This window comes from Micromonospora sp. ATLC20 (genome assembly GCF_057196585.1).
The window spans coordinates 1-55,771 of the sequence record NZ_JBXUOV010000010.1 but is presented as its reverse complement, the minus strand read 5'-3'; the positions used below and the strand labels follow the sequence as shown (position 1 = coordinate 55,771).

Sequence of the window (55,771 nt, the reverse complement as noted above, 5' to 3'; positions counted from 1 at the left end):
TACCCGGCCGAGCACGTCAAGGGCACCCGGCTGCCGGTGCTGCTGGACGTCTACGGCGGGCCCGGCCACCAGGAGGTGGTGGCGGCCCGCAGTGTCTGGCTGGAACGGCAGTGGTGGGCCGAGCAGGGCTTCGCGGTGGTCACCATCGACAACCGGGGTACGCCGGGCATCGCGCCGTCGTTCGAGAAGGCGATCCACAGGCGGGTCGCCGACGTGATCCTCACCGACCAGGTGGACGCGCTCACCGCGCTCGCCGACAAGCACCCGGATCTGGACCTGGAACGGGTGGCGGTGCGCGGCTGGTCGTTCGGCGGCTGGCTGGCCGGGCTCGCGGTGCTGCGGCACCCGGAGTTGTTCAAGTGCGCGATCGTGGGCGCGCCGGTCACCGACTGGGCGTTGTACGACACCGCGTACAGCGAGCGCTACCTGGGCATGCCGGAAGACGGGATGGACGTGTACGCCCACCACTCGCTGGTCGAGCTGGCCGCCGAGCCGCTGGGCGACCCGGCGCAGGCCCGGCCGATGCTGCTGGTGCACGGCCTGGCCGACGACAACGTGCTGGCCGCGCACACGCTGCGGCTGTCGGCGGCGCTGCTGGCGACGGGCCGCCCGCACGCGGTGCTGCCGCTGACCGGCGCGAGCCACCTGGCCGCCGGCGGGGTGTCCGAGCGCCTGCTCCGGCTGGAGCTGGACTTCCTCCGCCGCTACCTGTAAGGAAGGGCCCCCTTTTAACGCCTGCGGTAGAGGAAGGGCCCCTTGTTAACGCGAGGCGTCAACAAGGGGCCCTTCCTTCAGCTACGGGCTACTGCTTGACGTACGCGTTGACGAAGTTCGGGTAGCCGAACACGGAGGAGATGAACACCCCGCCCGCCTTGGACCCGTGCACGTTGTATGCCACGTCCACGTAGAGCGGCACCACAGGCGCGTGCTCCTTCATGATCCGCTCGTCGAGCTTGCCCCACTCCGGGCCCTGCTCGGACGGCGGCAGCGCCAGGATGCGGTCCATCTCGGCGTTGATCGCGTCGTCGTTGAAGTAGGACGAGTTGCTGTTGCCCTCGGCCTTGATGGTCCGGCCGTCGTAGAGCACCGGCAGGATCGACGCGCCGCTGGGCCAGTCCGCCGCCCAGTTGCCGATGTACAGGTCCCAGGGGTTGTTCTTCTTCTTGACCTCGTCCAGCTTCGCGTCGTCCGGGATGTTCCGGATCGTGATCTTGAAGCCGGCGCGCTCCAGGTTGCCCTTGAGCTGAACCGCGATCTGCTGTTCGTCGGTGTTGTCGGCGGCGCCGAAGACCAGCTCGGGCGTCTGGCCGCCGAGCAGTTCCTTGGCCTTCTCCATGTTGCCGGTGGCGCCGGCCGGGTACGCGTCGTACGCCTTGTAGCCGATTGTCGACGGCGGCATCAGCGTGGTGATCGGCTGGGCGACGGTCTGGCCACCGAGTGCCTTGATCAGGCCCTCGCGGTCGATCGCGTAGTTGAGCGCCTGGCGGATCTTCAGGTCCTTGACGCGCTGGGTGTTGATCACGAGCTGGTTGGCGCTCGGGGTCGGCGACAGCAGGGTCCGGGACTTCAGCGCCGGGTCACCGGCCACCTTCGCGACGAGGGCGGGCGGAACGGAGTTGAAGGCGAGCGCGCTCTGGTCGGCGCCGTTGTCCGCGATCACCCGGTTGTTTGCGGCGTCCTGGGTCGGGCCGAAGGTCCAGACGAACTGGTCCGGGTACTGGTGCCGCACCGGGTCGGTCTTGGCGTCCCAGTTCGGGTTGCGGTCGAGCGTGAGCTGGACGCCGACCTGGTTCTTGGCGATCTTGTACGGGCCGGACGAGAACGGCTTCTGATCGAGGTTGACCCCGGTGTCCTTCTCCGGCTTGAGCGGCGCCGTGGTGGGCAGCGAGACCGCGAACGGCAGGTCGCAGCGCGGCTTGGCGAACTCGAAGCGCAGCGTCTTGTCGTCCGGCGTGGTCAGGCCCGGCGGCAGCGACGTCTTGTTCTTCTTGAAGTCCCACTTGGTGTCGTACTGCGCGGTGTCGGCAAGCCACTCCTGGATGTAGGTGGGGCCGCCGGTGAGGTCCGGGTCGAAGGAGCGGGCGATGCCGTACGCGATCTCCTTCGAGGTGATCGGGCTGCCGTCCTCGAACTTCACCCCGTCCTTGATGGTGAATTCCCAGACCTTGCAGTCGTTGTTGACGTTCTTGCCCGGGGTCTCGGCCAGGTCACCCACGAGGACCAGGCCACCCTTGCCGTCGTCCTTCCAGGTGGTCAGGTAGCGGGCGAAGAGCGGGTTGGCCATCAGGCCGGCGAACGAGTACGTCCGCTGCGGGTCCAGGTGGGAGATGGGGGTCTCCCGGATGATGGTGAACGTCCCGCCCTTGGCCGCGCCGTCGATCTCGGCGGCCGGGCCCTGCGAGTCCTTGGGGTCGGTCGCGATGACCCCGGTCTGCTGCCGGTTGCCGTCCACCTTGGTGCCTTCGCCCGTGTTCTCCGAGCAGGCACCGAGTGCCACAACCAGTGCGATGGCGCCGCCAGCGGCGGCCGCTGCGCGTGGTCGCATGTCCTACCTCCTCCACCCGTGCGCCGAGCGCATCCGCCGACGTCCCGAGGATCGTAAAGAAGAAAAGCTACGAGTTGGATAACAGTTGTCGATAAATTTCGTCGCGGTTCAGCCGAGCCGTACCCGCGGGTCGATCACCGCGTAGAGCAGGTCCACCACCACGTTCGCCAGCACCACGAAGACCGCCGCGATCAGCACTGTCGCCATGATCGTCGGCAGGTCGCCCGAGCGGACCGCGTCCACAGCGGTACGCCCCATCCCGTTCAGACCGAATGTCGTCTCGGTGATCACCGTGCCGCCCAGCGCCCCGCCCACGTCCAGACCGGCGATCGTCACCACCGGTGTGATCGCGGCGCGCAGCGCGTGCCGGCCGTACACCTTGCGTTTGGCCAGGCCCTTCGCCCGCGCGGTCCGGACGAAGTCCTCCGAGAGCGTCTCCAGCATCTGCGCCCGGGACAGTCGCGCGTAGATCGCGGAGAAGAGGAACGCCAGCGCCACCCAGGCCAGCACCAGCCCGCTCGTCCACTTCAACGGATTGTCGAACAACGAGGTGTAGCTCGGCACCGGCAGCAGGCGCAGGTTGTAGACGAAGACGATGAGCAGCACCGCGCCGACGAAGTAGAGCTGCAACGAGGCGCCGGTGAGCGAGAAGCCGATGGCCGCCCGGTCCAGCCAGCTGCCCCGGCGCAGCGCCGAGAGCATGCCCAGGCCGACGCCGAGCAGCAGCCACAGGATCGCCGCCGGGATGACGATGCTCAGCGTCACCGGCAGCACCCGGGCGATGGTGTCCGAGACCGCCTCGTTCGACACGTACGACCAGCCGAGGCAGGGGGCGTCGCACCGGCCGCCCTGGGCGCTGCCCAGGTCCCGGCCGGTGAAGATGCCCTTCATGTAGCCGGCGTACTGGCTGATCAGCGGATCACGCAGGCCCAGTTCCTGGCGGACCCGCTCCAGTCGCTCCGGGTTGCAGTTCTTCGGGCACATGCCGGTGACCGGGTCCCGGGGCAGCGCGAAGAACATCAGGAAGCTGAGCACGCTCACCGCGAACAACGTGAGCGCGGCGGACAGCAGCCGGCGGATGAGGAATCGCGTCATGGACCGGCCTCCTACCGGGACGACTTCGGGTCGAGCGCGTCGCGCAGCGCGTCACCGAAGAGGTTGAAGGCGAACACGAGCGCGAAGATGGTGATGCCCGGGAAGAAGACGTACGCCGGGTCGGTCTGCAGGTAGTCGAGGCTGCGGTAGATCATGCGGCCGAAGCTCGGCGTCTCGTCGGTGAGGCCGACGCCGATGAACGACAGCGCGGCCTCGCTGGTGATGTACTGCGGCACCGCCAGCGAGAAGGCGACCAGGATCGGCGCCCAGGCGTTCGGCAGCAATTGGCGGAACAGCATGTGCCCGAGACCCGCGCCGCTGGCCCGCGCCGCCTCCACGAACTCGCGTTCCCGCAGCGCGATGATCTGCCCGCGGACCAGCCGGGCCGTACCGGTCCAGCCGAAGAGGGCGAAGATCGCGATGAGCACACCGATCTGGAAGTACGCCGGCACGGCCTCGCGCTGTCCGTAGAAGCGCAGCGCGACGGTCGGCATCAGGGCCAGCGCGATGATCAGGAACGGCATGGCCAGGGTCAGGTCGGTGATCCAGTTGATCACCGTGTCCAGCCAGCCGCCCAGGTAGCCGGCGAGCGTTCCCAGCGTCACGCCGATCACCGCGGTCAGCACGGCCGCGGCGAACGCGATGAACAGCGACGTCCGCAGCCCGTGCACCATCCGGATGAAGATGTCCCGGCCGAGACCGGGTTCCAGCCCGAACCAGTGCTCACCGGTCACGCCCCCGGCGTAGCCCAACGGCATGCCGTAGCCGTCGAGGCGACTCTGGAACTGCTCCTTCGGGCCCACCCCGTACAGCGCCTCGATGAGCGGCACGGCGAGCGCGACGAGCACGAAGAACGCCAGCAGGCCGCCGCTGATCAGCGCGGTGCGGTCCCGCTTGAGCCGCGCGAGGGCGAGCTGGCCGGGTGACCGGCCGACGAACTCCTTCTTGCCGCTCTCGCCGCCCTCGCCGGGCGACTCGATCTCGGCGAGCGCGACGCCCTCGACCGGCGACAGGCTCATTGGGACACCTCCACGGGTTCGCCGGTCGGCACGCCGACCGGTCCGCTCTCCGGGTAGTGGCAGGCGGCGAGCTGCCGGCCGTCGTCCCGCGTGGTCAGCGCCGGCTCTTCGGTGGCGCACCGGTCGGTGGCCTTCCAGCAGCGGGTGCGGAAGCGGCAGCCCGACGGCGGGTTGAGTGGCGTCGGCACGTCGCCGGTGAGGCGGATCCGTCCGGCGGGCCCGAGGGTGGTGACGTCGGGGATCGCGGACAGCAGTGCCCGGGTGTAGGGGTGCTGGGGGCGGGTGTAGATGGTGTCGCGGTCGCCGATCTCGACGATCTTGCCGAGGTACATGACGGCGACGCGGTGGCAGAAGTGCCGCACCACGGCCAGGTCGTGGGCGATGAACACGAACGCCAGGTCGAGGTCGTGTTGCAGGCTGCGCAGCAGGTTGATGACCTGCGCCTGGATGGACACGTCCAGCGCCGAGACGGGTTCGTCGGCCACGATCAGTTTCGGCTTCAACGCCAGGGCGCGGGCGATGCCGATGCGCTGGCGCTGCCCGCCGGAGAACTCGTGCGGATACCTGTTGTAGTGCTCCGGATTCAACCCGACCAGTTCCAGCAGCTCCTGCACCCGGTGTTTGACGCCGCCGGATGGGGTGATCCGGTTGACCTGCAACGGCATCGCCACGATCCGCCCGACCGTGTGGCGGGGATTCAGCGACGCGTACGGGTCCTGGAAGATGATCTGCAGGTCCTGCCGCAGCCCCCGCAGCTCACCCCGTTTCGCGTGGGTGATGTCCCGCCCCGCGAACGCGATGCTGCCGGCGGTGGGTTCGAGTAGCCGGACCAGCATCCGCCCGGTCGTGGTCTTCCCACACCCCGACTCCCCCACCAACCCGAGCGTCTCGCCGGGACGCACGTCGAAGTCCAGCCCGTCCACCGCCCGCACCGCACCAGTGGTGCGCAGCCCTTGCCGCACGGGGAAGTGCTTCGTCAGGCCGCGCACCGACAGCAGCGGCTCGGTCTCGGTACTCATCGGGCCACCCCCACCTGGGCCACCTCGTCGCGGTAGATCCGCTCCCGATCCCCCGCCGACAGATGGCAGGCGACCAGGTGACCCGGCGCTCCGGCCTCCCGCAGCTCGGGCACCTCGGTACGGGACCGGCCGCCGTTCACGTCGGCCCACCGGCACCGCGGATGAAACGCACACCCCGACGGCAGATTGATCAACGACGGCGGGTTACCCGGGATCGGCAACAGGTCCGCATCGGCGTCACCGTGCAACGACGGCACACTCGACAACAACCCCCACGTGTACGGATGCTGCGGCGCCCGCAACACCCGCTCCACACTCCCGTGCTCCACCGCCCGACCCGCATACATCACCAACACGTCATCAGCCACCTGGCTGACCACACCCAGATCGTGGGTGATCAACACGATCGCCGACCGGAACTCCTCCTGCAGATCCGCAAGGAGGTCCAGGATCTGCGCCTGCACCGTCACATCCAACGCCGTCGTCGGCTCGTCAGCGATCAGCAGATCCGGATCGTTGACCAACGCCATCGCGATCATCGCCCGCTGCCGCATCCCACCCGAGAACTCGTGCGGGTACTGATCGAACCGCTTCGCGGGCTGCGGGATACCGACCCGGCCCAACATGTCCACCGCCCGCGTCCGCGCCTCGCGTCTGCCGGCCCTCGGATGATGCACCCGATACGCCTCAGCGATCTGCCTGCCCACCGAGTAGTACGGATGCAACGCCGACAACGGATCCTGAAAGACCATCGCCATGTCCCGGCCCCGCAGCCGCCGCACCTCCTCCTCACCCAACCCCACCAGCTGACGCCCACCCACCGAGATCTCCCCCGAAATGGCCGTCCGCTTCGCGTTGTGCAGACCGAGGATCGCCAGCGAGGTGACGCTCTTACCGGAACCGGACTCCCCCACGATCCCCAACGTGCGACCCCGCTCCACCGCGAACGACACACCGTCCACGGCCCGCACCACACCGTCCTCGGTGTCGAACCGCACCCGCAGATCCCTGACCTGGAGATAGGGCCCGTCGCCGGAGCGCTGCTCCGGCACCTCCGGGCGGTCCGGCTCCCCGGACGGCACCGCCTCCGACCTGCCCATTGACCGCCTCCCCTTCGGTGATGAAGAGAACCTACAGGAAATCCCCAGAGGCGAAAATAAGCTACATCGAGCGGTCTGTCAGCGGTCCGAGCGTAACGACTCGGTCTCCCGTCCGCACGCCCCTCACCTGGGACATCCACAGCCGCGATTGGGCGTCGCCGCCTCGTCGTCGCACCCGTCGTGCGACGATGGTCGTGGCGATCAGGGAAGGATTCTCACCAGCACGAGGTGGAGGTGACCATGACCGCGGCGGTGTTCGGCCACGACGGCCCGTGGACCGAAGAGGAGTACCTCGCCCTCGGCGAGACGCAGGAACGCGTCGAATTCTTCGACGGGAGCCTCTACGTGACTCCAGGTCCCACCCCGCTGCACCAGAACATCTCCGGTGAGCTGCGGGCCGCACTCCGGGCACCAGTGCGCCAAGCCGGGCTTCGCGTACTGGAAGCGGTGAACGTCCGACTCAGGCCGGGCCGGATACCGATCCCCGACCTCGCCATTGTCGACGACGTTGATCTCCGGGTTCCCGTTATCGAGGCGAGCAGCGTCCGGCTGGTCTGCGAGATCATCTCCCCGAGCAACGCCGCCACGGACAAAGTGCTCAAGATGCACTACTACGCTGCCGCCGGCATCGAGTGGTATCTCCTTGTCGACCAGGAAACCCTGACGATGCACCTTTACCAGCGGCAAGGAGCGCACTACGTCGAGCGGTCCGTCACGAAGGCCGGCGAGGTACTGGAGCTGACGGATCCGGTCCACGCGACGATCCGGCCTGAGGATCTGCTCGCCTGACGGATGTCGGTGCGCTCGCCTAGGGTCGGCGCATGAGCGAGCGTCAGCAGGGCAACGGAGTGCCGGCATGAGCGAGTTCGACGCGGCGACCGCAGCCGTCCAGGCCGCTCTCGACGCGGGTGCCCGGTACGCCGACGCCCGGGTCATGCACCGCCGCTACGAGTCGATGTCGGCCCGCAACGGCGACATCGAGGAGCTGAGCCAGGACGAGAGCATCGGGCTGGGCGTACGCGCACTCGTCGGATCGGGGTGGGGCTTCCACGCCGTACCCGATCTGTCCGACGCCGCGGCCCGCGACGCCGGCCGGCGCGCCGCGGCGATCGCCACCGCGAGCGCGCGGGTGCCCGGCCCGCCGATCGACCTGGTGCCGGTCGAGGCGACGGTGGCGAGCTGGGCCTCGGACTGCGGCGTCGACCCGCTCGGGGTGCCGCTGTCGGACAAGGGCGACCTGCTGGTCCGCGCCACGGCGACGATGCGCGAGCACGGCGCCGACCTGGCCGAAGGGCTCTACCAGATCTGGGACACCTCGAAGTGGTTCGTCTCCAGCGAGGGCCACCGGATCGACCAGCGCATCCGGGAGTGCGGTGGCGGCATCTCGGCCACCTCGATCGGTGCCGGCGAGACCCAGCGGCGGTCCTACCCGAGCTACCGCGGGCAGTACGGCACCACCGGCTGGGAGCTGGTCACCTCGCTCGACCTGGCCGCGCACGCCGCCCGGATCGCCGAGGAGTCCCGCGAGCTGCTCACCGCGCCGCTCTGCCCGTCCGGCGAGACCGATCTGATCCTCGGCGGCGAGCAGCTCGCGTTGCAGATCCACGAGTCCGTCGGGCATGCCATCGAGCTGGACCGCATCCTCGGCTGGGAGGCGGCGTTCGCCGGCACGTCCTGGCTCGACCTGGCCCGCCTCGGCTCGCTGCGGTACGGCTCCGAGCTGATGAACGTGACGATCGACCCGACCATCCCGGGCGCGCTGGGCAGCTTCGGCTTCGACGACGAGGGCTCCCCGGCGGTCGCCCGGGACGCGGTCCGCGAGGGGCGGTGGGTCGGGGTGCTCGCCGGCCGTGACTCGGCCGCCGTCGCCGGCCTCGACTACGGCGGCAGCGTACGGGCAGACGGCTGGGCCCGGTTGCCGATGGTGCGGATGACGAACGTGGGCCTGGAACCCGGCCCGCACACGCTCGACGAGATCATCGCGGCCACCGACGACGGGGTGCTGATGGACATCAACCGGTCCTGGTCGATCGACGACAAGCGGCTCAACTTCCAGTTCGGCTGCGAGGTCGGCTGGGAGGTGAAGAAGGGCCGCCGGGGGCGGATGCTGCGCAACCCGACCTACACCGGCATCGGGCCGGTCTTCTGGCGCTCGATGGACATGCTCTCCTCGGAGACGGTCGCCTGGGGCACGCCGAACTGCGGGAAGGGGCAGCCCGGCCAGGTCGGGCACACCGGTCACCCGGCCGCGCCGGCCCGGTTCCGCGGCGTCCGCGTGGGGGTACGGGCATGAGCGAGCGCAGCGAGCGAATCAGCAGGCTCAGGGCGACGGTGCCTCATGACGGCACGGAGCGAAGCGGAGTGCCGGCATGAGCGAGCGCAGCGTGAGCGCCGAGTTGGAGATCGCTTCCGGGGTGGTGGACCTGGTCCGGCACACGGCCGGTCCGGGCGCCGAGGCCGAGGTGCTGGTGACCCGCACCGACCTGGCGCTGACCCGGTTCGCCAACTCGTTCATCCACCAGAACGTGTCCGAGACCGGCGTCGCCGTACACCTGCGGTTGCACGTGGACGGGCGGACCGCGACCGGCAGCGGCAGCCGGGTCGACGCCGACGGGCTGGCCGCCCTGGTCGAGCGGACCCGAGCCGCGGCCCGCCTCGCGCCGCCCGACCCGGCCTGGCCGGGGCTCACCGCCCCGACCTCGGTGCCGTCCGGCCCGGCCGTCGACGAGGCCACCGCGTTCGCCTCGCCCGACGAACGGGCCGAGCGGGTACGCGCGTTCGTGGACGCGGTCGACGGGCTGGAGGCGGCCGGCTACTGCCGCACCGCGTACCGGTCGGGGGCGTTCGCCAACTCGGCCGGGCACACGGCTGTGGGCCGTGCGGCCGAGGCGGCGATGGACGGCATCGCCCGCGCCGGCGGCGCCGACGGGGTGGCCCGGCTCTGCGCCGACCGGCTGGCCGATCTCGACGGCGCGGCGCTCGGCGCCCGTGCGGCGGCGAAGGCGCGCGCCGCTGCCGACCCGGTCGAGCTGCCGCCCGGGCACTACGAGGTGGTGCTCGAACCGGCGGCCGTCGCCGACCTGTTGCAGAACCTGGCCTGGTACGGCTTCAACGGCAAGCGGTACGCCGAACGGCAGTCCTTCGCCGAACCGGGCACCGCCCAGTTCGACCCGGCGGTGACGCTGGTGGACGACCCGCTGCACGCCGGCACGCTGCCGTTCGACCTGGAGGGCACGCCCCGGCGGGCGTTGCCGCTGGTGCAGAGCGGCACCACAGGGGCGGTGGCGTACGACAGGCGCGGCGGCGCCGAGGCGGGCACCGGGTCCACCGGCCACGGTATGCCGGGGAGCGCGACGTTCGGGCCGATCCCGCACAACGTCCGCCTGCTGGCGGCCGGCGCGGACCCGGGCGCGGAGTCGGCCGCCGCGGCGGTGAGCGCGGGCGTGACCGGGGCGGTGGGCGACCCGGACACCGCCGCGCTGGTGTCCGGGATGCGGCGCGGGCTGCTGGTGAGCGACTTCTGGTACACCCGGGTGCTGGACCCGAAGCAGCTGGTGGTCACCGGGCTGACCCGCAACGGCGTGTGGCTGGTCGAGGACGGCGTGCCGACCCGGGCGGTACGCGACTTCCGGTTCACCGAGTCGTACCCCCTGGCGATGGGGCCGGGCCGGGTGCTCGGCCTGGGCCGGACGGCGGTTCGCCAGCCCGCTCGCGTCGACGGCTCCTGGTACGAGACCCCGGCGCTGCGGCTGGCCTCCTGGCACTTCACCGGCGGCGCGTCCGGGTGACCCGGCGCGCCGCCTGGCGCGTCCGGGTGATCCGGCGCGCCGCCGGGCGCGTCACGGCACCGGTCGGCGCACCGTTCGGCCGACCCGCCACATTGATCATGAACTGACTCTTTCCAAGCTGCGGGACACACGGGACACTGCGTTGCGCGGCCGGGCCGTGAAGATCGGCGTAACGTGTGTCACTTAGCCGCACCGGTTCGCCGGTGTGGCCTCGCGCGTGCGCAGGACGTGACAGTGACGTCAGGGAGATGACTCGAATGACAACTACGTCGGCCAGGACGCCGAGACCGCAGCCGCGGGGAGGGCGGGCACGCGCCGCCATCGCGGCGAAGACGTTGCGGACCGACAGATGGTGGATCGCCCCGCTGATCACAGTGGTGGGCCTCAGCGCGTGGGTCATCTACGCGACGGTCCGGGTCTTCATGCACAAGTGGTACTGGGTGGAGCAGTACCACTACCTGACGCCGTTCTACTCCCCCTGCGTCACCGACCGCTGCGTCGAGGGCTCCTCGCACTTCGGCCAGTTCCTGCCCGGCTGGTGGATCATCCCGGACGCGGCGCTCACCCTGCCGTTCCTGCTGCTGTTCCGGCTGACCTGCTACTACTACCGCAAGGCGTACTACCGGTCGTTCTGGCTGTCGCCGCCGGCCTGCGCGGTACCGGACGGGCACCAGTCGTACAGCGGCGAGACGCGGTTCCCGCTGCTCGGGCAGAACCTGCACCGCTACTTCTTCTACGCCGCCGCGATCATCTCGCTGATCAACACCTGGGACGCGGTCCTGGCCTTCCACTCCCCCGAGGGCTTCGGCTTCGGCCTGGGCAACATCATCCTGATCGCCAACGTGGTGATGCTGTGGGCGTACACGATCTCCTGCCACTCCTGCCGGCACATCATCGGCGGGCGGCTCAAGCACTTCTCCAAGCACCCGATGCGCTACAAGGCGTGGACCGGGGTGTCCTGGTTGAACGTCCGGCACATGCAGCTCGCCTGGATCACCCTCGGCACCCTGGCACTCACCGACTTCTACGTGATGGCGGTCGCCGCCGGCTGGATCAACGACCTGCGGTTCATCAACTGAGAGCCTGGACATGACTGAGACGCGAATCGAACGACACCACTACGACGTCGTCGTGATCGGGGCCGGTGGCGCCGGCCTGCGCGCGGCGATCGAGGCCCGGCTGGCCGGCAAGAAGACCGCGATCATCTCGAAGTCGCTGTTCGGCAAGGCGCACACGGTGATGGCCGAGGGCGGCGCCGCCGCCGCGATGGGCAACGTGAACTCGCGCGACAACTGGCAGGTGCACTTCCGGGACACCATGCGCGGTGGCAAGTTCCTCAACAACTTCCGGATGGCCGAACTGCACGCCAAGGAGGCGCCGCAGCGGATCTGGGAGCTGGAGACGTACGGCGCGCTGTTCGACCGCACCAAGGACGGGAAGATCTCGCAGCGCAACTTCGGCGGCCACGAGTACCCGCGTCTGGCGCACGTCGGCGACCGGACCGGCCTGGAGCTGATCCGTACCCTCCAGCAGAAGATCGTCTCGCTCCAGCAGGAGGACAAGCAGGAGTTCGGCAGCTACGACGCGCGGATCCGGGTCTTCTCCGAGACCACGATCACCGAGCTGCTGCTCGACGGCGACCGGATCGCCGGTGCGTTCGGCTACTACCGCGAGTCCGGCGAGTTCGTCCTGTTCGAGGCGCCCGCGGTGGTGCTCGCGACCGGCGGCGTCGGACGGTCCTACAAGGTCACCTCGAACTCGTGGGAGTACACCGGCGACGGACACGCGCTGGCGCTGCGCGCCGGGGCCACGCTGATCAACATGGAGTTCCTCCAGTTCCACCCGACCGGCATGGTCTGGCCGCCCTCGGTGAAGGGCATCCTGGTCACCGAGTCGGTACGCGGCGACGGCGGCGTGCTGAAGAACTCCGAGGGCAAGCGGTTCATGTTCGACTACGTCCCGGACGTGTTCCGCAAGCAGTACGCGGAGACCGAGGAGGAGGCGGACCGCTGGTACACCGACCCGGACAACAACAGGCGTCCGCCGGAGCTGCTGCCCCGCGACGAGGTCGCCCGTGCGATCAACAGCGAGGTCAAGGAGGGCCGGGGTACGCCGGCCGGCGGCGTCTACCTGGACATCGCCTCCCGTAAGTCGGCCGACGAGATCCGCCGCCGCCTCCCGTCGATGTACCACCAGTTCAAGGAACTGGCCGACGTCGACATCACCAAGGAGCCGATGGAGGTCGGCCCGACCTGTCACTACGTGATGGGCGGCGTCGAGGTCGACCCGGACTCCGGCGCGGCGTACGGCACCGTGCGCGGGCTCTACGCCGCCGGTGAGGTGTCCGGCGGCATGCACGGCTCCAACCGGCTCGGCGGCAACTCCCTGTCCGACCTGCTGGTCTTCGGCAAGCGCGCGGGCGGGCACGCGGCCACGTACACCGATCAGCTCACCACCCGCCCGGCGGTGTCGGTGGCGGCGGTCGAGGCCGCCGTGGAGACGGCGCTGGCGCCCCTGCAGCGGGACACCGGCGAGAGCCCTTACCAGCTCCAGCAGGACCTGCAGGCGGTGATGGGCGACCTGGTCGGCATCATCCGCCGGGAGAGCGAGCTCGCCGACGCCATGCGCAGGCTGGCCGAGCTGCGGGAGCGGGTGGCGAAGGTCAGCGCGGCCGGCGGCCGGCGCTACAACCCGGGCTGGCACCTGGCGCTGGACCTGCGCAACATGCTCGTGGTCTCGGAGTGCACCGCGATGGCGGCGCTGGAGCGGCAGGAGTCGCGCGGCGGGCACACCCGGGAGGACTACCCGGCGATGGACCCGAAGTGGCGCCGGGTCAACCTGGTCTGCTCGCTGGACGGGGACGCGGTCCGGCTCACCGAGAAGCCGCTGCCGAAGATGCGGCCGGAGCTGATCGGGCTGTTCGACCGGGCCGAGCTGGCCAAGTACCTGACCGACGAGGAACTCGCCGAGTTCGACGCCCTCAACGAGGAGGCGAACAACTGATGGGAAGTAAGCGCCAGTTCCGCATCTGGCGGGGCGACGAGACCGGCGGGGACCTGAAGGACTACACGGTCGAGGTGAACGAGGGCGAGGTGGTCCTCGACGTGATCCACCGGCTCCAGGCCACCGAGGCCCCCGACCTGGCGTGCCGGTGGAACTGCAAGGCCGGCAAGTGCGGCTCCTGCTCCATGGAGATCAACGGCAAGCCGCGGCTGGGCTGCATGACCCGGATGTCGACGTTCGAGGAGTCCGAGACCGTCACCGTCACCCCGCTGCGCACCTTCCCGGTGATCCGGGACCTGGTCACCGACGTCTCGTTCAACTACGAGAAGGCCCGGGAGACCCCGGCGTTCGCGCCGCCGGCCGACGTGGCCCCGGGTGACTACCGGATGCAGCAGGTCGACGTCGAGCGCTCGCAGGAGTTCCGCAAGTGCATCGAGTGCTTCCTGTGCCAGAACGTCTGCCACGTGATCCGTGACCACGACGAGAACAAGCCGGCGTTCTCCGGTCCCCGGTTCTTCATCCGGGCGGCCGAGCTGGACATGCATCCGCTCGACGCGCGCACCGACCGCCGGGAGTACGCGCAGTCGGACATGGGTCTCGGGTTCTGCAACATCACCAAGTGCTGCACCGAGGTCTGCCCCGAGCACATCAAGATCACCGACAACGGGATCATCCCCATGAAGGAACGGGTCGTCGACCGCAGGTACGATCCCCTTGTGTGGCTCGGTAACAAGATCTTCCGGAGGGGTCAGGTGCCTCAGACCAGCGCGACCAGCGGGCATTCCAGCGGTGCCGTCACGTCCGGAGGGGCGCAGGGCGGGGCGCACGCGCACGGCGGCGGTTCGCACGCAGGCGGGGTGCACTCGCACGCGGGCGGCTCGCACGACAGCGCCGCCGAGCGTCAGGCGCAGCAGGGCGTCAACTGGCACCGCGAGGTGCCGCACCCGACCGCCCCGGCGGTGGACGCCAACGGCAAGCTGCCGCTGACCGAACTGACGTTCAACAAGGCCGCCGCGCCGTCGCCGTTCGGTGACGACGTGACGTTCCCGCTGCCGCCCGAGCACCTCAACTTCGCTCACCCGCAGCAGGACGAGCCGAAGCACTGAACAGCAGCGCGACGACGACGGGGGCCAGCGGCACACGCCGCGGGCCCTCGTCCCGTTTCTGCCCGGCTGTCCGGTTCACCGGACGGCCCGGCTCGGGCCGCGATCGTTCAGGCGGTGTCGAGCAGCGGGCGCAGCGCGGCCACGATCGGCACGTCGGCCGGCAGCCAGTCGACGCTGTCCAGCTCGGCGGCGGTCAGCCAGCGCAGCTCGGCGTGCTCCAGCGCCTTGGGCTCGTCGCCGTGCAGCAGGCGGGCGGCGTAGACGCGCAGCACGGACCGGCCGTGTGCCATCCGTACGTCGCGGCCGACACGCGCGCCGACCGCCACCCGTACGCCCAGTTCCTCGGCACACTCCCGGGCCAGCGCGTCGGTCTCGGCCTCGCCGGGCTCGACCTTCCCGCCCGGGAACTCCCAGCGCCCCGCCACCTCGGGGGGCGCGGAGCGCTCGCACGCCAGCACCCGGCCGCCCTCGATGATCGCCGCCCCGACGACCACCTTCGGCTCCCGCCGGTCGGCCTGCCCGCTTCCGCTTACCCGTTCGGTCCGCACGGGCCACCAGCGTGCCAGATCAATCGGCGGTTTGGGTAGCTGCGTCGACCGTCAGGTCAGCAGAACACGGAAGTGTGGGCGTGGACACACCATCTGAGTGGCGAGAGACTAGAGGGCGTCGACTGGGACACGGGATGGCGACGATTTGGCCACAAGCCGGCAACGACGCCTGGGAGGTGCGGTGATGCGCGTGCTGTTCAGCGGCCGGGCGAAGCACGACTACCTCAGCGACGCGCTCGCCCTGCTGTCCGGATGGACGCGCGAGGGCGAACAGATCCGCCGCACCATCGTCCTCGACGACACCCAGCACGCCGCGCTCACCGAGCGGGTGGCGGTGGTGGCCGACGCGCTGCGGCTGCGCCCCGAGATCAGCCGCCGGGCCGACCGTACCCAGATCCGGCTCGGGCACGACGACGGCGAGCCGCTCACCGAGGGCGAGGTGCTGCTGGCCGCGCGCATCGAGGACGCGGTCCGCGCGGTCACCGAGTCCTGAGCCGCTGGCACGCCCCGCCTACCCTCGGGTGCATGTCTGGCCCCACGTACGACCGCAAGGAACAGTTCCAGCAGATCCAGAGCGGGTTGCTGCCCGGCGAGCAGATCATCGCCGTCTACGACGCGATCGGCACCGGCACCGGCTTCATCGGCCTGACCGACCGGCGCGTGATCGTCCAGGACCGCTCCTTCGTCGGCAAGCGGTACGCGATCACCAGCATCCCGTACTCGAAGATCACCAGCGTGAGCGTGGTGAGCAACAAGTCCTGGGGTGGTTCGTTCTTCTCCACCGGGTCCATCGCGGTGCACGTCGGCACGCACACATACGAGGTCGAGTTCCGGGGCGCGCAGAAGAGCCACCACGTGCACAACGTGATCCTGCAGTACATCTCCTGACCCGCCTGGCACAATCGCCGCCATGCGAGGGCTGACGGCGCGATGGCGGGCCTGGGGCGACCGTCGACGGGCCGTACGCCTGCTCCGCCGCCTCCTGGTGCTCGCCACCGCCGCCGTGACGCTGCTCGGCGCCGCGACTGTCGCCGGCGCGGTCTGGGTCCGCGGCGCCGCCGAGGGCCACCTGTTCGACGCCGCGGACGCGCCGGAGACGCCGGTGGCCCTCGTGCTGGGCACCAAGGTGGAGCCGGACGGCACCCCGGCGCCGTTCCTGGCCGCGCGGCTGGAGATCGCCCGCCAGTTGTACGCCACCGGCAAGGTCCGGGTGCTGCTGCTCTCCGGGGACCACATGAACTGGGACTACGACGAGCCGGACGCGATGCGGCGCTGGCTCGTCGACCGGGGCGTACCGGCGGAGAAGACGGTGCTGGACCACGCGGGGTTCGACACGTACGACTCGTGCGTCCGCGCGTACCGCGTCTTCGGGGTGCGGCGGGCCACAGTGGTCACCCAGTCGTTCCACCTGCCGCGCGCGGTGGCGCTCTGCCGGGACGCCGGCATCGACACCGTCGGCGTCGGCGACGACACCGCCCGCCGGTACGCGGGCCAGTGGCGGATCAGCTCCGTCCGCGAGTACGGCGCGTGCGTGAAGGCCGCCGCGGACGTGCTCACCGGGCGGGACCCGGTGCACCTCGGCCGCCGGGAGACCGGAGTGGACGACGCGCTGCGGGCGTAATCCGGTTGTCCCTCCGGCTCGGCTGCTGGTCTGCTGAACCCCTCGAAGCCGACCGAGGGAGCACCGCCATGCCACACGCTGCGAAGCCCAGCCGACCCGTCGTCACCTCATCCGAAACGAGGCTTCGTGTTGTCGTACCCCATTCCGGCGGAGGTCACTGACCTCGCGCCGCGTCGCGTCCCGTCCGCCCGGCGGGAGGGCGCGTGATGTCCGTCTTCGATGATCCCGGCCTGTTCGGCCGGCTCTGGGCCGCCACCTACGACGGCCCCGGCAATCCCGACCCGGCCCCGGCCGTCGACTTCCTCGCGCCGCTGGCCGAGGGCGGCCCGGTGCTCGAACTAGCTGTGGGCACCGGCCGGGTGGCCCTGCCGCTGGCCGCCCGCGGCATCGCCGTGGAGGGCGTCGAGGCGTCCCCGGAGATGGTCGCGCACCTGCGCGCCAAGCCGGGCGGCGCGGACATGCCCGTCACCGTCGGCGACATGGCGGACGTCCCGGTCGCCGGGCCGTACCGTCTGGTCTTCCTGGTGTTCAACACGCTGTTCAACCTGGTCTCCGAGGAGCGCCAGGCGGCGTGCTTCCGCAACGTCGCCCGGGTGCTCGCGCCCGGCGGGGCGTTCGTCATCGAGACCTTCGTGCCCGACCCGGCGGACTTCGACCGGGACGAGCAGGTCCAGGTGCGGGAGGTGACCGAGGACTCGGCCACCATCCGCATGCACCGGTACGACCGGGCGGCGCAGACGTTCGTGCGCCAGACCGTCACGTTCGACGCCGCCGGCGTGCACCTCAAGCCGTTCGCCATGCGGTACGCGTGGCCGGAGCAGATCGACGAACTGGCGGAGCGGGCCGGGCTGCGGCTCACCGAGCGGTACGCCGACTGGGACCGGTCGCCGTTCGACGCGGACAGCCGCTCGCACATCTCCGTCTACCGGCGGCGGTAGCGCTCACGTCGAGGGCCGGGGTCTCGCGTCCCGGCCCTCGGCCTGCGCCGATACGCTGACGCGGCCGGTGTCCGCCGTCCCGGCCGGGAGGTACCGATGACAGTCACCGTCGCCGCCATGGACGACTCGCACGCCGACGCCGTGCTGGAGATCTACCGCCTCGGCATCGCCGAGGGGAACGCCACGTTCGAGACCGAGCCGCCGGACTGGACGCGGTTCACCGCCGCCCGGCTGCCCGGCCACCGCTGGGTGGCGCTCGACGAGGCAGGCGACGTGCTCGGCTGGGCGGCCTGTTCGGCGGTCTCCGAGCGCAGCGTCTACGCCGGGGTGGTCGAGCACTCCGTCTACGTGCACCCGCGAGGACGCGGACGCGGGGTCGGCCGGGCCCTGCTGGAGGCGCTGATCGCCTCCACCGAGGCGGCCGGGATCTGGACCATCCAGTCCGGCGTGTTCCCGGAGAACACCGCGAGTCTCGCGCTGCACGCGGCGTGCGGCTTCCGCGTCGTCGGCACCCGCGAGCGGGTAGGCCGCCACCACGGCACCTGGCGCGACGTGACCTTGATCGAACGCCGCAGTCCCCGAATCTGACCCCTTGATCACCGGGTTGGTCAGGCGCCGACGCCGACCAGGTGACGGCGCACCAGGGCGTCCCGCTCCAGGACCAGGTCGACCATCTGCCAGAACTCGGCGAGCCGGGGATGGGTCAAGCCCTCCTCGCGGCTGAGCTTGCGGCCGAAGATCGGGCTGTCCCCCGCGACCTCGCCACCGTTGACGAGCGTCGCGGCCGGCCCCGGCGAGCCGGCCACCGGCCCGACCCGGCAGCCGAAGGTGACGTGGTCGTCGAAGTCGTCGCGGCCCCAGCTGCCCAGGATCGCGTCGATCCAGACCTCGTGCACGCCGTCGTGGTGGTAGCAGCTCGCGAAGTAGACGGCCGCCGTCGCGTCGTCGGTGCGGATGTCGGCCCAGGTCCGCTCCGCGGCGGTGTCGCAGCAGCCGCAGACGAACTCCCGTACCTGGCGGGTGCTCTCGTCGATCCTCAATGTCACGGCGCGAACCCTAGCGAGCCCTACGCCGCCGCGCGTACCCGAAGGCACTTGACGGATCTACCACGCGGGTGCGATGGTTAGCTACATGAGTAACGAACCAATGGAGCTGGTATGGATGACGGTCGGCCGATCTTCGTCCAGATCGCGGAACTGATCGAGAACTCGATCATCGACGGGACGTACGCGGAGGAGACCCAGGTGCCGTCGACGAACGAGCTGGCGGCGTTCCACCGGATCAACCCGGCGACCGCCGCCAAGGGGATCAACCGCCTGGTCGACGACGGGATTCTCTACAAACGCCGGGGAATCGGAATGTTCGTGGCAACGGGGGCCAGCGAAACACTCCGAGAGCGCCGTCGGCACGAGTTCTCCGACCAGTACGTGCGGCCCCTCATCGAGGAGGCCCGCAAATTGGGCATCGGCACCGAGGAGCTGAAAAAGCTCATCGAGACATGGGAGGAACAACGATGAGCGTCGTGGCGGCTGCCGGCCTCACGAAGCGGTACGGCGACGTGGCCGCTCTCGACGACGTCACCTTCACCCTGACGGGGAACAAGATCTACGGCCTCCTCGGCCGCAACGGCGCCGGAAAGACGACGCTGATGCAGCTGATCACCGGCCAGCAGAGCGTCTCCAGTGGCGACCTGACGGTCTTCGGCGAGCGGCCGTACGAGAACGAACGGGCGCTGTCGCAGGTGGCCTTCATCAAGGAGAGCCAGACGTACCCGGCCGCCTACCAGGTCCGGCACGTCCTGAGCCTGGCCCGGCGGCTGTTCCCGAACTGGGACGAGGACTTCGCGCAGTCCCTCGTGGACGGCTTCGAGCTGCCCCGCAAGCGCAACGTCCGCAAGCTGTCCCGCGGCATGACGTCCGCGCTGGGCGTCACGATCGGCCTGGCCGCACGCGCGCCGCTGACCTTCTTCGACGAGCCGTACCTGGGACTCGACGCAGTCGCCCGGCAGCTCTTCTACGACCGGCTGCTGGCCGACTACGCCGAGAACCCGCGCACCGTCGTGCTCTCCACACACCTCATCGACGAGGTGGCCGACCTGATCGAGCACGTGGTGCTGCTCGATCACGGCAAGCTGCTGCTCGACGCGCCCAGCGACGACCTGCGCGGCGAGGTGATGGAGGCGACCGGCCCCGCCGAGGCGGTGGACGAGTTCGCTACCGCGTACACGGTGCTGCACCGCGAGCATCTGGGCGGTGCAGCCCGGACGACGCTGCGCGGCTCGTTCGACAACGCCGACCGGCTGCGCGCCAAGAAGCTCGGCATCGACCTGGCGCCGGTGTCACTGCAGCAGGCCGTGGTGCGCCTGACGACGGAAAGGACGAACTCCCGATGACTCGCATCCTCGACGTCGCCCGGATGCACACCATCGCCTGGATCGGCCAGCTGGCCTGGCCGTGGGGCATCATGGCCATCTCACTCGGCGTCAACCTGCTGATCTTCGCCTCGATCGACGAGGCGGCGCCGGGCAAGAACACCACGGGTGGCCTGGCCAGCCTCTACATCGTCTGCGCGATCGTCGCTGCCGCCTCGATCAGCCAGGTGTTCCCGTTCGCCCTCGGCATGGGCGTCACCAGACGCACCTTCTACCTCGCCACCATGCTGGTAAACGTGGTGCAGGCGGTCGTCTACGGCGTCCTGCTCTACCTGCTCAACCTGATCGAGGGCGCCACCGGCGGCTTCGGGATCGAACTACGGTTCTTCCGGATCCCGTACATCGACGTCGACAACGGGCTGTTGCAGATCGCCGTCTACGCGGTGCCGTTCCTGTTCCTGAACTTCGTCTCCATCTTCGTCGCCGTCTGGTACGTCCGGTTCGGCATGAACGGTTTGCTCGGGGCCGGCGCGGCCCTGATCCTGGTGACCGGCCTGCTCGTCGCGCTGGTCATCTGGCAGGACTGGTTCGGCGGCATCTGGGAGTGGCTGAGCAGCCAGCACCAGGCCAGCTTGCTGGTGGGATGGCCCGCCCTGATCGCCGCGGTGGCTGCGCTCGGAGGCATGGCGGCCATCCGCCGGGCGAACGCCTGACGACAGGCACGGGTGGCGGTCGCCGGTCCGCGATGCGGGCCGACGGCCGCCACAGCCATGTTCCGGCGGCCGACAACTTCGTCCGGTCGCATCGACAGTCGTTGTCGGACCCGCTCGCTAGCATTGCCGCGATCGCCGACGAGAGGGGTGCGCCGTGGACCAGAGCGACCTCAGGACGTTCGTGGACAGGGACCTGCAAGACGCACGCTTCACCAGGTCGACGCTGGCCGGCGCGGTGATGCGCGGTGTCGACGTGCGCGGGCTCGACATCGACGCGCCGTGGCTCACCGACGGCGCGCTGCTGGTCAACGGTGTCGACGTCGCGCCGCTCGTCGAGGCCGAACTCAACCGGCGGTTCCCCGGGCGCGAGCTGAGGCGTGCCGGGGATCCCGATGGGCTGCGCGCGGCCTGGGCGGCGCTCGAACGAGCCTGGGCGGCCGCGGTCGACCGGGTCGTGTCCATGCCCGACGGCGCCGCCGACATCTCGATCGACGGTGAGTGGTCGTTCGCGCAGACCCTGCGCCACCTCGCGTTCGCCACCGACGCCTGGCTCGGCAAGGCGATCCTGCGCCTGCCGCAGCCCTTCCATCCGCTCGGGCAGCCACACGCCGAGTACGAGACGGACGGACTCGACATGTCGATCTTCCCCGCGGCGCGGCCGAGTTTCGCCCAGGTGCTCGATCTGCGGGCCGAGCGGCAGGCCATGGTGCGGGAGTTCCTCACGGGCGTCACTCCGGAGCTGCTCGCTGAGCCTCGACCGTCAGCGTGGTCACCCGAACACGAGGCACCAGTCCTGCACTGCCTCCACGTCATCTTCGACGAGGAGTGGGAGCACCTCCGCTTCGCACTGCGCGACCTCGACGCGCAGGAGTGACGCCGTGTCTCCGTGTGGAGGGGGCGGTCAGTGCCTGGCCTCGTACCTGGTGAGGAGCACGCCACCCGGGAACGTCCGGGTCTCCCGCAGGGCCAGGTTCACCCAGTTGTCCAGGGCCGTGAAGAACGGCATACCGCGACCGATCAAGACCGGATGGGTGACGAGCACGTACTCGTCGATCAACCCGGCCCGCATGGCCGCCGCGGCAATGGTGGCGCCACTGATGTCCATCGGACCACCGTCCTCGGCCTTCAGCCGGCTGATCTCGGTGACCGCGTCGCCGGTGACCAGGCGGGTGTTCCAGTCGACCGGCCTGGTCGTCGAGGAGAACACCACCTTCGGCATGTCCCGCCAGCGACGGGCGAACTCGGCGTGCGCCGCTGTGACGCCCGGCTGTTGATCGGCGGTCGGCCAGTGAGAGCTCATCGCCTCCCACAGTCGTCGCCCGTAGAGCGCTGTGCCGGTCGCCGCCACCCGGTCGGACCACCACTGGAACCACTCGTCGCTCGGCGTACTCCAGCCGAGGTCGTCACCGGGCGCGGCGACGTAGCCGTCCAGGCTCACGTTCATGGCGAAGGTCAGTTTGCGCATCGTGTCAGCCTCCCGTGGGTCGGTGTTCGACGTACAGACCAGCACGGCGCCGGGAAGACATCGGTCAGGCCACGCCGAGGGCCGACCCACCAGGATTCAGACGTCGAAGCGGATGGTCAGCGCTGGTCGCCGCCTGACGGCATTGCACACGTCGAGCCGGGAATCACAGGGGCCGGCGGCAGGTTCTCGACTACCAGCTCTGCGGCTTCTTCCGCCGTTGCGGCCAAGCCGATGATCCGCTCATAACCGGCGGCAATGACCTGGTAAGGAGGGCCGCCGCAGGCGATGAGGGGCAGATCGTGGGCAGGGGTATCGGGCCAGCTCCAAGCGGTCCTGAAGAACTTGATCGTCCCGTGCGTTGCCATAGGGAAGAGGGCGCGCAACGTGGGGTGCTCATAGGCTGCCCGGAAGACCGGATCATCCACCCACCAGCCCTGCGTGTCCTCCATGAGCGCGCGCCAAACGTCGTCCGCCGATGTCGCCGGTTCCATCGGAGCATCCTTGCACGAGCAGCCAACTGCTCGATGATCCTGCTGATGCAGCGCTCAGTTCAGAATCAGACGTTGAAGCGGAACTCCACCACGTCGCCGTCCTGCATGACGTACTCCTTGCCCTCGATCCGGACCTTGCCGGCGGCCTTCGCCGCCGCCATAGATCCGGCCTCGACCAGGTCGTCGTAGGAGACCACCTCGGCCTTGATGAAGCCGCGCTGGAAGTCGCTGTGGATCACCCCGGCGGCCTCCGGCGCGGTCGCGCCGACCGGGACGGTCCAGGCCCGCGCCTCCTTGGGGCCGGCGGTCAGGTACGTCTGGAGGCCGAGCGTCCGGAAGCCCACCCGGACGAGTTGGTTCAGGCCGGGCTCGGACTGCCCGATCGACTCCAGCAGTTCGCGGGCCTCGTCCTCGGGCAGGTCCACCAGCTCGGACTCGATCTTGGCGTCCATGAAAATCGCCTCGGCGGGCGCGACCAGGCCGCGCAGCTCGTCGAGGAACTCCTCGTTGCCCAGCTCGGCCTCGTCGACGTTGAAGACGTAGAGGAACGGCTTGGTGGTGAGCAGGTGCAGCTCACGCAGGTGTTCCAGCTCGACCTTCGCGGCGGCGGCGCCCGCGTACAGGGTCACGCCGTTGTCGAGGACCTCGACCGCCTTCTTGGCTGCCTCGACCGCGGCGGCCCGGTCCTTGCGGAGCTTGGCCTCCTTCTCCAGCCGGGGCAGCGCCTTCTCCAGCGTCTGGATGTCCGCCAGGATCAGCTCGGTGTTGATCGTCTCGATGTCGTCGGCCGGGGAGACCTTGCCGTCGACGTGCACCACGTTCGGGTCGGAGAAGGCGCGCACCACCTGGCAGATCGCCGAGGCGTCCCGGATGTTGGCGAGGAACGCGTTGCCCCGCCCCTGCCCCTTGGAGGCGCCCCGGACCAGGCCGGCGATGTCGACGAACGAGACCGGCGCCGGCAGCACCTTCTGCGAGGAGAAGATCTCGGCCAGCTTGGCCAGCCGATCGTCTGGGAGCCCGACCACGCCGACGTTCGGCTCGATGGTGGCGAACGGGTAGTTCGCGGCGAGCACGTCGTTCTTGGTCAGCGCGTTGAACAGGGTGCTCTTGCCCACGTTGGGCAGGCCGACGATGCCGATGGTGAGACTCACGACGAACCAGCTTACGCGCCTCGCCGCCACCGCCGGGCAGGCAGGTGCGCGAAGCCGGTCACTGCGGCGCGGCGGACAGCAGGCGTGGCTCGATCCGGGTCTCCCGGACGGTGCCGTCCTCGGCGCGGACCAGCTCGTACGCGGCCACGCCGGGCCGGTCCGCCACCGCCTCGGCCAGGCGCGTGCCCCGGTAGATCAGCCCCACCCCGTCGTCTGTGCAGTGGCTGGCCGGCAGCGTGCCGTCGGCGACCAGCCGGTGCATCAGCGGGCGACGCTGCTCCTCGCTGTCGTAGTGCACGCCGTTGCCGTACGGGAGCCAGCCCAGCCCCTCGGTGAACGGCCGAAGCGCCGGGCCGTAGCTGTCGGTGGCGCCGCCGGTGTGCCAGCAGATCGAGCCGGCGGACACCCCGCCGAGCACCACTCCGGCCTGCCAGCACTCGTGCAGGATCTCCGGCAGGCCGTGCACCCGCCAGACGGCGCAGAGGTTCGCCACGCTGCCGCCGCCGACCCAGACGATGTCCTGCGCGAGCAGGTGCGCGCGGATGTCCTCGACGTTGGGCATCGGGTAGAGCGCCAGGTGGGAGGTGCGGAACCGGGTGCCGGCGAAGGCGCCGTAGAAGACGGTGAACCCGGTCGGCTGGTCGCCGGTGGCCTGGCCGAGGTAGCAGACGCGCGGCGCGTCACCGGCCCCGGCCAGGTCGGCCATCAGGTCGAACAGGGCGCTGGGCCGCGCGTCCCAGGGGCCACGGCGACGGCTGGTGAAACCCATGCTGGTGGCGACGATCGTCGGTTCGGTGGCGGGCACGGTTGTCCTTCCGGGCGGCGGCGGTGCCGATCATTGTGCCGAATCCGCGGGCCCGGTCTCGGCCGCCGCGAGCAACGCGCGCAGCAGATCGGCCAGCCGGTCCTGGTCGGCGGGGGGCAGCGCGTCGAGGATCCGCCGTTGCACGGCGAGCCCGGCCTCGGCTGACTCCTCCACCACCCGGCGGCCGGTGTCGGTGAGCGTCACCCGCAGCGCCCGCCGGTCGGCCGGGTCCGGCGAGCGCCGTACCAGGCCGGCCCGTTCGAGCCGGTCGAGGCGCCCGGTCATGCCGCCGGAGGTGAGCATCAGCGAGGCGGCGAGCGCCTTCGGCGCCAGCGTGTACGGCTCACCGGAGCGGCGCAGCGCTGCGAGCACGTCGAACTCGCCCCGGCCGATGCCCCAGCCCGCGTACACCTTCTCCTGGCCGTCGCCGACCAGCCGGGCCAGGCGGTAGATGCGGCCGAACACGGCCATCGGCTCGGGCCGCATGCCGGGGCGTTCCCGCCGCCACTGCTCGACGATCGCGTCCACCTCGTCGCCTGTCACGGCTGCCGATTGTGCCGCACGTCCCACTTCCCCTTTTCGCTCGGTCCTGATTAGCTTAGCACTAAGATACTTAGGGCTGAGAAAGAGGCCGACATGAACCCCCGTTTGACCGACGTCGCGCTCACCGCCGCCGCACCCGTCACCTGGGGCACCACGTACCTGGTCACCGCCGAACTCCTTCCGCCGGACCGGCCGCTCTGGGCCGGGGCGATCCGCGCCCTGCCGGCCGGCCTGCTGCTACTCGCCCTGACCCGCAGGCGACCACACGGCCTCTGGTGGGGGCGGGCCGCCGTGCTCGGCGCGCTGAACATCGGGGTGTTCTTCCCGCTGCTGTTCCTCGCCGCGTACCGCCTGCCCGGTGGCACCGCCGCCGTCCTCGGCGCCGCGCAGCCCCTGCTGGTGGCGGTGCTGACGGTCGCGCTTCTCCGCGACCGCCCCACCCGGCCGGCACTGGTCGCCGCCGTGGCCGCCCCGCTCGGCGTCGCCCTCGTGGTGCTGCGGCCGGGCGCCGGCCTCGACCCGCTCGGCGTCGCCGCCGGGCTGGCCGGTGCAGTGGCGATGGCCACCGGGCTGGTGCTCACCCGCCGCTGGGGCCGGCCGCCCGGCGTGGGCGTCCTCGCCGCGACGAGCTGGCAGCTCGTCGCCGGTGGCCTGATGATCGTGCCGGTAGCCGCCGCGGTCGAGGGCGCGCCACCAGTGCCCGACGGGCCGGCCCTTCTCGGGTACGCGTGGCTCGGGCTGGCCGGCACCGCGCTGGCGTACGTGCTGTGGTTCCGCGGCGCGGCGCGACTGCCGGTGTCCCGCGTGTCGGTGCTGGGCGCGTTGAGCCCGCTCACCGCCGCGGCGCTCGGCTGGGTGGTGCTCGGTGAGGCGCTGGACCCGGTCCAGCTCACCGGTTTCGCGGTGGCAGTGGGGGCGATGGTGCTGGCCCAGATGCCGGACCGGGCGGCGATCCCACCCGGCGCTCAGCCGGCCCGCAGCCGCCGCCAGTCGTCCGGCCACGCCTCGGCGGCGACGCCCTCGGGCAGCACACCGGCCGGTAGCTGCGCCGCTGCCGCGAGCGGCAGCGTGAACCGGTGCGCGGCGGCGGGACCGGCCGCGTACGACCGGTCGAGCAGCCACCGCACCTCGTCGGCGGTCCAGCCGAGGCCGGAACGCGCGGCGATCTCGCGGACCAGCCGCAGGCCGACCCGGGTGTCGTCGTCGTAGAAGCGCATGCACCAGTGGTGCGCCCACATGCCGAGCGCGCGCAGCCCGTCCGGGTCGAGGGAGCCGGCCAGCCGCCCGCAGGCGGTGTCCGCGAAGGGGCGACCGGGGTCACCGGCCCGATCACGCTCGATCGCGCCGTACGCGGCCGGCGCCACCACCCGCATCCGCTCGTAGAAGCCCTCCACCACCGCGGCGTCCAACGGTGCTCGCCCCGATCGCATCAGCGGACACCCCGCCCGGCCACGCTCGCCATGCCCCGCACCTCTTCTTGAGTTGGTGGCGGGACGCTACCGACCACTTACGACACTTTCTCGGGTCCGCCGGCCATGATCCACGCCACCTCGGCGGAGTGGCGGCGTCCCGGGGCCGGGGATACCGCCACTTCCCCGAGCTGGCGCGACTGCCGCACGTCATGTCCGAATCCCGCCAGCCGAGCCCGGTAGCTGCGAGGCAGGATCGTGGCATGGAACTGGACTTCGAGCGGTGCTACCGAGCCGTCGACAGCCGCGACCCGCGGTTCGACGGCTGGTTCTACACCGGTGTGACGTCGACCGGGATCTACTGCCGGCCGTCCTGTCCGGCGATGACGCCCAAGCGGCGCAACGTCCGCTTCTTCCCGTCCGCCGCCGCCGCGCAGGGGGCCGGGCTGCGGGCGTGCCGCCGGTGCCGGCCGGACGCGGCACCGGGCTCGCCCGAGTGGGACGTCCGGGCCGACCTGGTCGGCCGCGCCATGCGGCTGATCGCCGACGGCGTGGTGGACCGGGACGGCGTGCCCGGGCTGGCCACCCGGCTGGGCTACACCGAGCGGCACCTGCACCGGATGCTCCGGGCCGAGCTGGGTGCCGGCCCGCTGGCGCTGGCCCGGGCCCAGCGCGCGCAGACCGCCCGGATCCTGATCGAGACCACCGGCCTCGGCCTGGCCGAGGTGGCCTTCGCCGCCGGGTTCGGCAGTGTCCGGCAGTTCAACGACACGGTCCGCGAGGTCTACGGCGGCACCCCCTCCGAGTTGCGGGCCGGCCGTCGTGGCCCGGCGGCGGCCACCGGTGCGGGCACGCTCTCGCTGCGGCTGGCATACCGGCCCCCGCTGCACGCGGGCGCGCTGCTGGACTTCCTCGCGCTGCGCGCGCTGCCCCGCGTCGAGGTGGTCCGCGACGGCACCTACCACCGAGGGCTGCGCCTGCCGCACGGTCCCGCCACGGTGGCGCTGACCCCCGCCGACGGCCACATCGACGCGACGCTGCGGCTGGCCGACATGCGCGACCTGGCCCCCGCGGTGGCCCGCTGCCGCCGCCTGCTCGACCTGGACGCCGACCCGGTAGCGGTGGACGCCACCCTGGCCGCCGACCCGGCGCTGGCCCCGGCCGTCGCGGCCGAGCCCGGCGTCCGGCTGCCGCACGCGGTCGACGGTTTCGAGCTGGCCGTCCGCGCCGTCGCCACCCAGCAGGTCTCGCTGGCCTCGGCGCGGACCACGCTCACCCGCCTGCTCTCCGCCACCCGGGCGGCGAGCGGGGCGGCCGCCGACGACCCGGCGGACGGCCTGGTGGCGTTCCCCGGTCCGGCGGAGGTGCTCGCGGCGCCGGACACGGCGTTCCGGATGCCGGCGGCACGCCGGGAGACGCTCCGCGCGCTGGCCCGCGCGGTCGCCGACGGCGAACTCGACCTGGAACCCGGAGGCGACCGGGAGGAGACGGTCCGGCTCCTGGCCGCGGTGCCCGGCGTCGGCCCGTGGACCACCGGCTACCTGGCCATGCGCGCACTCGGCGACCCCGACGTCGCGCTCACCACCGACCTGGGCGTACGCCGTGGCGCAGCAGCGCTCGGCCTGTCCGACGACCCGAAGACCCTGTCCGCGTACGCCGACCGCTGGCGCCCCTGGCGGTCGTACGCGACCATCCGACTCTGGAGAGCAGCATGAGCACTGTGGACAGCACCGTCATCGACACTCCCGCCGGCCCGTTGAGCGTGCTCGCCGGCCCCGGCGGGGCGGTACGCGCGGCGGGCTTCACCGCCGACCCGGCGGTCCTGCTGCCGCTGATCCACCCGAGCCTGCGCGGCGAGCTGCGAGAACGGGCCGACCTCGGTCCGGTGACCGCCGCTGTTCAGGCCTATCTGGACGGCGACCTGGCCGCCATCGATGCGGTAGCTGTGGAGCAGCACACCGGCGGCGCATTCCTGACGCACGCCTGGCAGGTGCTGCGCGACGTCAAGCCCGGTGATCCGGTGACCTACACGGGGTTCGCCGCGCTGGCCGGGCGACCGGCGGCGATCCGGGCCGCCGCGGCGGCCTGCGCGCGCAACGCCGCCGCGCTGTTCGTGCCCTGCCACCGGGTGCTGCGCACCGACGGCACGCTGGGTGGATACCGCTGGGGGCTGGACGTGAAGAAGTGGCTTCTCGGGCATGAGGGACGGGTGACGGCTAGCTGACAGCCGGACTGTCACCCCCGGCGGCTACCGTCGGGTAGTGCCCGCGTCCAGCGACGGCAACCCCGCGGCGCATACCGGCGCCCGGTCCCAGCCGCTGCGCAACCTCTGGCGGCTGCGACCCTACCTGCGCCCGTACGCGATGGAGTTCGCCTGGCTGCTGATCGCGGCGCTTGCGGCCACCGCGGCGAGCCTGGCCGTTCCGCTCGTGGTGCAGCGGGTGGTCGACGGGCCGGTGGCCCGGCACGACGAGGCCGGGCTGCTCCGGCTCGGCGCGCTCGCGCTGCTGCTCGGTGTGGCCGAGGCGGTCCTCATCTTCATCCGCCGCTGGACGCAGTCGTCGTCCTCGGTCGGCATGGAGGCCGCCATCCGCGCCGACATCTACGCCCACCTGCAACGACTTCCGGCCGGTTTCCACGACCGCTGGCAGTCCGGCCAGTTGCTGTCCCGGATCACCAGCGACCTGTCGGTGATCCGGCGGTTCCTCTCCTTCGGACTGCTGTTCCTGGTGCTCAACCTGGTCACCTACGCGGCGGTGGTGGCGCTGCTGATCCGGCTGCACCAGTGGCTGGGGCTGCTGGTCGCGGCCAGCGCCGTACCGCTGTTCCTGATCAGCCGCCGCTTCGCGCGCCACTACCACGCGGCGTCACGCCGCATGCAGGACCAGCAGGGCGACGTCGCCACACTGGTCGAGGAGACCGCGCTGGGGTTGCGCACCATGCGGGCGTACGGGCGCGGGCCGGAACTGGCGGCCCGGTTCGCGGTCGGCGCGCGCCGGCTGCACGACACCGGGATCGGCAAGGCCCGGCTGCTGGCGCGGACCTCCGCGCTGTTCGACCTGGTACCCAACCTGACGCTCGGCGCGGTCCTGGTGGCCGGCGCCGCAGCGGTCGCCGACGGCGTGCTGTCCATCGGGGAGCTGGTCGCGTTCGTCAGCCTTCAGCTCATGCTGATCTGGCCGGTGCAGTCGCTGGGCTGGATCATCGCCAACGGCCAGGAGGCCGCGACCGCCGCCGACCGGATCCAGGAGGTGCTGGACACGCTGCCGACCATCGTGGACGCCCCGCACGCCCGGTCGCTCGACCGGGGCGAGGTGCGCGGCCGGCTCCGCTTCGAGGGGGTCCGCTTCCGCTACCCCGGCACGTCCGGCCCGGTGCTGCGCGACCTCGACCTGACAGTCGAGCCGGGCGAGACGATGGCGCTGGTCGGCGCCACCGGCTGCGGCAAGAGCACGCTGCTGTCGCTGGTCCCCCGGCTGCACGAGGTGACCGGCGGCCGGATCACGCTCGACGGGTACGACGTACGTGACCTGCGGCTGGACTCGTTGCGCCGGCTCGTCGCCGTGGCGTTCGAGGAGCCGACGCTGTTCTCCATGTCGATCTGGGAGAACCTCACGCTGGGCCGGCCGGACGCGAGCGAGGACGAGGTCCGCGCCGCGCTGACGCTGGCCCAGGCGGACTTCGCGTACGAGCTGCCGTGGGGGCTCGCCACCCGGGTCGGTGAGCAGGGGCTGTCGCTGTCCGGCGGCCAGCGGCAGCGCCTCGCGCTGGCGCGTGCGGTGCTCGGCCGCCCTGCGGTGCTGGTGCTCGACGACCCGCTCTCCGCGCTCGACGTGCACACCGAGGCGCTCGTCGAGGCGGCTCTGCGCCGAGTGCTGCGGGATACCGCGACCACGACCCTGCTGGTGGCGCACCGTCCGTCGACGGTGGCGCTGGCGGACCGGGTGGCCCTGCTCGACGACGGCCGGATCGTCGCCGTCGGCACCCACTCGGAGCTGCTCGCCCGGGTACCCGCCTACCGCGCGGTGTTGTCCGCCGAGCCGGAGCGCCGGAGCGACGGCGTCGGCCTGGTGCGCTCGTGACCGGCCGCGCGCCGCGGGTACCCAGGCCCCGCGACGCGCGAAGCGGTGACGGGTCGACCGGCGCGCGCCACGGCGACGGTGACGACCTGTCCCGCTGGCGGGGGCGGGCCACCGACCCGGACGCCGACCGCAGCCGGGCCGAGGACTCGTCCCCGGAGGCGGTGACCCGGCTGCGCGCCCGCAGCCGGGTCCTGCTGCGCCGGCTGCTGCGCCCGCACCGGCGGGCGCTCGGGCTGGCGGTGGCACTGCTGCTGGCCCAGAACGCCGCCGCGATGTCCGGGCCGTACCTGGTCATGCTCGGCATCGACAGGGGCATCGGGCCGCTGCGGGCCGGTGATCCCGGCCCGCTGATCGCCGTCGCCGCCGCGTTCGTGGTCGCCACCGCTGTCGAGTACGCGGCCCGGCGCGCATTCCTCACCCTCGCCGCCCGGATCGGCCAGGCCGTCCTGCTGGACCTGCGCCGCCGGGTGTACGGGCACTTCCTGCGCCTCGACGTCGGGTTCCACGAGCGCTACACGTCCGGGCGGATGGTGTCCCGGCTGACCAGCGACCTGGAGTCGATCGCCGAGCTGGTCGACGGCGGTATCGACAAGCTGGTCATGGCCGGGCTGTCAGTGCTGTCGGTGGCGGGCATCCTGCTCTGGCTGGACCTGCCACTGGCGGCGGTGACGCTGCTCGCCTTCCCGTTCCTGTTCGTGCTGTCGCGCTGGTTCGCCCGCGCGTCGGCCGGGGCGTACCGGCGCACCCGGGAGGCGGTGGCGCTCGTCATCGTGCACTTCGTCGAGTCGCTGCGCGGGATCCGGGCCGTGCAGGCGTACCGGCGGGAGGACCGCAACGACCGCATCTTCGGCGCGGTGAACGACGACTACCGGCGCTCCAGCCTGAGCGCGTTCCGGCTGATCGCGATCTATTCGCCGGGCATCCGGTTGATCGGCAACCTCACCGCGGCGGTGGTGCTCGGGTACGGCGGCTGGCGGGTGCTGGGCGGCGGCGTGGAGGTGGGCGTGCTCGCCGCGTTCCTGCTCTACCTGCGCCGGTTCTTCGAGCCGATGGAGGAGCTGAGCCAGTTCTACAACTCGCTCCAGTCGGCGACCGCCGCGCTGGAGAAGCTGGCCGGGGTACTCGACGAGCGCCCGGCGGTGGCCGAACCGGCGCAGCCGGTGCCGCTGCCGGCCGGGCCGCCGCGCGGGGCGGTGACCTTCCGTGCCGTCGACTTCGGCTACCGCCGCCGGACGCCGATCCTGTCCGGCCTCGACCTGACCGTGCCGCCAGGGCAGACAGTGGCGCTGATCGGGCCGACCGGCGCCGGGAAGTCGACAGTCGCGAAGCTGGTGGCCCGCTTCCACGACCCGGACGCGGGCGCGGTCCGGCTGGACGGGGTGGACCTGCGCGACCTGGCCGACGCCGAGCTGCGCCGGGCCGTGGTGCTGGTGACCCAGGAGACCCACCTGTTCAGCGGTTCCGTCGCCGACAACATCAGGTTCGGCCGTCCCGACGCCGACGACGAGGCGGTGGTCGCGGCCGCGCGGGCGATCGGCGCGCACGACTTCATCGCGGCGCTGCCCGACGGGTACGCCACGGACGTTCACCGGCGCGGCGGCCGGCTCTCCGCCGGGCAGCGGCAGCTCGTGGCGTTCGCCCGGGCGTTCCTCGCCGATCCCCGGGTGCTGATCCTCGACGAGGCGACCTCGTCGCTCGACGTGCCGACCGAACGCCTGGTGCAGCGGGCCCTGCACAACGTGCTGCGGGACCGCACAGCGCTGGTGATCGCGCACCGCCTCTCCACGGTGGAGACCGCGGACCGGGTCCTGGTGCTCGACGACGGGCGGATCGTGGAGGACGGCCCACCGGCCGAGCTGATCGCCGCCGACGGCCGCTACGCCGCCCTGCACCGCCAGTGGCGCGACTCCCTCCTCTAGCCCGTTCGCCCCCGCCGATCTTGCACTTGGCGCCCACGGGATACCCGATAAGCGGCTTACGCCGGGGCAGCAAGCGCAAGATCGACGGGGACAGGGGGCGGGGACAGGCGAGGACGCGCGGGGTGGGGAAAGTCGTGGAGTGCGGCAGCCGGGCTGCCTACCATCGGCTGATGACCGACACCACGAGGAGCGCCCGCGGCGGCGTCCCCGAGCGTCCGAGCCTGGACGGCCTCGAGGAGACCTGGGCCCGCCGCTGGCAGTCCGACGGCACGTACGCGTTCGACCGCACGAAGGAGCGGTCGGACGTATACGCGATCGACACTCCCCCGCCGACCGTGTCGGGCGAGCTGCACATGGGACACGTCTTCTCGTACACCCACACCGACACGGTGGCCCGGTTCCAGCGGATGCGCGGGCGCACGGTCTTCTACCCGATGGGCTGGGACGACAACGGGCTGCCCACCGAACGCCGGGTGCAGAACGTGTACGGCGTGCGCCCCGATCCGGCGCTGCCGTACGACGGGGGCTGGCGCCCGCCGGCCGCACCTGTGGACGACGCGGCCCGGAAGAACCCGACGCCGATCTCCCGGCGCAACTTCATCGAGCTGTGCGAACTGCTCACTGTCGAGGACGAGAAGGCGTTCGAGGCGCTGTGGCGGCGGCTCGGGCTGTCGGTGGACTGGTCGCTGACGTACACCACGATCGGGTCGGCGGCCCGTGCGGCCAGCCAGCGCGCGTTCCTGCGCAACCTGGCCCGGGGTGAGGCGTACCAGGCCGAGGCGCCGACGCTGTGGGACGTCGGGTACGGCACCGCCGTCGCGCAGGCGGAACTGGAGGACCGGGAGCGGCCGGGCGCGTACCACCGGCTGCGGTTCACCGGACCGGACGGCCGCGAGGTGCTGATCGACACCACCCGCCCGGAACTGCTGCCGGCCTGCGTGGCGCTCGTCTGCCACCCCGACGACGAGCGGTACGCGGACCTGGTCGGCGCCGCTGCGCGTACCCCGGTGTTCGGGGTCGAGGTGCCGGTGCGCGCGCACCCGCTGGCGGACCCGGCCAAGGGCACGGGCATCGCGATGGTCTGCACGTTCGGTGACCTGACCGACGTGACCTGGTGGCGTGAGCTGCGGCTGGACACCCGCGTGGTGATCGGCCGGGACGGACGCCTGCTGCCGGAGCCGCCGACCGGCGTGCCGGCGGAGCCCTACGCGGCACTGGCCGGGCAGACGGTGAACGGCGCCCGGCGGACGCTCGTGGAGCTGCTCGCGGACGCGGGCGACCTGGTCGGCGAGCCGCGCCCGATCACCCACCCGGTGAAGTTCTACGAGCGCGGCGACCGGCCGCTGGAAATCGTCTCGACCCGGCAGTGGTATCTGCGCAACGGCGGCCGCGACGCGGACCTGCGCGAAGATCTGCTGGCCCGGGGGCGGGAGCTGCGCTGGGTGCCGGAGCACATGCGGCACCGCTACGAGCACTGGGTGGGCGGCCTCACCGGTGACTGGCTGGTCAGCCGGCAGCGGTTCTTCGGCGTGCCGGTGCCGGTGTGGTACCGGCTCGACGACACTGGCGAGCCGGACTGGTCCCACCCTCTCACACCGGACGAGGCGACGCTCCCGATCGATCCGACGAGCGAGCCGCCGCCCGGATACGAGGAGTCGCAGCGCGGCGAGCCGGGCGGTTTCACCGGCGACCCGGACGTGCTGGACACCTGGGCCACCTCGTCGCTGACCCCGCAGATCGTCGGCGGCTGGGAGACCGACCCGGACCTGTTCGCCCGGGTCTTCCCGATGGACCTGCGCCCGCAGGGGCACGACATCATCCGGACCTGGCTGTTCGCCACGGTGGCCCGCTCCCACCTGGAGCACGGCACGCTGCCGTGGCACACCGCTGTGCTCTCCGGCTGGATCCTCGACCCGGACCGCAAGAAGATGTCGAAGTCCAAGGGCAACGTGGTCACGCCGATGGCGCTGCTGGAGCAGAACGGATCCGACGCGGTCCGCTACTGGGCCGCCAACGGCAAGCCGGGCATGGACCTCGCCTTCGACCCGGCCCAGGTCAAGGTGGGGCGCCGGCTGGCCACCAAGCTGCTGAACGCGTCACGGTTCGCGCTCGGGCTGGGTGCCGCCGACGAACTGCGGGCCGCGGCGACCCAACCGCTCGACACCGCGATGCTCGCCGATCTGTCCGGCGTGGTCGCGACCGCGACCACCGCCTTCGACGGGTACGACCACACGGCCGCCCTGATGGCCACGGAGGCGTTCTTCTGGCGGTTCTGCGACGACTACATCGAGTTGGTGAAGGAACGCGCCTACGGCACCGGGCCGGCCGCCGACTCGGCCCGGGCGGCGCTGGCGACCGCACTGTCGGTGCAGTTGCGCCTGTTCGCGCCGGTGCTGCCGTTCGTCACCGAGGAGGTCTGGTCGTGGTGGCGGTACGGGTCGGTGCACCGCGCGCCGTGGCCGACCACGTACGAGGTGGGCCGCGCGATGGAGGCGCCGGGTGACCCGGAACTGCTGCGGCTGGCCGCTGACGCGCTGGGTCAGGTGCGCCGCGCCAAGTCGGAACGGAAGCTGTCGATGAAGGCGGACGTGCCGCTGGCCGAGGCGCTCGGGCCGGCAGCCGTGCTGGAGCAGCTCGGCACCGTCGCCGACGACCTGCGCGCGGCGGGCCGGATCGCGAAGCTGGACCTGCTGCCCGACCGCACCACCGAACTGGTCATCGCCTGCGCGTTCTGATCCGTCAGGTACGCCGAGGGGCGGCCGGCGTGACGCCGGCCGCCCCTCGGCGGTGCATGCCTCAGTCGGCCGCGCAGGCCGCCTTGAGCTTGTCCCGGGCGGTGGTCAGATCCGCCTTGCTCGGCGACTTGCCCGGCGCCTTGGCCCAGGTGTCGGCGAGGTCGGTCATGGCGGTGGCGACCCCCTTCACCGCGCCGTTCACCTCGTCGCTGCTGGTGAAGGCGTGCGTGTAGAGCGTGGCCGCGCCCGCCGAGTACTGGGCGCTGACCGCCGAGTGGCCGGCCGGCGGGCCGATCTTCTCCGCCTCGGCCACCTCCTTCAGGGCGGCCGTGATGTCCTTCTCCGCCGTCGCGCAGGTCTTCCGGGTGGCCTCGTCGAGGCCCGCCGGCGCCGGGGTCACCGGCGGCACGGAGGTGGCGGCGGGTACGGACGGCGCCGCCGGCCCGGCCGAGGGCTTGTCGTCGCCGCCGTCGCAGCCGGACATGACGATCAGCGCCACCGCGGCTGGGGCCAGCAGGGCGAGTCGAGCCGAACGCAATGTGTCTCCCCGTGTCGGTGTTCGTAGCCGCCGCAAACTAACAGACCGGACACGGCAGGGCAGAACCCGTTTTCCGGCGCTCGTACCGGAGAACGGGTTCCGCCCCGCAGTTCAGCTCGTCTCGCCGGCCACGCTGAACGAGCGCAGGCGGTCGATCGCCAGCACGGTGAACCCGACCGCCACCAGGGCGGTGAGCACCGCCGCGACCGGCACCGAGACGGTGGTGCCGAGCAGCGGCGTCGGCGCCATCCGGTCGGCCAGGGCGATCACCCACTGCTGGATCGACAGCACCCGGGTGCCGCCGACGAACCGGCCCAGCAGCCCTTCCCAGATCAGCACGTAGACCAGGCCGAGCAGCACCGGCCGCCGGGTCACCAGGCTCAGCGCCAGGAACAGCGCCGAGTACGCCAGCGCGCCCGCCGCCGAGGCGGCGACCAGAGCGAGTCCGAGGCGTACCGAATCGGCGAGCACGCCCGCGACGTAGATCGGGACGCCGACGGTGACCGCTGTGACGCCGGCCGCGACCGCCAGCTTCGGCAGCACGATCTGCCAGCGCGGCAGCGGCTTGGTGAGGATGTGCACGACGGTACCGTCGTCGATCTCCGCGCCGAGCACGCCGGTGCCCACGATCAGGGCCACCACCGGCAGCACCACCGCGAGGCCGAGGCCGACGAGCACCGGCGGGCCCCACTGGCCCGGGTCGACGCCGAGCGACCGGCAGAGCACTGCCAGGCCGATCAGGACCAGCGGCAACGGCAGCAGCATGAGGAACCGGCTCCGGCCGAACAGGCCACGCGCGGTGATCCAGGTGACTGTCGACATCATGCCTCCACCAGATACGAGAAGACGCTCTCCAGCGACTCGTCCTCCGGCAGGAGCTGCCGGACCCGGATGCCGTGCCGGAGCGCGATCCGGGGCAGTGCCCGGGTGAACGCGCCGTAGTCGCCGGCCTTGACGGTCAGGCCGGTACGGCCCAGCTCGACGCCGGAGACCGACGCCTCGGCCATCAGCGCCACCGCCAGCGCCCGGTCGTCGGTGGAGCGGACCGCGAACACGTGCGGCCGGTTGGTCATCAGGCGGCGGATGGTCCGGTAGTCGCCGGAGGCGGCGAGCCGGCCGGCCACCATCACCTGGACCGTGCCGGAGACCTGCTCGACCTCCTCCAGGATGTGCGAGCTGAACAGGATGGTCCGCCCCGCGTCGCCGAGCCGGTGCAGCAGCGCCATCATGTGCAGCCGCTGGCGCGGGTCCATCCCGTTGAACGGCTCGTCGAGCAGCAGCACCTGCGGGTCGTGCACGAGCGCGGCGGCGACCCGGGTGCGCTGCCGCATGCCCTTGGAGTAGGTGCCGATCCGCCGGGTCTGCGCGTCCTCCATCTCGACCAGCTCGATCGCCCGCTTCGTGGCGGCCTCCGGGTCGGGCAGCCGGTGCAGCTTGGCGCTGGCGAGCACGAACTCGTACGCGCTGAGGAACGTGTGCACCGCCTCGCGCTCGCTGACCAGGCCGAGCCGCCGGTAGACGGCGGGGTTGCGCCAGGTCGGCTCCCCGTCCAGCGTCACGGTCCCCCGCGACGGGGACAGGAAGCCCGCCATCATGTGCAGCAGCGTGGTCTTGCCGGCGCCGTTGGGGCCGAGCAGGCCGGTCACGCCGGGGCCGAGCCGCATGGTGACGTCGTTCACCGCCACCACGTTGCCGTACCAGCGGGAGACACCGGCCAGGTCGAGCGTGCTCGTCGCGGCGGCGGGCGCGCCGGCCGTCGACTGGGTGCTGATCGCCGTCATCGGGCGGCCACCTTCCGGTATCGCAGGAGCAGCAGGCTGACGCAGGCGGCGACCAGCAGTACGGCCACCACGGCGTAGACCGGCCCGAAGTCGCCGATCGGCATGCCACCCCGTCCCTGGGTCAGCCGGTCGCCGAGCGCCCAGTTGCCCACGCCCCCGACGAGCGTCGGCGGGGAGGCCACGAAGGCCAGCTCGTTGATCGTCTGCGAGGGCAGGATGGACAGCACGCCGACGACCGGCGTGGTCATCAGGAAGACCGCCACGATGCCGCCGGCGGCGAACGCGCGCTTGCCGGTGAGCGAGGCGACGAGCAGGGCGATCGAGGCGAACACCACCGCCCACAGCCCGGCGTAGAGCAGCCCGGGCAGCAGGTCGAGCAGTTCGTCCCACACCCCGCCGATACCCCGCTTCGTGGTGAACGCGGCGCCGAGGAACATCACCAGCTGCGGGCCGCCGAGCAGCAGCCAGAGCGCGGTGACGAGCGCCAGCAGCTTGGACAGGGCGTAGTCGCCGCGCGGCAGCGGCCGGGAGAAGTACAGCGGCAGCACGCCGCTGCGCAGGTCGCGGGAGACCAGCTCGGGCGCGGCCACCGCGGCGAAGAAGATGACCAGCCAGCTCATCGCGTCGGCGAACTGGGCGTACGTCATCACCACCTCGCCGATCTGGCTGCGCACCGCGGTCACCCCGGCGGCCACCACTGTCACCACGGAGACGACGAGCCACGGGAAGATCTTGGCCTTGGCGCTGCGGCCCAGCCCGAAGACGGTACGCACGCCGTGCAGGTAGAGCGCGCCGAAGACCTGCCGGCGGCCGAGCCGCGGGCCGGTGTAGCGCTGGTAGCCGATGTCGTGGATGACCCCGGTCGCGTCAGACATGGCTGGGCTCCCTCGCGGCGAAGAGTTCGGCCACCCGGTGCCGCCGCTGGTCCAGCCGGTGCAGCGGCAGGTCCAGCTCGGCGACCGCGCCGAGGATCTGGTCGTAGGTGGCGTCGTCGGCGAGCGGGACGAGCAGCAGTCGCCCGTCGCGGGTCACCGGCAGGTCGAGCGCGGCGAGCCGGGCGGCCAGGTCGTCCGTGCCCTCGCTCACCTCGACGGCGAGCACGTCGGTGGCGGTGGTCATGGCGGACACCCGGTCGGCGCGCAGCAGCCGGCCGCCGTCGATGGCGACGAGCGTGTCGCAGATCCGCTCCACCTCGCCGAGCAGGTGCGAGCAGACCACCACCGAGATGCCGAACTCGGTGCCGATCCGGTGGATCAGCGCGAGCATGGCGTCCCGGCCGGCCGGGTCGAGGCCGTTCGTCGGCTCGTCGAGCAACAGCAGATCGGGATCGTGTACGAGCGCCTGGGCGAGCTTGACCCGCTGCTTCATGCCGGTGGAGTAGCCACCGACGGCCCGGTGCCGCTCCTCGTGCAGACCGACGTGGCGCAGCGCCTCGGAGGCCCGTTCCCGGGCGACGGTGCGCGGCAGCCCGCTGATCCGGCCCAGATGGGTGACCAGCTCGGCGGCGGACAGGTCGGGCGGGAGGGCGTCGTGCTCGGGCATGTAGCCGACCCGGGCACGGACCGCGGCGGGGTCGGTGGTGGGGTCGAGGCCGAGCACCTGTACCCGGCCGCTGGTCGGCGGGAGCAGACCCAGCAGGATCTTGATCAGAGTGGACTTGCCGGCGCCGTTCGCGCCCACCAGCCCGATGATCCCCGGCTCGACCGACACGGTGAGGTCGGCCAACGCGGTGACCCGGCCTCCGTACGTCTTGGTCAGCGACTCGGTCGCGAGCAGTGTCACGCCGTTCAGCGTAGAACTCCGGCGCCTCGCCGGAGCCGCTCCTGACCCCTGCGATCCCCTGATCCTCGGCCCTCGCAGCCCCTAGGTGGCGGGAACGGGGTAGCGGGGTGGCGACCGCTCCGGGATGCTGCCACCGGGTGAGGCGACTCGACGGGGGGCGGCATGACCGACGGTACGGACCGGACCATGGTGAGCGTGGTGGTGCCCACGTACAACTGCGGCGCGAACCTCGATCCGCTCGTCGCTTCGCTGCCGAAGCAGGGGCTGCCGCCCGGTTCGTACGAGGTGATCTTCGCCGACGACGGATCGACCGACGGCACCCCGCAGCGCCTGGACGAGCTGGCCGCCGCCGACCCGCACGTACGGGTCCTGCACCTGGAGCACTCGGGCTGGCCGTCGCACCCGCGCAACCGAGGGCTGGAGCAGGCGCGTGGCGAGTACGTCTTCTTCGCCGACGACGACGACTGGTTCGGCGACGAGGCCCTGGCCCGCCTGCACGCCTGTGCCCGGGAACACGACGCGGACATCGTCATCGGGCGGATGATCGGGCACCGGCGGGGCGTACCGCGGGAGCTGTTCCGGGAGAACCGGTTCGGCGTCACGCTGGCGAACGCGCCACTGGCCGACAGCATGACCTGCCACGCGCTGTTCCGGCGGTCCTTCCTGGACCGGCACGGGCTGCGGTTCCCGGAAGGCCACCCGCGCCGCCTGGAGGACCACCGGCTGATGGCGGCGGCCTACCTGCTTGCGGGGCGCGTCTGCGTACTGGCCGATCACCCCTGCTACCACCACGTCCGCCGGGCGGACGTGGGCAACGTCACCGCCACCCGGATGGACCCGGCCGAGTACTACGCGGCGCTGCGGGAGGCGCTGGACATCGTGGACGCGAACCGGTCGCCCGTCGCGACCCGCCTCCGCCTGCAGCGGCGCTGGCTGCGCAAGGAGATGCTGAGCCGGCTGCGCGGGCAGACCCTGCTGAGCGCACCGGAGCAGTGGGCCGATCAGGTGGCCGGCGAGGTGGGCCGGCTCGTCGAGGAGCGCTTCACGCCGGAGGCGGTCGCCGGGTTGCCGCCGATGTTCCAGGTGATCGCGCACCTCGCCGCGCAGGGCCGGGTGGCGGACCTGCGCCGGCTGGCGGAGTGGGAGGTGAGCGTCCGGGCCCACGTCTCGGTCGGCGGATGGCGGGTCCAGGGGCGGACGCTGACCGTCACCGTCGACGCCCACCTGCGCGCCGGTGACGAGCCGCTGCGCTTCGACGACCAGGGGCTGCCGGTGCTCCCGGTGGCCGACGCGGTGCCGGCCGGGGTCGTGATGCGGGCCGGCGGGGCGCGGACCGACGTCGTCGTCCGCCGGCGGGAGACCCGGGAGGAGTTCTTCCTGCCGGTGGCCGCCACCACCGAGCGGGCCGACACCGGCGAGGTGCGCCACCGCAGCACCGCCAGCGTCGACTTCGCGGAACTCAACGGTGGCCGGACCCGGGGCACCTGGGAGGTCCGGGCCCGGGTGATCCAGGCCGGCTGGGCGCCGGACGTCCGCCTGCCGCTCGTGGTGCGCTGCGCGGCTGACGGCGGCCCGCCCCGGGTGGAGGACTCGCGCCGGCTCCCGTCCCGGATCCGTCGCGCGGTCCGGCGGATCCGGGACCGCGCGCTCGGCCGGTCGGCGCGCGCCGGCAGCCGTTCGCACGATCGGCCGGCCGCCGCTCGCCGTTAGGATTCGATGACCCCGGTTCGCCCTCGGCACCGTCGCCGGACACGCGATCACCGGGAGGCCGGGTGGCGCTCTCGACCGATCGCCGGTGGGCTGCGAAACTGTGTGCCGGCCGGTGAGTTGGGGGTTCGATGAGCAACGGGTGGCTGCTGCCCGAGGACGTTCTGCGGGATGCGCCGTCGTACGCGCCCAGACCCGCTGAGCTGGCCGATCTCCAGTTGTTGCTGAGTGGGGCGTACGCACCGCTCACCGGTTTCATGAGCCGGGCCGACCTGGCCTCGCTGAACCGGCGCGGCCGGCTGGCCGACGGCACGCCGTGGCCGGTGCCGGTGACGCTCCAGGTGCCGGCGGCGCTCGCCGACGGGCTGGACCCGGCCGACCCGGCCCGCCGCGCGGTGGTGCTCACCGACGGTGAGGGCGCACCGGTGGCGGCGATGGACGTGACCGACGTCTGGCCGGGCCGCGAGGGCATGGTGGGTGTCGGTGGCGCGGTGCGCCGCTTGGGCGACGGCGGCCACGGGCCGTTCCAGCGGCTGCGGCGCGGCCCCGACGAGGTACGCGGACTGCTGCCGCCGGGCCGGGTGCTCGGCGTGTTCGCCGACCGTCCGCTGCACCGGCCGCAGCTGGCGCAGATCGCGCATGCGGCCCGTACGCTCGGCGCGCACCTGCTGGTGATGATCCCGATCGGCGAGGAGTCGATCGCCGGGCTGCCGGCCGAGGCGCTGGTGCGCAGCGTGTTCGCCGCGCGCGACCGGATGCCCCCGGCGACGCTGGTGGCGGTGCCGCTGGCCCGGCGGCGCGACGAGATCAGCGACGCGCTGCTGCGGGCCCGGGTCGCCGCCGCGTACGGGGTGACCCACCTGCTGTCCACCGAGGGCATGCTCTCCGGCGCCGGCCTGCGCGTGCTGGTGCCCCGCGAGCTGGCCTACGACAACCGGGACGGGCAGTGGCGCTGGCGTGAGGACATCCCGCCGCGCAACCGGCGGCTGGCGCTGAGCACGCGGGAGATCGACGACCTGCTGGACCGGGGCTTCCCGCTGCCCGAGTGGCACACGCCGCCGGCGGTGGCGAAGGAACTGTCCCGGGCGCGCCCGCCGCGGCGGCACCGGGGCCTGGTGATTTTCCTGACCGGCCTGTCCGGCTCGGGCAAGTCGACCATCGCGCGCGGGCTGGCCGACGTGCTCCGCGAGCAGGGCGACCGCACCATCACGCTGCTCGACGGCGACGTGGTGCGGCGGGAACTCTCCGCCGGGCTGGGGTTCAGCAAGGCCGACCGGGATCTCAACGTCCGCCGGATCGGCTGGGTGGCGGCGGAGATCGCCCGGCACCGGGGCGTCGGCATCTGCTGCCCGATCGCGCCGTACGCGGCGGCTCGCGCCACCGCCCGGGAGATGGCCGAGACGGCCGGGGCGGGGTTCCTGCTGGTCCACGTGGCGACGCCGCTCGCGGTCTGCGAGCAGCGCGACCGCAAGGGCCTGTACGCCCGCGCCCGGGCCGGCCTGATCACCGGGATGACTGGCATCGACGACCCGTACGAGGAGCCCACCGACGCCGACCTGGTGGTCGACACCTCGGATCTGAGCGTCGAGGAGGCCATCGGGAAGGTGATGGAGCACCTCACCGAGACCGGCTGGGTGGAGCCCCGCCTCCAGCCCGCCTGATCTCCTGACGCCGGACGCGTCCGGCCTGCGAGCACCTCGACCGCCGCCGTCCGGCCTTCCGGACGGCGGCGGTTTCGCATAGGCGTAGCTGCGCGGTAGTGTTCGTCTTTGTTGGAACACGTTCGACCGCGTGGAGTGCCCACGTGAGTCGGTGAGGCGCGGAGGTGAGCCGGGGATGCTGGCGCGGCAGCGGCAGACGGCCATCCTGGAACGACTGCGCCGCGCCGGTGGCGTCCGGGTCACCGAGCTGGCGGCCGAGTTCGGCGTCTCCGACATGACCATCCGGCGCGACCTGGACACGCTGCACGAGGCGGGCCTGCTCGCCAAGGTGCACGGCGGCGCGACACCGGCCGGTCCCGGCTCCACCGACGAGCCCGGCTTCCACGCCAAGTCCGTCCGCCAGTCCGCCGAGAAGGCCGCAATCGCCGAGCACGCCGCGGGACTGGTCCGGCCCGGCGCCGCCATCGCGCTGTCCGCCGGCACCACCACCGCCGAGCTGGCCCGGCGACTGGTCGACGTGCCCGGCCTCACCGTGGTCACGAACTCGCTTCCGGTGGCGGAGGCCCTGCACGTCGGTGGCCGGCCGGACCAGACGGTGGTGCTCACCGGCGGCGTCCGCACGCCGTCGGACGCGCTCGTCGGTCCGCTCGCCGTGGCCGCGATCGCCGCGCTGCACCTGGACCTGCTCTTCCTGGGCGTGCACGGGATCAGCGAACGGGCCGGTTTCACCACGCCCAACCTGATGGAGGCGGACACGAACCGGGCGCTCGTGGCCGCAGCGGACCGCCTGGTGGTGCTCGCCGACCACACCAAGTGGGGCACCGTCGGCATCTCGTCGATCGTGCCGCTGGACGCGGCGGACGTGCTGATCACCGACGACCGGTTGGCACCCGAGGCCCGACGGGTACTCGACGACAGGGTGGGTGAGCTGGTGACGGTGCCCACGACGAGGGGGGCGGAGTGAAGCGTACGCAGATCGCGCTGGCCGACGGCCGCGAGCTGATCTACTTCGACGAGCGGGACGACGCGGTCCGCGACCAGCCGGACCGGCGGGACCTGCCCCCTCCCCCGCCCGCCTCGCAACTGCGGTACGACCCGCTGACCGACGAGTGGGTGGCGGTGGCGGTGCACCGGCAGACCCGCACGTTCCTGCCCCCGGCCGACCAGTGCCCGCTCTGCCCGTCGCGGGGCGAGCGGCACAGCGAGATCCCGGCGCCCGACTACGACGTGGTGGTGTTCGAGAACCGGTTCCCGTCGCTGAGCCAGCGGGTGGCCGACGAACCGGCCGAGATCACGCCGTTCACCCCGGTACGCCCCGGGCGCGGCAGGTGCGAGGTGGTCTGCTTCACCGACGACCACAACGCCTCGTTCGCCCGGCTCTCCCCGCGCAGGGTCCGGACGGTGCTCGACGCGCTCGCCGACCGCACCACGGCGCTGAGCGCGCTGCCCGGCGTGGAGCAGGTCTTCCCGTTCGAGAACCGGGGCGTGGAGATCGGGGTGACGCTGCACCACCCGCACGGGCAGATCTACGCGTACCCGTTCGTCACGCCGCGCACCCGCACCATGCTGGCCGCCGCCCGGCGGTACGCCGACCGCACCGGGGGCAACCTCTACGCCGACGTGCTGGCCACCGAACGCGCCTCCGGGGAGCGGGTGGTGACGAGCAACGAGCACTGGACCGCGTACGTCCCGGCAGCGGCGCGCTGGCCGTTCGAGGTGCACGTGGCGCCGCACCGGCCGGTGCCGGACATCCCGGCGCTCGACGACGCCGAGCGGGACGCGTTCGGGCCGCTCTACCTGGACCTGCTGCGCCGCTTCGACGGGCTGTTCGATCTGCCCATGCCGTACATCGCGGCCTGGCACCAGGCGCCGGTACGGATCGACAGGGAACTGGGCCACCTGCACCTTCAGCTGTTCAGCATCCGGCGGGCCAAGGACAAGCTGAAGTATCTGGCCGGGTCGGAGTCCGGCATGGGCGTGTTCATCAACGACATCGCCCCCGAGAGAGCCGCCGAGCTGCTCCGCACCGCCTGAAAGGAAGGGCCCCTTCTTAACAACCGCGGCCCGAGCATGGGGCGCGGGGGGCCCGGGACAGGACCCCCCGCAGGGAAGGGACGGCTGGCTGCGCTCAGCAGCCTCGAAGGTCGGCCAGCCTGCGCGCGGCCTCGGCCCACCTTCCTGGACGCGACTGGCATCTCGTCCACCCTGTCAACGAGGGCGCACCGAACGAGGTCACGCCGTCCGTACCGGTCTGAGGCGTTAAAAAGGGCCCCTTCTACAACGCGAGGCGTCAAGAAGGGGCCCTTCCTTGCACGTCAGGCGGCGAGCTTGCGCGCCAGGTTCTCGTCGAGCGCGTTCATGAACTCGTCGGTGGTCAGCCACGGGGCGTCCCGCGAGATGAGCAGCGCGAGGTCCTTGGTCATCTGGCCGCCCTCGACGGTGTCCACGATGACCTTCTCCAGCGTGTTCGCGAACTCGGTGACCGCCGGGGTGCCGTCCAGCTTGCCCCGGTGGGCCAGGCCCCGGGTCCAGGCGTAGATCGAGGCGATCGGGTTGGTCGAGGTCTTCTCGCCCTTCTGGTACTGCCGGTAGTGCCGGGTGACGGTGCCGTGCGCCGCCTCGGCCTCGACGGTGCGGCCGTCCGGGGAGAGCAGCACCGAGGTCATCAGGCCGAGCGAGCCGAAGCCCTGCGCCACGGTGTCGGACTGCACGTCACCGTCGTAGTTCTTGCACGCCCAGACGTATCCGCCCTCCCACTTGAGCGCGGCGGCGACCATGTCGTCGATCAGCCGGTGCTCGTAGGTGAGGCCGGCGGCGTCGAACTCGGCCTTGAACTCGTTCTCGAACACCTCGGCGAAGATGTCCTTGAACCGGCCGTCGTACGCCTTGAGGATGGTGTTCTTGGTGGACATGTAGACCGGGTAGTTGCGGTCCAGGCCGTACCGGAACGAGGCGCGGGCGAAGTCCCGGATCGACTCGTCGTAGTTGTACATGCCCATGGCGATGCCGCCGCCGGGGAAGTTGGCGACCTCCATCTCCATCGGGGTGCCGCCGTCGGCCGGGGTGTAGGTGATGGTCACCGTGCCCGGGCCGGGGACGACGAAGTCGGTGGCCTTGTACTGGTCGCCGTGCGCGTGCCGGCCGATGATGATCGGCTTGGTCCAGCCCGGGACGAGCCGCGGCACGTTCGACATGATGATCGGCTCGCGGAAGACCACGCCGCCGAGGATGTTGCGGATGGTGCCGTTCGGCGACCGCCACATCTTCTTCAGGCCGAACTCCTCCACCCGGGCCTCGTCCGGGGTGATGGTGGCGCACTTGACGCCGACGCCGTGCTCCTTGATGGCGTTGGCGGCGTCGACGGTGACCTGGTCGTCGGTGGCGTCACGGTGCTGGATCGACAGGTCGTAGTAGTGCAGGTCGACGTCGAGGTAGGGCAGGATCAGCTGCTCCCGGATCTGCTTCCAGATGATCCGGGTCATCTCGTCGCCGTCGATCTCCACGACCGGGTTGTTTACCTTGATCTTCGCCATCGGCCGGCGCTCCTCTCGGGGGACACGTGCTCAAGCAGTACGAGCGTACTGGAAACTGACCGGCAGTCCCCAGGCGGCCCGGGTGGACCGCCGGAAAGCGGGCTGCGCCGCGCCTCGGCCCGCTGGCATCATCGTCCGATGCCGCGCAGCCGCACCATCGGGTCTATCACGGTCACCGCGCTCTCCGACGGCGAGGGGCCCTTCTTCCAGCCCCGCGGCGAGGCGTTTCCCGGTGCCACCCAGGCGCACTGGGCGGCGGCCGACCGGCTCGATCCGGGCGCCGTCACCGACGACGGCAGGTGGTGGCTACGGTTCCGCGCTTTCGCGGTGCGGTCCGGCGACGGACCGGTCACGCTTGTCGACGCCGGCATCGGCCCGGCCGACTCGCTCGCCGCGAGCTGGGCGCCGGTGCCGGGCCGGCTGCCGGCCGAGCTGGCCGCCGCCGGGGTCGATCCGGCCGACGTCCGCACCGTGGTCCTCACCCACCTGCACACCGACCACGTGGGCTGGGCCGGCGCGCTGTTCCCGAACGCGGACCACCTGATCCAGCGCGCCGAGGTGGACGCGCTGGAGCTGTTCCACCCGGAACTGCCGGCCCGGCTGCTGACGCCGTTGCGCGCCGCCGGCCGGCTGCGGGTGGTCAACGGCGAGACGCCCCTCACCCCGGGGGTACGGCTGCTGCACACGCCCGGGCACACGCCGGGTCACCAGTCGGTGCTGGTCGAGGCCGGCGACGAGCGCCTCCTGATCACCGGCGACCTGCTCGTGCACGCGATCCAGTTGGTCGAACCGGAGCTGGCGTACGCCCACGAGGAGGACCCGGAAACGGCCCGCCGCTCCCGCACGAGCCTCCTGACGACCCTCTCCCCCGCCACCCTGGCCACCCCCCACCTGACCGCCCCCTTCACCCCTCACCCCTCACCCCGTCGATCATGAGGTTGACCGCCTGGTCGATCTCCATTTCCGCCGTCAACTTCATGATCGACGGGGAGAACGGGGAGAACGGGGAGGACCGCGGGCGGGACGGCAGAAGGCCCGCCGGCGCGTGCCGGCGGGCCTTCGATGCAGTGGTCGGGCGTCACATGCTGGCGACGTCGCCCTGCTTGGCGCGGACGGCCTCGGCGGCCTCCTTCAGCGCGGCCAGCTCGTCGGCGTCCAGGTCGGTCTCGACGACCCGCTTCACGCCCTCGGCGCCGATCTCGGCCTCGACGCCCAGGTAGACGCCGGAGATGCCGTACTCGCCGTCGACCCAGGCGCAGACCGGCATGACGGCGCCGGAGTCCTCGGCCACGGCCTTCGCCATCCGGGCCGCGGCGGCGGACGGGGCGTAGTACGCCGAACCGGTCTTGAGCAGCGCGACGACCTCGGCGCCACCGTTGCGGGTCTTGACGACCAGCTCCTCGATCTGCTCGGCCGGCATGACGTCACGCAGCGGCTTGCCGTTCACGGTGCTCTTCGACGGCACCGGGACCATGGTGTCGCCGTGCGAGCCGAGCGTCAGGGTCCGTACCGACTTCACCGGTACGCTCAGCGCCTCGGCGACGAAGTTGGTGAAGCGGGCGGTGTCCAGCATGCCGGCCTGGCCGAGCACCCGGTTCTTCGGGAACTGGGTGGCGAGCTGGGCCAGCGCGGTCATCTCGTCGAGCGGGTTGGACACCACGATGACGACGGCGTTCGGGGCGTACTTGGCGACGTTCTCGGCGACCTGCCGGACGATCTTGGCGTTGGTCTCCAGCAGGTCCATCCGGCTCATGCCCGGCTTGCGCGGCAGGCCGGCGGTGATGACGACGACGTCCGAGCCCTCGATGGCCTCGTAGCCCTCGCCGTTCGGGCCGGTGGTGACGCCGACGACCTTGGTCTCGAAGCCCTCGACCGCGCGGGACTGGTTGAGGTCGAGCGCGAGACCCGCCGGCTTGCCCTCCACGATGTCGGTGATCACAACGGTGTCGAAGACGTCGTACTCGGCCAGGCGCTGTGCGGTGGTCGAGCCGTAGAAGCCGGCGCCGACGACAGTGACCTTCTTACCCATGGTCGTCCCACTCCCTGATACCAGTCGGTTTTCCGGACCGTATCAGCCATCCTGGCACCGATCAGGTCAGGGGCGGACGGTTATGACCTGGGTGGGTGTCAGGCGGTCCGCTCGGCCCGTTCGACCACGTTCGTCAGCAGCATCGCCCGGGTCATCGGACCGACGCCCCCGGGCATCGGCACCAGCTTGCCGGCGACCTCGGCCACCTCCGGGTCCACGTCGCCGGTGTAGCGGCCCTTGCCGTCCTCGCCGATGACCCGCGTGATCCCGACGTCCACCACCGTCGCGCCCGGGTTGATCATGTCGGCGGTGAGCAGCCCGGGCACGCCGGCGGCGACGATGACGACGTCGGCGGCGCGGGTGTGCGCGGCCAGGTCGAGCGTGCCGGTGTGGCAGAGCGTCACAGTGGCGTTCTCGCTGCGCCGGGTCAGCAGTAGGCCCAGCGGGCGGCCGACCGTGTTGCCCCGGCCGACCACTGCCACGTTCGCGCCGCGCAGCGGCACGTCGTGCCGGCGCAGCAGTTCCACGATGCCGCGCGGGGTGCAGGGCAGCGGCGCGTCGTACCCGAGGACGAGCCGGCCCAGGTTGACCGGGTGCAGCCCGTCGGCGTCCTTGTCCGGGTCGATCGACTCCAGCGCGCGCTGGGTGTCGAGGTGACCGGGGAGCGGGAGCTGGACGATGTAGCCGTGGCAGGCCGGGTCCGCGTTCAGCTCGGCCAGCGCCGCGTCGAGCTGCTCCTGGGTGGCGTCCGCGGGCAGCGCGACCCGCAGCGAGGCGATGCCGACCTCGGCGCAGTCGCGGTGCTTTCCGTTGACGTACGCCTGGGAGCCGGGGTCCTCCCCGACCAGCACGGTGCCCAGGCCGGGGGTGATGCCGCGTTCCGCGAGCGCCTTGACCCGGGCCCGTAGCTCGTCCTTGATCTCCGCCGCGGTGGCCTTGCCGTCCAGGATCGTCGCCGTCACGCCGTGATCGTCTCACGCCCGCGGGCGGGCCCGGACGACGACGGCCGACGATCACGCTCCGCAACGTGCCCTAACTCACGGAGAGTGACCAATCACTGCGACACAGCGGCCCGGACACACCCTGACGGGCAGGGACCGGACAGGCGGACCGGACGTCGCAGACGCGCTCGACCGGACCTCGAACGGACCATCAAGGGTGCATAAAAGGCCAGCTAGAAGCGGGGTTTAGCACGCACGGACAGCAGCGACAAGGCTCGCCGAACACGATCCGTCATCAGTTGACCACGCACTAGTTGTCGGCGGGCCGGATCGCGACCTACCGTTACCACTCGTTGCGCAGAGTCACCCAGCGTCGGGACGACCGCGCAGCGTGAGGAGATGAGGAGACCCCCAATGCGTGTTCGTAGGCTCGCGGCCTGGGCCGCGCTCCCGCTCGCGGTGACGCTGGGCCTGACGGCCTGCGGCTCGGGCGGTGGCGGCGGCGGTGCCGGCGACTCCGACGCGGCCGTGCGGATCGAGATCGCCGAGCCGCAGCACCTCGTGCCGACAAACACCAACGAGACGAGCGGCTCCCAGGTCCTGTCGGCCCTGTTCAGCCCGCTCGTCGACTACGACGAGGCGAACAAGCCGCACGAGGTGGCAGCCGAGAAGGTGACGACGTCCGACAACAAGGTCTGGACGATCAAGCTGAAGCCCGGCTACACGTTCCACAACGGCGAGAAGGTCACCGCCGACAACTACATCGACGCCTGGAACTACGGCGCGTACGCGCCGAACGGCCAGAACTCCAGCTACTTCTTCGAGAAGGTGGCCGGCTACGACGACCTCCAGGGCGAGAGCCCGAAGGCGACGACGATGAGCGGGCTGAAGAAGGTCGACGACCTGACCTTCACCGTGACGCTCAGCCAGCCGTACGTGGACTTCAAGTCCATGCTCGGCTACACCGCCTTCTACCCGCTGCCCGAGGCGGCCTTCTCCGCGCCGGGCGTGCTCGCCGAAGGCTACGAGCAGGCACCGATCGGCCAGGGCCCGTTCAAGATGAAGGGCAGCTGGCAGCACGACGCCAAGGTCGAGGTGGAGCGCTACGACGCGTTCCCGGGTCAGCAGCCCAAGGTCGGCGGCGTCGAGTTCCGCATCTACCAGCAGCCGACCGCGGCGTACGCGGACGTGCTGTCGGACAACCTCGACGTGATCAAGACGATCCCGACCGAGAACCTGTCGACCGCCGCGACCGACCTGGGCGACCGCTTCCAGCAGAGCCCGGCGTCGTCGCTGCAGGTGCTGGCCTTCCCGACGTTCCAGGAGGAGTTCAGCAAGCCCGAGGTGCGCAAGGCGATCTCGATGGCGATCGACCGGGACGAGATCACCAAGTCGATCTTCAAGGACTCGCAGCAGCCGGCCCGCTCGTTCGTCTCGCCGGTGGTCGCCGGTTACCGGGAGAACACCATCGGCACGGCGGGCGCGTTCGACCCGGTCAAGGCCAAGGCCATGTACGAGGCCGCGGGCGGCCCGAAGAAGATCGAGCTGTCCTACAACGGCGACGGCGGCCACAAGGACTGGATCGACGCCACCTGCAACCAGCTCAAGGCCAACCTGGGCGTGGAGTGCGTCGGCACCGCCGAGCCGAAGTTCGCGGACCTGCTGACCAAGCTCAAGCAGAAGCAGCCGGTCGGCCTGTTCCGGATGGGCTGGGTCATGGACTACCCGTCCATGGAGAACTACCTCGGCCCGCTGTACAGCACCACCGGCTCGTCGAACTACTACGGCTACAGCAACCCGGAGTTCGACAAGCTGCTCGCCGAGGGCGCCCGCGCGGCGACCGAGGACGAGGCGATCAAGAAGTACCAGGCGGCGGAGGACCTGCTCGCGCAGGACATGCCGGTGATCCCGCTGCGGTACGGGCAGAACAACTTCGGCCACTCGACCAAGGTCAAGAACGTCCACGTGGACCTCTTCGACCGGGTGGACCTGCTGAAGATCGAACGCGCCTGACACCCCGCTGACGGGCCGGGCCACCCCCACCGGGTGGCCCGGCCCTCGCATTGGCACGCATTTCGCCCGGTTTCGGCAAACTTGCCAGCATGCTCCGCTTCATCCTGCGGCGACTGCTCCAGATGGTCCTCGCCTTCTTCGGGACCACGCTGATCGTCTACGCGCTGATGTTCGCCGGGCAGGGCGACCCGATCCAGGCCCTCGCCGGGGAGCGGCCGGTGACCGCCGCGCAGCGGGCCTACCTGACCGAGAAGTACCACCTGGACGCGACGGGTGTCGGCGGCTTCTTCTACCGCTACTTCGACTACCTGGGCGGCCTGGTCCAGGGTGACCTCGGGCAGTCGCTGACCGGACGGCAGATCAGCGACATCCTCGCCGCCGCCTGGCCGGTCACCGTGAAGCTCGCCGTGATCGCGATGGCCGTGACGGTGATCTTCGGGGTCACCGCCGGCGTGATCGCGGCGATCCGCCGCTCCGGCGTGTTCGACCACGCCACGCTCGTGCTCACGCTGCTGGTGCTCGGCATCCCCACCATCGTGCTGGCCCCGCTGGCGCAGTACTTCCTCGGCGTACGCTGGCCGGTCTTCCCGCCCACCGCCGGAGCGCAACCCTCCTTCTACGCGCTGCTGCTCCCCGGCCTCGTGCTCGGCTCGTTGTCGCTGGCCACCGCGCTGCGGCTGACCCGTACCTCGGTGACCGAGAACCTGCGCGCCGACTACGTCCGCACCGCCCGCTCCAAGGGCCTGCGGCGGCGCCGCATCGTCGGCGTGCACGTGCTGCGCAACTCGCTCATCCCGGTGGTCACCTTCCTCGGCGTCGAGCTGGGCAACCTGATGGGCGGCGCGATCATCACCGAAGGCGTGTTCAACGTCCCGGGCGTCGGCTTCAACCTGTTCCGCGGCATCCGCACCGAGGACGGCCCCCTGGTGGTCGGCATCGTGAGCGTGCTCGTCGTGGTCTACCTGCTGTCCAACCTGGTGGTGGACGTGCTCTACGCCGTACTCGACCCGAGGATCCGCTATGAGTGACTTCGAGACGGTGGCGGCGACGGAGAACCAGGCCGCGCGGCGCGGCGTCTCCGGCGAACCGGGCACGCCCGGCCGGGCCGGACGGCCGGACCGGGCCCGCAGCCTGGCCGGTGACGCCTGGCGGGACCTGCGCCGCAACCCGGTCTTCTGGATCAGCCTGCTCCTGGTGGTGCTGGTCGCCGCGATGGCAGTGGTGCCGGGGCTGTTCGCCGCCAACGACCCGCGCGACTGCGTGCTGTCGCGACAGCACGCCGGGCCGTCCGGCGGAGCGATCTTCGGGTACGACTTCCAGGGCTGCGACACGTTCGCCCGGGCGGTCTACGGCGCCCGCGCCTCGCTGCTCGTGGGCGCGTTCTCCGCGCTGATCACCGGCGTGATCGCCCTCGTCGTCGGCATGCTCGCCGGCTACTTCGGCGGTTGGGTCGACGCGGTGCTGTCCCGGGTGATCGACATCGTGCTCGGCATCCCGCTGCTGCTCGCCGCGATCGTGCTGCTCAAGCGGGTGAGCACGAGCGGCGAGACGGTACGCCTGTTCGCGGTGATCCTCGTCCTGGCGCTGCTCGGGTGGACCACCGCGGCCCGGGTGGTCCGCTCCTCGGTGATCACCGCCCGGGAGCAGGACTACGTGGCCGCGGCCCGGATGCTCGGGGCCGGAAACGGCCGGATCATGTGGCGGCACATCCTGCCGAACGCGCTCGCCCCGGCCATCGTGGTGCTCACCATCGCGCTCGGGTCGTTCATCGCGGCCGAGGCGACGCTGAGCTTCCTCGGCATCGGCCTGAAGGCGCCGACCATCTCCTGGGGCATCGACATCGACGCCGGCCGGGTGCACATGCGGGAGTCGGCGACGCCGCTGATCGTGCCGTCGACGTTCCTCGCCCTGACCGTGCTCGCCTTCATCATGCTCGGCGACGCGATCCGCGACGCCTTCGACCCGAAGCTCCGGTGACATGCGAGCGCGAGGAGTGAGCGCAGCGAGCCCCGCAGTCGCGAGCGAAAGGCAGGCACAGCCATGACCCAGTCGTCGGTCCGGCCCACGCCGGCCTCACCCACGCCGCCCGGCGGGCACCTGCTGGAGGTACGGGACCTGCACGTCGAGTTCCGTACCCGCGAGGGCGTGGCGCGCGTGATCAACGGGGTGACGTACCACCTGGACGCCGGTGAGACGCTCGCGGTGCTGGGCGAGTCCGGCTCCGGCAAGTCCGTCACCGCCCAGGCGATCATGGGCATCCTGGACACCCCGCCCGCGTACGTGCGCGCCGGGCAGATCCTCTACCAGGGGCGGGACCTGCTCACCCGCCCGGAGGAGGAACGCCGGCAGATCCGTGGCGCCGAGATCGCGATGATCTTCCAGGACGCGTTGTCGGCGTTGAACCCGGTCTTCCCGGTCGGCTGGCAGATCGGCGAGTCGCTGCGCGAGCGGGCCGGGATGTCGCGGGCCGACGCGCGCAGGCGCACCGTCGAGCTGATGGACCTGGTGCGGATCCCGGCCGCGGCGAAGCGGCTCGGCGACTACCCGCACCAGTTCTCCGGCGGCATGCGCCAACGCGTCATGATCGCGATGGCCCTGGCGCTCGACCCGAAGGTGCTGATCGCCGACGAGCCGACCACCGCGCTGGACGTGACCGTCCAGGCGCAGATCATGGACCTCCTGGCTGACCTGCGCCGGGATCTCGGCATGGCGCTCGTCCTCATCACCCACGACCTGGGCGTGGTCGCCGGTGTGGCGGACCGGATCGCGGTCATGTACGCGGGCCGGATCGTCGAGCACGCCGACGTGCACGCGCTGTACCGGGCGCCGGCCCACCCGTACACGAAGGGGTTGCTGGAGTCGATCCCGCGCCTGGACGTGCGCGGCCAGGCGTTGTCCAGCATCCGCGGCCTGCCGCCGAACCTGATGGCGATCCCGTCCGGCTGCCCGTTCCACCCCCGGTGCCCGTACGTCCAGCCGGTCTGCGTGGACGAGGTGCCGCACGACCTGGTGCTCGCCGACGGGCGGACCAGCGCGTGCCACTTCGCCCAGGAGGTGCACGATGACCGCGACGGCTGAACCCGCCAAGGTGCGCGGCGAGACGATCCTCGCCGTCGACCAGCTGGTCAAGCACTTCCCGATCAGCCAGGGCGTGCTGTTCAAGAAGACCATCGGCCAGGTCAAGGCCGTCGACGGCGTCTCGTTCGAACTGCGGCGCGGTGAGACGCTCGGTGTGGTCGGCGAGTCCGGGTGCGGCAAGTCCACGCTGGCGCGGCTGCTCATGCGCCTGGAGACGCCCACCGCCGGGCGGGTCACGCTGGAGGGGCGCGACCTGCTCCGGGCCACCGGTGCCGACCTGCGGCGGCTGCGGCGGAACATGCAGATGGTGATGCAGGACCCGTACACCTCGCTGAACCCGCGCATGACGGTCGGCGACATCATCGGCGAGCCGTTCGAGATCCACCCGGAGGCGGCACCGAAGCGCAGCCGGCGGCAGCGGGTGCAGGAGCTGCTGGACGTGGTCGGGCTCAACCCGGAGCACGTCAACCGCTACCCGCACCAGTTCTCCGGCGGTCAGCGGCAGCGCATCGGCATCGCCCGGGCGCTCGCGCTGCGGCCCGAGATCATCGTCTGCGACGAGCCGGTGTCCGCCCTGGACGTGTCCATCCAGGCCCAGGTGATCAACCTGCTCGAACAGCTCCAGGACGAGCTGGGGCTGTCGTACATCTTCATCGCCCACGACCTGTCGGTGGTGCGGCACATCTCCGACCGGGTCGCGGTGATGTACCTGGGCCGGATCGTGGAGATCGGCACCGAGGAGCAGATCTACCAGCGCGCGACCCACCCGTACACCCAGGCGCTGCTGTCGGCGGTGCCGGTGCCCGACCCGGAGGCGCGCGACCGGCGGACCATCATCCGGCTCACCGGCGACGTGCCCAGCCCGGCCGAGCCGCCGTCCGGCTGCCACTTCCGGACCCGCTGCTGGAAGGCCGAGGAGGTCTGCGCGACCCAGGACCCGCAGGCGGTACCCCGCGCGGCGGACCCGCACCCCAGCGCCTGCCACTTCGCCGAGGTGCGCACCGAGGCGTGAGCGTGACGAAGGCCCCGTCCCCCGGAGGAAGAGGGGGCGGGGCCTCCGATGCGGGCACGCGTGCGGACGGCGGACCCGGGACGAACCCGAGGCGGCCCGGCGGCGTGAGGCGCGCCGCCGTACCGGTGGACGGCAGCTCGCGGCGGAGACCGCCGGGTCGACGCGGCGGTGTCCGGTGCGGCGCGAGCGCGCGTGCCGGTGCGGGCTGCGGGTTCGGTGCGGCTCAGGCG

Annotated in this window: 52 protein-coding genes and 1 pseudogene (1 of these 53 cut by a window edge); 32 read left to right on the top strand and 21 right to left on the bottom strand. The window is 71.6% G+C overall.

Annotated features, from left to right (window positions below; genetic code table 11):
- Positions 1-714: the final stretch of a S9 family peptidase gene (locus AC2CHG_RS04515; protein ID WP_262013994.1), read on the top strand. The gene continues 1,431 nt to the left of window position 1, outside the view; 714 of the gene's 2,145 nt are visible here — the last part of the coding sequence; the start codon falls outside the window, past its left edge; its stop codon occupies positions 712-714.
- Between the two features lie 88 nt (positions 715-802).
- Here AC2CHG_RS04515 and AC2CHG_RS04510 read toward each other — a convergent pair whose 3' ends face one another.
- The 5 genes from AC2CHG_RS04510 to AC2CHG_RS04490 form a co-directional block, all read right to left on the bottom strand.
- On the bottom strand, positions 803-2,545 hold the full coding sequence (locus tag AC2CHG_RS04510) for an ABC transporter substrate-binding protein (protein WP_262013995.1): 1,743 nt from the start codon (positions 2,543-2,545) through the stop codon (positions 803-805).
- 108 nt (positions 2,546-2,653) lie between these two features.
- Positions 2,654-3,640 (bottom strand): ABC transporter permease, encoded by a 987-nt coding sequence (locus AC2CHG_RS04505; protein WP_013288442.1) that lies wholly within the window; start codon positions 3,638-3,640, stop codon positions 2,654-2,656.
- Between the two features lie 11 nt (positions 3,641-3,651).
- The gene (locus AC2CHG_RS04500) at positions 3,652-4,659 is read right to left on the bottom strand and encodes an ABC transporter permease (RefSeq protein ID WP_262013996.1); all 1,008 of its coding nucleotides are present in this window, start codon (positions 4,657-4,659) and stop codon (positions 3,652-3,654) included.
- Positions 4,656-5,678 carry an ABC transporter ATP-binding protein gene (locus AC2CHG_RS04495; protein ID WP_262013997.1) on the bottom strand — a complete coding sequence of 341 codons (1,023 nt, stop codon included), beginning with the start codon at positions 5,676-5,678 and terminating at the stop codon, positions 4,656-4,658. The genes AC2CHG_RS04500 and AC2CHG_RS04495 overlap by 4 nt, the downstream gene beginning before the upstream one ends.
- Positions 5,675-6,778, bottom strand: a complete 1,104-nt coding sequence (locus AC2CHG_RS04490) for an ABC transporter ATP-binding protein (protein ID WP_484524198.1) — start codon at positions 6,776-6,778, stop codon at positions 5,675-5,677. Before AC2CHG_RS04490 ends, AC2CHG_RS04495 begins: the two co-directional genes overlap by 4 nt.
- Before the next feature lie 240 nt (positions 6,779-7,018).
- Here AC2CHG_RS04490 and AC2CHG_RS04485 point away from each other — a divergent pair, with 240 nt between their 5' ends.
- From AC2CHG_RS04485 to AC2CHG_RS04460, 6 genes are all read left to right on the top strand, one after another.
- On the top strand, positions 7,019-7,567 hold the full coding sequence (locus AC2CHG_RS04485) for a Uma2 family endonuclease (RefSeq protein ID WP_262015873.1): 549 nt from the start codon (positions 7,019-7,021) through the stop codon (positions 7,565-7,567).
- 67 nt (positions 7,568-7,634) lie between these two features.
- Positions 7,635-9,071, top strand: coding sequence for a TldD/PmbA family protein (locus AC2CHG_RS04480; RefSeq protein WP_262015872.1), 1,437 nt, complete (start codon positions 7,635-7,637; stop codon positions 9,069-9,071).
- A gap of 76 nt (positions 9,072-9,147) precedes the next feature.
- Positions 9,148-10,566, top strand: a complete 1,419-nt coding sequence (locus AC2CHG_RS04475) for a TldD/PmbA family protein (protein ID WP_484524197.1) — start codon at positions 9,148-9,150, stop codon at positions 10,564-10,566.
- A 257-nt stretch (positions 10,567-10,823) separates the two neighbouring features.
- On the top strand, positions 10,824-11,645 hold the full coding sequence (locus AC2CHG_RS04470) for a hypothetical protein (protein WP_366621817.1): 822 nt from the start codon (positions 10,824-10,826) through the stop codon (positions 11,643-11,645).
- A 10-nt stretch (positions 11,646-11,655) separates the two neighbouring features.
- Positions 11,656-13,569 carry a fumarate reductase/succinate dehydrogenase flavoprotein subunit gene (locus AC2CHG_RS04465; protein ID WP_484524196.1) on the top strand — a complete coding sequence of 638 codons (1,914 nt, stop codon included), beginning with the start codon at positions 11,656-11,658 and terminating at the stop codon, positions 13,567-13,569.
- Entirely contained in the window at positions 13,569-14,675 is a 1,107-nt protein-coding gene (locus AC2CHG_RS04460) for a succinate dehydrogenase/fumarate reductase iron-sulfur subunit (RefSeq protein ID WP_484524195.1), read from the top strand. The genes AC2CHG_RS04465 and AC2CHG_RS04460 overlap by 1 nt, the downstream gene beginning before the upstream one ends.
- A 107-nt stretch (positions 14,676-14,782) precedes the next feature.
- On the opposite strand, the gene AC2CHG_RS04455 is transcribed toward AC2CHG_RS04460, so the two are convergent.
- Complete coding sequence (locus AC2CHG_RS04455; protein ID WP_262015868.1) at positions 14,783-15,223, bottom strand: (deoxy)nucleoside triphosphate pyrophosphohydrolase; 441 nt, start codon at positions 15,221-15,223, stop codon at positions 14,783-14,785.
- Between the two features lie 184 nt (positions 15,224-15,407).
- Between AC2CHG_RS04455 and AC2CHG_RS04450 the strand changes: the two genes are divergently transcribed.
- From AC2CHG_RS04450 to AC2CHG_RS04430, 5 genes are all read left to right on the top strand, one after another.
- The gene (locus AC2CHG_RS04450; RefSeq protein ID WP_135241957.1) at positions 15,408-15,716 is read left to right on the top strand and encodes a 4a-hydroxytetrahydrobiopterin dehydratase; all 309 of its coding nucleotides are present in this window, start codon (positions 15,408-15,410) and stop codon (positions 15,714-15,716) included.
- Between the two features lie 32 nt (positions 15,717-15,748).
- A complete protein-coding gene (locus AC2CHG_RS04445; protein WP_135241958.1) occupies positions 15,749-16,111 on the top strand; it encodes a PH domain-containing protein in 363 nt (120 codons plus the stop codon).
- 22 nt (positions 16,112-16,133) lie between these two features.
- The gene (locus AC2CHG_RS04440) at positions 16,134-16,844 is read left to right on the top strand and encodes a SanA/YdcF family protein (protein WP_484524194.1); all 711 of its coding nucleotides are present in this window, start codon (positions 16,134-16,136) and stop codon (positions 16,842-16,844) included.
- Positions 16,845-17,050: 206 nt separating this feature from the next.
- Positions 17,051-17,782 carry a class I SAM-dependent methyltransferase gene (locus AC2CHG_RS04435; protein WP_402807556.1) on the top strand — a complete coding sequence of 244 codons (732 nt, stop codon included), beginning with the start codon at positions 17,051-17,053 and terminating at the stop codon, positions 17,780-17,782.
- A gap of 96 nt (positions 17,783-17,878) precedes the next feature.
- Positions 17,879-18,370 carry a GNAT family N-acetyltransferase gene (locus tag AC2CHG_RS04430; protein WP_357209195.1) on the top strand — a complete coding sequence of 164 codons (492 nt, stop codon included), beginning with the start codon at positions 17,879-17,881 and terminating at the stop codon, positions 18,368-18,370.
- A 20-nt stretch (positions 18,371-18,390) separates the two neighbouring features.
- On the opposite strand, the gene AC2CHG_RS04425 is transcribed toward AC2CHG_RS04430, so the two are convergent.
- Positions 18,391-18,828: a hypothetical protein gene (locus tag AC2CHG_RS04425; RefSeq protein ID WP_366621828.1), complete on the bottom strand. Its 438-nt coding sequence runs from the start codon at positions 18,826-18,828 to the stop codon at positions 18,391-18,393.
- Positions 18,829-18,939: 111 nt separating this feature from the next.
- Between AC2CHG_RS04425 and AC2CHG_RS04420 the strand changes: the two genes are divergently transcribed.
- From AC2CHG_RS04420 to AC2CHG_RS04405, 4 genes are all read left to right on the top strand, one after another.
- Positions 18,940-19,299, top strand: coding sequence for a GntR family transcriptional regulator (locus AC2CHG_RS04420; protein ID WP_262015862.1), 360 nt, complete (start codon positions 18,940-18,942; stop codon positions 19,297-19,299).
- Positions 19,296-20,174: an ABC transporter ATP-binding protein gene (locus AC2CHG_RS04415; protein WP_366621830.1), complete on the top strand. Its 879-nt coding sequence runs from the start codon at positions 19,296-19,298 to the stop codon at positions 20,172-20,174. The genes AC2CHG_RS04420 and AC2CHG_RS04415 overlap by 4 nt, the downstream gene beginning before the upstream one ends.
- On the top strand, positions 20,171-20,866 hold the full coding sequence (locus AC2CHG_RS04410; protein WP_262015860.1) for an ABC transporter permease: 696 nt from the start codon (positions 20,171-20,173) through the stop codon (positions 20,864-20,866). The genes AC2CHG_RS04415 and AC2CHG_RS04410 overlap by 4 nt, the downstream gene beginning before the upstream one ends.
- A gap of 154 nt (positions 20,867-21,020) precedes the next feature.
- Entirely contained in the window at positions 21,021-21,740 is a 720-nt protein-coding gene (locus AC2CHG_RS04405; protein ID WP_484524193.1) for a DinB family protein, read from the top strand.
- A gap of 27 nt (positions 21,741-21,767) precedes the next feature.
- Here the strand turns inward: AC2CHG_RS04405 and AC2CHG_RS04400 are convergent, their stop codons facing one another.
- The 5 genes from AC2CHG_RS04400 to AC2CHG_RS04380 form a co-directional block, all read right to left on the bottom strand.
- Complete coding sequence (locus AC2CHG_RS04400) at positions 21,768-22,331, bottom strand: dihydrofolate reductase family protein (RefSeq protein WP_484524192.1); 564 nt, start codon at positions 22,329-22,331, stop codon at positions 21,768-21,770.
- Between the two features lie 116 nt (positions 22,332-22,447).
- The gene (locus AC2CHG_RS04395) at positions 22,448-22,822 is read right to left on the bottom strand and encodes a DUF6193 family natural product biosynthesis protein (protein ID WP_366621836.1); all 375 of its coding nucleotides are present in this window, start codon (positions 22,820-22,822) and stop codon (positions 22,448-22,450) included.
- Between the two features lie 65 nt (positions 22,823-22,887).
- On the bottom strand, positions 22,888-23,973 hold the full coding sequence (gene ychF, locus AC2CHG_RS04390; protein ID WP_402807575.1) for a redox-regulated ATPase YchF: 1,086 nt from the start codon (positions 23,971-23,973) through the stop codon (positions 22,888-22,890).
- A gap of 58 nt (positions 23,974-24,031) precedes the next feature.
- Positions 24,032-24,778: a Type 1 glutamine amidotransferase-like domain-containing protein gene (locus tag AC2CHG_RS04385; RefSeq protein ID WP_357209187.1), complete on the bottom strand. Its 747-nt coding sequence runs from the start codon at positions 24,776-24,778 to the stop codon at positions 24,032-24,034.
- 30 nt (positions 24,779-24,808) lie between these two features.
- A complete protein-coding gene (locus AC2CHG_RS04380) occupies positions 24,809-25,321 on the bottom strand; it encodes a MarR family winged helix-turn-helix transcriptional regulator (RefSeq protein ID WP_484524191.1) in 513 nt (170 codons plus the stop codon).
- A gap of 93 nt (positions 25,322-25,414) precedes the next feature.
- On the opposite strand from AC2CHG_RS04380, the pseudogene AC2CHG_RS04375 reads away from it, so the two are divergent.
- A pseudogene (locus AC2CHG_RS04375) lies at positions 25,415-26,236 on the top strand (EamA family transporter); the annotation flags it as partial.
- 50 nt (positions 26,237-26,286) lie between these two features.
- On the opposite strand, the gene AC2CHG_RS04370 reads toward AC2CHG_RS04375, so the two are convergent.
- Positions 26,287-26,751 (bottom strand): hypothetical protein, encoded by a 465-nt coding sequence (locus tag AC2CHG_RS04370; RefSeq protein ID WP_262015854.1) that lies wholly within the window; start codon positions 26,749-26,751, stop codon positions 26,287-26,289.
- 242 nt (positions 26,752-26,993) lie between these two features.
- Here AC2CHG_RS04370 and AC2CHG_RS04365 point away from each other — a divergent pair, with 242 nt between their 5' ends.
- The 5 genes from AC2CHG_RS04365 to valS all read left to right on the top strand — a co-directional run bounded on the left by AC2CHG_RS04365 (position 26,994) and on the right by valS (position 35,466).
- On the top strand, positions 26,994-28,445 hold the full coding sequence (locus AC2CHG_RS04365) for a DNA-3-methyladenine glycosylase 2 family protein (protein WP_402807585.1): 1,452 nt from the start codon (positions 26,994-26,996) through the stop codon (positions 28,443-28,445).
- The gene (locus AC2CHG_RS04360; RefSeq protein ID WP_484524190.1) at positions 28,442-28,954 is read left to right on the top strand and encodes a methylated-DNA--[protein]-cysteine S-methyltransferase; all 513 of its coding nucleotides are present in this window, start codon (positions 28,442-28,444) and stop codon (positions 28,952-28,954) included. The genes AC2CHG_RS04365 and AC2CHG_RS04360 overlap by 4 nt, the downstream gene beginning before the upstream one ends.
- Positions 28,955-28,991: 37 nt before the next feature.
- Positions 28,992-30,812, top strand: a complete 1,821-nt coding sequence (locus tag AC2CHG_RS04355; RefSeq protein WP_402807590.1) for an ABC transporter ATP-binding protein — start codon at positions 28,992-28,994, stop codon at positions 30,810-30,812.
- On the top strand, positions 30,809-32,731 hold the full coding sequence (locus AC2CHG_RS04350) for an ABC transporter ATP-binding protein (RefSeq protein ID WP_484524189.1): 1,923 nt from the start codon (positions 30,809-30,811) through the stop codon (positions 32,729-32,731). The genes AC2CHG_RS04355 and AC2CHG_RS04350 overlap by 4 nt, the downstream gene beginning before the upstream one ends.
- A 170-nt stretch (positions 32,732-32,901) precedes the next feature.
- Positions 32,902-35,466 (top strand): valine--tRNA ligase, encoded by a 2,565-nt coding sequence (gene valS, locus AC2CHG_RS04345; protein WP_484524188.1) that lies wholly within the window; start codon positions 32,902-32,904, stop codon positions 35,464-35,466.
- A gap of 61 nt (positions 35,467-35,527) precedes the next feature.
- Here valS and AC2CHG_RS04340 read toward each other — a convergent pair whose 3' ends face one another.
- The 5 genes from AC2CHG_RS04340 to AC2CHG_RS04320 form a co-directional block, all read right to left on the bottom strand.
- Entirely contained in the window at positions 35,528-35,965 is a 438-nt protein-coding gene (locus AC2CHG_RS04340) for a hypothetical protein (RefSeq protein ID WP_484524201.1), read from the bottom strand.
- A gap of 150 nt (positions 35,966-36,115) precedes the next feature.
- Positions 36,116-36,826, bottom strand: a complete 711-nt coding sequence (locus tag AC2CHG_RS04335) for an ABC transporter permease (protein WP_013288490.1) — start codon at positions 36,824-36,826, stop codon at positions 36,116-36,118.
- Positions 36,826-37,785 carry an ABC transporter ATP-binding protein gene (locus AC2CHG_RS04330; RefSeq protein ID WP_194801330.1) on the bottom strand — a complete coding sequence of 320 codons (960 nt, stop codon included), beginning with the start codon at positions 37,783-37,785 and terminating at the stop codon, positions 36,826-36,828. The genes AC2CHG_RS04335 and AC2CHG_RS04330 overlap by 1 nt, the downstream gene beginning before the upstream one ends.
- Positions 37,782-38,660, bottom strand: a complete 879-nt coding sequence (locus AC2CHG_RS04325; RefSeq protein WP_194801331.1) for an ABC transporter permease — start codon at positions 38,658-38,660, stop codon at positions 37,782-37,784. The genes AC2CHG_RS04330 and AC2CHG_RS04325 overlap by 4 nt, the downstream gene beginning before the upstream one ends.
- Positions 38,653-39,567, bottom strand: a complete 915-nt coding sequence (locus AC2CHG_RS04320; RefSeq protein WP_194801332.1) for an ABC transporter ATP-binding protein — start codon at positions 39,565-39,567, stop codon at positions 38,653-38,655. The genes AC2CHG_RS04325 and AC2CHG_RS04320 overlap by 8 nt, the downstream gene beginning before the upstream one ends.
- Before the next feature lie 162 nt (positions 39,568-39,729).
- On the opposite strand from AC2CHG_RS04320, the gene AC2CHG_RS04315 reads away from it, so the two are divergent.
- The 4 genes from AC2CHG_RS04315 to galT all read left to right on the top strand — a co-directional run bounded on the left by AC2CHG_RS04315 (position 39,730) and on the right by galT (position 44,969).
- The gene (locus AC2CHG_RS04315) at positions 39,730-41,277 is read left to right on the top strand and encodes a glycosyltransferase family 2 protein (protein ID WP_484524187.1); all 1,548 of its coding nucleotides are present in this window, start codon (positions 39,730-39,732) and stop codon (positions 41,275-41,277) included.
- Between the two features lie 128 nt (positions 41,278-41,405).
- Positions 41,406-42,935 carry an adenylyl-sulfate kinase gene (cysC, locus tag AC2CHG_RS04310; protein ID WP_194801334.1) on the top strand — a complete coding sequence of 510 codons (1,530 nt, stop codon included), beginning with the start codon at positions 41,406-41,408 and terminating at the stop codon, positions 42,933-42,935.
- Between the two features lie 175 nt (positions 42,936-43,110).
- Positions 43,111-43,899: a DeoR/GlpR family DNA-binding transcription regulator gene (locus tag AC2CHG_RS04305; protein ID WP_194801335.1), complete on the top strand. Its 789-nt coding sequence runs from the start codon at positions 43,111-43,113 to the stop codon at positions 43,897-43,899.
- The gene (gene galT, locus AC2CHG_RS04300) at positions 43,896-44,969 is read left to right on the top strand and encodes a galactose-1-phosphate uridylyltransferase (RefSeq protein WP_281600080.1); all 1,074 of its coding nucleotides are present in this window, start codon (positions 43,896-43,898) and stop codon (positions 44,967-44,969) included. The genes AC2CHG_RS04305 and galT overlap by 4 nt, the downstream gene beginning before the upstream one ends.
- A 281-nt stretch (positions 44,970-45,250) precedes the next feature.
- Here the strand turns inward: galT and AC2CHG_RS04295 are convergent, their stop codons facing one another.
- The gene (locus AC2CHG_RS04295; RefSeq protein ID WP_120573189.1) at positions 45,251-46,468 is read right to left on the bottom strand and encodes an NADP-dependent isocitrate dehydrogenase; all 1,218 of its coding nucleotides are present in this window, start codon (positions 46,466-46,468) and stop codon (positions 45,251-45,253) included.
- Between the two features lie 138 nt (positions 46,469-46,606).
- Between AC2CHG_RS04295 and AC2CHG_RS04290 the strand changes: the two genes are divergently transcribed.
- Positions 46,607-47,404, top strand: a complete 798-nt coding sequence (locus tag AC2CHG_RS04290; protein WP_484524186.1) for an MBL fold metallo-hydrolase — start codon at positions 46,607-46,609, stop codon at positions 47,402-47,404.
- Positions 47,405-47,546: 142 nt separating this feature from the next.
- On the opposite strand, the gene mdh is transcribed toward AC2CHG_RS04290, so the two are convergent.
- On the bottom strand, positions 47,547-48,497 hold the full coding sequence (gene mdh, locus AC2CHG_RS04285) for a malate dehydrogenase (RefSeq protein WP_013288499.1): 951 nt from the start codon (positions 48,495-48,497) through the stop codon (positions 47,547-47,549).
- Positions 48,498-48,595: 98 nt separating this feature from the next.
- Positions 48,596-49,459 carry a bifunctional methylenetetrahydrofolate dehydrogenase/methenyltetrahydrofolate cyclohydrolase gene (locus tag AC2CHG_RS04280; RefSeq protein ID WP_047894341.1) on the bottom strand — a complete coding sequence of 288 codons (864 nt, stop codon included), beginning with the start codon at positions 49,457-49,459 and terminating at the stop codon, positions 48,596-48,598.
- A 393-nt stretch (positions 49,460-49,852) separates the two neighbouring features.
- Between AC2CHG_RS04280 and AC2CHG_RS04275 the strand changes: the two genes are divergently transcribed.
- From AC2CHG_RS04275 to AC2CHG_RS04255, 5 genes are all read left to right on the top strand, one after another.
- Complete coding sequence (locus AC2CHG_RS04275; protein WP_355506314.1) at positions 49,853-51,451, top strand: peptide ABC transporter substrate-binding protein; 1,599 nt, start codon at positions 49,853-49,855, stop codon at positions 51,449-51,451.
- 89 nt (positions 51,452-51,540) lie between these two features.
- Positions 51,541-52,479 carry an ABC transporter permease gene (locus AC2CHG_RS04270; RefSeq protein WP_355506312.1) on the top strand — a complete coding sequence of 313 codons (939 nt, stop codon included), beginning with the start codon at positions 51,541-51,543 and terminating at the stop codon, positions 52,477-52,479.
- Positions 52,472-53,428, top strand: a complete 957-nt coding sequence (locus AC2CHG_RS04265; protein WP_484524185.1) for an ABC transporter permease — start codon at positions 52,472-52,474, stop codon at positions 53,426-53,428. Before AC2CHG_RS04270 ends, AC2CHG_RS04265 begins: the two co-directional genes overlap by 8 nt.
- Positions 53,429-53,491: 63 nt before the next feature.
- Entirely contained in the window at positions 53,492-54,529 is a 1,038-nt protein-coding gene (locus tag AC2CHG_RS04260; RefSeq protein ID WP_262015840.1) for an ABC transporter ATP-binding protein, read from the top strand.
- Positions 54,513-55,541, top strand: coding sequence for an ABC transporter ATP-binding protein (locus AC2CHG_RS04255; protein WP_120573182.1), 1,029 nt, complete (start codon positions 54,513-54,515; stop codon positions 55,539-55,541). The genes AC2CHG_RS04260 and AC2CHG_RS04255 overlap by 17 nt, the downstream gene beginning before the upstream one ends.
- The last annotated feature ends 230 nt before the right edge of the window (positions 55,542-55,771 follow it).

Excerpts from the sequence above, each read along its gene's own strand:
- AC2CHG_RS04500 (WP_262013996.1), bottom strand. The coding sequence starts at position 4,659 with ATGAGCCTGTCGCCGGTCGAGGGCGTCGCGCTCGCCGAGATCGAGTCG.
- AC2CHG_RS04445 (WP_135241958.1), top strand. The coding sequence starts at position 15,749 with ATGTCTGGCCCCACGTACGACCGCAAGGAACAGTTCCAGCAGATCCAG.
- AC2CHG_RS04260 (WP_262015840.1), top strand. The coding sequence starts at position 53,492 with ATGACCCAGTCGTCGGTCCGGCCCACGCCGGCCTCACCCACGCCGCCC.
- AC2CHG_RS04505 (WP_013288442.1), bottom strand. The coding sequence starts at position 3,640 with ATGACGCGATTCCTCATCCGCCGGCTGCTGTCCGCCGCGCTCACGTTG.
- AC2CHG_RS04475 (WP_484524197.1), top strand. The coding sequence starts at position 9,148 with ATGAGCGAGCGCAGCGTGAGCGCCGAGTTGGAGATCGCTTCCGGGGTG.
- AC2CHG_RS04275 (WP_355506314.1), top strand. The coding sequence starts at position 49,853 with ATGCGTGTTCGTAGGCTCGCGGCCTGGGCCGCGCTCCCGCTCGCGGTG.
- AC2CHG_RS04395 (WP_366621836.1), bottom strand. The coding sequence starts at position 22,822 with ATGGAACCGGCGACATCGGCGGACGACGTTTGGCGCGCGCTCATGGAG.
- cysC (WP_194801334.1), top strand. The coding sequence starts at position 41,406 with ATGAGCAACGGGTGGCTGCTGCCCGAGGACGTTCTGCGGGATGCGCCG.
- AC2CHG_RS04365 (WP_402807585.1), top strand. The coding sequence starts at position 26,994 with ATGGAACTGGACTTCGAGCGGTGCTACCGAGCCGTCGACAGCCGCGAC.
- AC2CHG_RS04315 (WP_484524187.1), top strand. The coding sequence starts at position 39,730 with ATGACCGACGGTACGGACCGGACCATGGTGAGCGTGGTGGTGCCCACG.
- AC2CHG_RS04490 (WP_484524198.1), bottom strand. The coding sequence starts at position 6,778 with ATGGGCAGGTCGGAGGCGGTGCCGTCCGGGGAGCCGGACCGCCCGGAG.
- AC2CHG_RS04470 (WP_366621817.1), top strand. The coding sequence starts at position 10,824 with ATGACAACTACGTCGGCCAGGACGCCGAGACCGCAGCCGCGGGGAGGG.
- AC2CHG_RS04510 (WP_262013995.1), bottom strand. The coding sequence starts at position 2,545 with ATGCGACCACGCGCAGCGGCCGCCGCTGGCGGCGCCATCGCACTGGTT.
- AC2CHG_RS04430 (WP_357209195.1), top strand. The coding sequence starts at position 17,879 with ATGACAGTCACCGTCGCCGCCATGGACGACTCGCACGCCGACGCCGTG.
- mdh (WP_013288499.1), bottom strand. The coding sequence starts at position 48,497 with ATGGGTAAGAAGGTCACTGTCGTCGGCGCCGGCTTCTACGGCTCGACC.
- AC2CHG_RS04330 (WP_194801330.1), bottom strand. The coding sequence starts at position 37,785 with ATGACGGCGATCAGCACCCAGTCGACGGCCGGCGCGCCCGCCGCCGCG.
- AC2CHG_RS04305 (WP_194801335.1), top strand. The coding sequence starts at position 43,111 with ATGCTGGCGCGGCAGCGGCAGACGGCCATCCTGGAACGACTGCGCCGC.
- AC2CHG_RS04295 (WP_120573189.1), bottom strand. The coding sequence starts at position 46,468 with ATGGCGAAGATCAAGGTAAACAACCCGGTCGTGGAGATCGACGGCGAC.
- AC2CHG_RS04415 (WP_366621830.1), top strand. The coding sequence starts at position 19,296 with ATGAGCGTCGTGGCGGCTGCCGGCCTCACGAAGCGGTACGGCGACGTG.
- AC2CHG_RS04450 (WP_135241957.1), top strand. The coding sequence starts at position 15,408 with ATGCGCGTGCTGTTCAGCGGCCGGGCGAAGCACGACTACCTCAGCGAC.
- AC2CHG_RS04270 (WP_355506312.1), top strand. The coding sequence starts at position 51,541 with ATGCTCCGCTTCATCCTGCGGCGACTGCTCCAGATGGTCCTCGCCTTC.
- AC2CHG_RS04360 (WP_484524190.1), top strand. The coding sequence starts at position 28,442 with ATGAGCACTGTGGACAGCACCGTCATCGACACTCCCGCCGGCCCGTTG.
- AC2CHG_RS04460 (WP_484524195.1), top strand. The coding sequence starts at position 13,569 with ATGGGAAGTAAGCGCCAGTTCCGCATCTGGCGGGGCGACGAGACCGGC.
- AC2CHG_RS04420 (WP_262015862.1), top strand. The coding sequence starts at position 18,940 with ATGGATGACGGTCGGCCGATCTTCGTCCAGATCGCGGAACTGATCGAG.
- AC2CHG_RS04400 (WP_484524192.1), bottom strand. The coding sequence starts at position 22,331 with ATGCGCAAACTGACCTTCGCCATGAACGTGAGCCTGGACGGCTACGTC.
- AC2CHG_RS04370 (WP_262015854.1), bottom strand. The coding sequence starts at position 26,751 with ATGCGATCGGGGCGAGCACCGTTGGACGCCGCGGTGGTGGAGGGCTTC.
- AC2CHG_RS04325 (WP_194801331.1), bottom strand. The coding sequence starts at position 38,660 with ATGTCTGACGCGACCGGGGTCATCCACGACATCGGCTACCAGCGCTAC.
- AC2CHG_RS04335 (WP_013288490.1), bottom strand. The coding sequence starts at position 36,826 with ATGTCGACAGTCACCTGGATCACCGCGCGTGGCCTGTTCGGCCGGAGC.
- AC2CHG_RS04485 (WP_262015873.1), top strand. The coding sequence starts at position 7,019 with ATGACCGCGGCGGTGTTCGGCCACGACGGCCCGTGGACCGAAGAGGAG.
- valS (WP_484524188.1), top strand. The coding sequence starts at position 32,902 with ATGACCGACACCACGAGGAGCGCCCGCGGCGGCGTCCCCGAGCGTCCG.
- AC2CHG_RS04465 (WP_484524196.1), top strand. The coding sequence starts at position 11,656 with ATGACTGAGACGCGAATCGAACGACACCACTACGACGTCGTCGTGATC.
- AC2CHG_RS04290 (WP_484524186.1), top strand. The coding sequence starts at position 46,607 with ATGCCGCGCAGCCGCACCATCGGGTCTATCACGGTCACCGCGCTCTCC.
- AC2CHG_RS04265 (WP_484524185.1), top strand. The coding sequence starts at position 52,472 with ATGAGTGACTTCGAGACGGTGGCGGCGACGGAGAACCAGGCCGCGCGG.
- AC2CHG_RS04410 (WP_262015860.1), top strand. The coding sequence starts at position 20,171 with ATGACTCGCATCCTCGACGTCGCCCGGATGCACACCATCGCCTGGATC.
- AC2CHG_RS04255 (WP_120573182.1), top strand. The coding sequence starts at position 54,513 with ATGACCGCGACGGCTGAACCCGCCAAGGTGCGCGGCGAGACGATCCTC.
- AC2CHG_RS04495 (WP_262013997.1), bottom strand. The coding sequence starts at position 5,678 with ATGAGTACCGAGACCGAGCCGCTGCTGTCGGTGCGCGGCCTGACGAAG.
- AC2CHG_RS04480 (WP_262015872.1), top strand. The coding sequence starts at position 7,635 with ATGAGCGAGTTCGACGCGGCGACCGCAGCCGTCCAGGCCGCTCTCGAC.
- AC2CHG_RS04435 (WP_402807556.1), top strand. The coding sequence starts at position 17,051 with ATGTCCGTCTTCGATGATCCCGGCCTGTTCGGCCGGCTCTGGGCCGCC.
- AC2CHG_RS04440 (WP_484524194.1), top strand. The coding sequence starts at position 16,134 with ATGCGAGGGCTGACGGCGCGATGGCGGGCCTGGGGCGACCGTCGACGG.